A 55,238-nucleotide genomic window follows, 5' to 3' on the forward strand; every position below is an offset into this window, starting at 1 on the left:
GGAGCAGGGCATCGCCGCGCCCGGCGACCACGTGATCCTCACCCGGGGCGATCACATGAATGCCCATGGCGGCACCAACACCCTGAAGATCCTCGCCGTGGAGGCCAGCCATGAGTGACACCCGCCCGCCACGCAACGTCAAGCGGACGCTGCCGGGCCGCAAGCGCATCGCCCTGGTCGCCCACGACGGCAAGAAGGAGGAACTGCTGGAGTGGGCGGCGCGCTGGCGGGAGACCCTGGCCGAACACACCCTGATCGGCAGCGGCACCACGGCGGGGCGTGTCTCGCATGCCCTGGGCCTCGCCGTGGAGGGCCTGATGAGCGGTCCGCTGGGTGGCGACCAGCAGATCGGCGCGCGCATTGCCGAACAGCGGCTCGACCTGCTGATCTTCTTCTGGGACCCCTTCGCGCCACAGCCCCACGACCCCGACGTCAAGGCGCTGCTGCGGCTGGCGGCACTATGGAACATTCCCGTGGCCTGCAACCCCGCCAGCGCCGACTTCCTCATCAGCTCGCCCTGGCTCGATCAGGAGTACGAGATGACCATCCCCGATGCCGGTGCCTGGGTCTCCTCCCGCACCGGCTGATCGCACCCCCTGCCCTGCCGAGACGTCGACAACGCTACCCAACCACAAGAGGTCGACCATGTTCCAGCTCACCCGCAGCGTCACCTGGCAGGCCCTCAAGGGCCTGCAGGCCGAGACCGCCTTTGATCGCATCCGCGACTACTTCGCCGCCGACCCGAAACGCTTCGAGAAGATGAGCCTGCGCGTCGGCGGGCTCTTCCTCGACTACTCCAAGCAGCCGGTCTCCGATGAGGTGCTGGCCACGCTGATCGAGCTCGCCGAACACTCGGCGCTGGTCCAGCGCCGCGCCCAGATGTTCTCCGGGGACATCATCAACGTCACCGAGGACCGACCCGTCCTGCATACCGCCCTGCGCAACCTTGGCCAGGGGCCGCTCAAGGTCGACGGCCAGGACGTGATGCCGGAGATCCAGCGCACCCGCGAGCAGATCCGCACCTTCTCCGAGGCGGTGCGCAACGGCGAGTGGACGGGCTTCGATGGCCAGCGCATCAAGGACGTGGTCAACATCGGCATCGGCGGCTCGGATCTTGGCCCCAACATGGCCTGCCGGGCGCTGCTCAAGCACCGCCATCCGGGGCTCGGCTTCCACTTCGTCTCCAACGTCGACGGCGCGCATATCCAGAAGGTGCTCAGCCGCCTCGACCCGGCCACCACCCTGTTCATCGTCTCCACCAAGACCTTCTCCACCCAGGAGACGCTGCTCAATGCCCATACCGCGCGCCGCTGGTTCCTGGACAACGCCGGCCCCGACGCCGACGTGGGCGCGCACTTCATCGCCGCCTCGACCAACAAGGCGGCGGCCATGGCGTTCGGCATCCGCGAGGAGAACGTCTTCGAGTTCTGGGCCTGGGTCGGCGGGCGCTACTCGATGTGGTCCTCCATCGGCCTGCCCATCGCGCTCTCCATCGGCTTCGACGGCTTCATGGAGCTGCTCGAGGGCGCCTATGAGATGGACCAGCACTTCCTCGCCGCGCCCTTCGCCGAGAACATGCCGGTGCTGATGGCGCTGATCGGCATCTGGCACATCAACTTCCAGGGCGCCGAGACCCAGGCCATCGTGCCCTACGACCAGGCGCTGCATCAGCTGCCGGCCTTCCTGCAGCAGCTCGACATGGAGTCCAACGGCAAGTCGGTGGATATCTTCGGCCACCCGGTGGACTACAAGACCGGGCCGATCGTCTGGGGCCAGACCGGCTCCAACGGCCAGCACGCCTTCTTCCAGCTGCTGCACCAGGGCACCCGCTACGTGCCGATCGACTTCATCGCCTCGCTCAAGCCCGAGCCGGGCATGGAGGAGCACCACTTCGCGCTGCTCACCAACATGCTGGCCCAGGCCAACGCCTTCATGGAGGGTAGCCAGACCGGCAGCCGCCTCGACCCCTACAGCTGCCCGGGCAACCGCCCCTCCAGCGTGCTGCTGCTCGACGAGCTCACGCCGAGAAACCTCGGTGCGCTGATCGCGCTCTACGAGCACAAGGTGTTCGTTCAGGGGGTGATCTGGAACATCAACTCCTTCGACCAGTGGGGGGTCCAGCTGGGCAAGCGCATCGCCGGCGAGATCAGCGAACGCATCGACGCCCACAGCCAGGACTTCGATGCCTCCACCCAGGGCCTGCTGGCGCTGGTACGCGATCACTTCCCCCGCGGCGGCGAGCCGTCGGGCAAGGGCGGCAAGAAAGGCAAGAGCGAGGAGTGAGGCCCCTCATCCGCGAGCGACCGCCAGTCGCTGACCGGTGTGGTATCCCGCCCAGGCAGCACCCAGCCACACCACGAGGCTGACCGCCACATAGCTCAGGGCCGTCGCAAGGCGGCCCTGATAGAGCAGGCTCAGTGTCTCCAGGCCATATAGCGAGAAGGTAGTGAAGCCAGCGCAGAAGCCGCCCACCAGAAAGGGCTGCCAGCGCGCGACCCGGCCACGGGTGCGGCGGGCGGCATAGGCGGCGAAGGCGACGATCAGCCAGGAACCGAGGCCGTTCACCGCCAGAGTGGCCCAGGGAAAGGCCGGCCCCGTCAGCGCCAGCGAGACGAGGTAGCGCAGCGTGGACCCCAGGGCACTGCCCAACCCCACCGCCCCATAGGCACGCCAGGCGATCATGGCAGGCCGCCCGCCAGCCAAACGCCGGCCGGCAGCGCGGCGCCCCCCGCTCCCAGCGTCAGGGCGACGTAGCCCACGGCCGCAACCCTGCGCCGCTGCTGCCAGAGCGTCAGGGTCTGCAGGCTGAAGGACGAGACGGTGGTGTAGCCGCCCAGCAGGCCGATGGCCAGCAGCGGCCAGGCCAGGCCCGCCTCGCGGTCGGGCAGGCCCAGCATCCCGGCCGCGAGACCCATCAGCAGGGCGCCACTCAGGTTGACCACCAGGGTCCCCCAGGGAAGACCGGCGTCCAGCCAACGGGCCACCAGATTGCCCACCGCCAGTCGTGCCATGCCGCCCAGTCCTCCGCCGCCGGCCACCGCCAGCAGCACCAGCGGGTCGATGCTCATCCACTCTCCAGACGTTGCGAGACAGGCCCCAGGAGGGTGGCGACCAGGCAAAAAAAGCCACCCGCTGAGGGTGGCCAAGAGTATCGCATGCTTGCCTTGCAGGAGCAGCGACCCAGAGATCACTGCTGGATCCAATATTGGCACAAAGTCGGCATGATGTACAATTCATGTACATGAAAGTTTGATGTCAACGTCCGGGTCGTGACCCTGAGACAAAGTCCGTATCATGCTGATGCCAGAGCGCGTCCCTTACGCCACACCTGACACCACCCCTGATACCTCATCGCCAACACGCCAAGAGACGGAGGTCACAGCGTGAACCCAATGCGAGCCCTTCCTGCCATCCTCGGCTGGCTGCTGATTGCCCTGCTGGCAATCGCCGCCCCGGCCCAGGCCCAGCAAGCTGACACCGGGAGCGAGCCGCCGGCCTACGCCACCCTGGCCGAGCTGCTCGAGAACGAGCAGTCACGCCAGCAGCTGATCGACCAGCTGCGCGGCATGGCAGGTGACGTCGCCGCCGCCGAACCGGCGAGTGCCGAAGAGAGCGCCGCTGGCGCCGAGCCCTCGCTGCCCAGGCAGCTGGCCGAAGCCACCAGCCGCATCGTCGGCGATGTCGGCACCCAGTTCACCAACCTGGTGGAGGTGCTCGGTGGGCTGTTCACCGGCAGTGCCGATGCCACCAGCAGCTTCGACACGGCCGCCTTCACCAGCGCCGCCATCAATCTGGGCCTGGTGATACTGGCCACCTTCGTGCTGTTCGTGGCCATCCGCCGGCTGGCCCGGCCGCTGTTCACGCGCATCAGCCAGTGGTCGCTCAACGGCCAAGGGCTGACCCCGGTGCTGCGCCTGGTCCTCTGCGTGGCCCTGGCGGCAGTGGTCGACGTGGCGGTGGTGGCCCTGGCCTACGTGGGAGGCAACCTGGTCGCCACCTTCGCGGTGGGCGAGACCGGCGAACTCTCCACCCGTGCCTCACTGTTCCTCAATGCCTTCCTGGTAATCGAGCTGCTCAAGGCGGCCGTGCGCATGCTCTTCTCGTCGCGCTACGAGGGGTTGCGCCTGCTGCCGGTGGGGGCCGAGGACGCCTCCTACTGGAATGGCTGGATCGCCCGCCTGATCGGACTGGTGGGCTATGGCCTGATGGTGGTGGTGCCGCTGGTCAACGTCTACCTGTCGCCGACCCTGGGCCAGAGCATCGGCACCCTGATCATGTTCGGCGCCTTCATTTATGCGGTCGCCGTGGTATTGCGCAACCGGGTTCGTCTGCGCGATGCGCTCAACCACAAGGCCGATAACGCCACCATGGCGGCCAGCCGGGTCTCGCTGCAGCTGTTGGCCCGCACCTGGCACCTATTCGCCCTGGCCTATTTCGTGATGGTACTGGTGCTGGTGCTGACCCGGCCCGCGGACGCCCTGCCCTTCGTGCTTGTCGCCACCCTCAAGACCATCGCCGCCGTGGTGGTGGGCCTGCTGGTCTCGAGCCTGCTGACCCAGACCATCGGCCGGCGCATCCGTCTCAGCGATGACCTGCGCCGCAAGCTGCCGCTGCTCGAGCCGCGGCTCAACAGCTACGTGCCCAATGCCCTGCGGGTGATCCGCACGCTGATCCTGATCACCGTGTTGATGGTGGTACTGAACGCCTGGGGCGCCTTCGACCTGGCGGCCTGGTACGCCTCCGAGGCGGGCCGCGGCCTGGTCGGCAAGGTGATCAGCGTGTCGGTGATCCTGGTGATGGCCGTGGGCGTCTGGCTGGGCCTGGCCAGCCTGATCGAGCACAAGCTCAACCCCGAGACCGGCAGCGGCGTGCCCTCGGCCCGCGCTCAGACCCTGCTGGCCCTGTTCCGCAACGCCCTGGCCATCGCCCTGATCACCATGACCCTGATGATCGTGCTGGCCGAGATCGGTATCAATATCGGCCCGCTGATCGCCGGTGCCGGTGTGCTGGGCCTGGCCATCGGCTTCGGCGCCCAGAAGCTCGTTCAGGACATCATCACTGGCATCTTCATCCAGGTGGAGAACGCCATGAACACCGGTGACGTGGTCACGGTGGGCGGCATCACCGGCACCGCCGAGAAGCTCAGCATCCGCTCGGTGGGCATCCGTGACCTCTCCGGCACCTATCACATCGTGCCCTTCTCTAGCGTGGACACCGTCTCCAACTACATGCGCGAGTTCGGCAACCATGTCGGCGAGTACGGCATCGCCTACCGCGAGAGCATCGATGAGGCCATCGAGCAGCTCAAGCTGGCCTTCGAGGATCTCCAGGCCAGCGAGGAGCACGGCCAAAAACTGCTGGAGCCACTTACCGTGGCCGGCGTCGTGGCGCTTGCCGACAGCTCGGTGAACATTCGGGTGGTCATCAAGACCACACCCGGCGACCAGTGGGCCGTGGGCCGCGCCTACAACCGCCTGGTCAAGCTGCGTTTCGACGAGGCCGGCATCGAGATCCCCTTCCCGCACACCACGCTCTACTTCGGTGAGGACAAGGAAGGCCGTTCACCGGCCGCCAACGTGCGGGTGCTGGAAGGCAAGGCACAGCACTCCCAAGGGCATTCGAACCACCAGGAGGATACCCAGCAGGGCGTTCAGGAGATTGCCGACCCCGAGCACCGCAATCCCACCGGAGGCGACGTCGAGGAGCCCTGACGCTCCGAGAACTCTGCTCGCGAAACACACAGCGGGGCTGCCGAAAGGCAGCCCCGCTGTGTGTCAGAGGCACAAGTGGGCGCTGCCTCAGTGGGTGGTCACCAGCATCAGCACGCTGAGTGCCGCCGAGATCCACATGGCCGGACGGATCGCTTCCAGACGCCCGGTGAAGAGCTTGATCAGCACGAAGGAGAGGAAGCCGAAGGCGATCCCCAGGGTAATCGAATAGGTCAGCGGCATCAGGATGATCGCCAGGAAGGCCGGGAAAGCCTCCTCGGCACACGCCCAGTCGATCTTCGCTACCGGCGCCAACATGAACAGCCCGACCAGCACCAGCGCCGGTGCCGTGGCAATGCCCGGTACCAGCGAGAGCAGCGGCGAGAGGAACAGGAACGGCAGGAAGAGCAGCGCGATGGTCACCGCCACCAGGCCGGTACGCCCGCCCTGGGCGACGCCGGCGCCGGATTCGATGAAGGTCTGAGCGGCGCTGGTACCAAGCGGCGCGGCGATCATCGAGGCGAAGGCATCCACGGTCATGGAGCGCTTGAGGTTACGCGGATTGCCGTCCTTGTCCTTGAGGTCCGCCGACTCGGAAAGCGCCATGAAGCAGGAAAGGGCATCGAAAAAATTGGTGAACAGCATCACGAAGATGAACGGCAGATAGGCGACCTTCAGCGCCCCCCAGATATCCACCTGCATTACCGCGCTGAAGTCGGGCCAGGCGGCCAGGCCGCTCCACTCCACCATGACCTCTTCGCCCCACAGACGGCCCATGGGGGCAGCCAGCAGGGTGGTCAGGGCGATACCCAGGATCAGCGCGCCGTTGAAGCGCAGCACGACCATGATCGCGGTGGCCATCATGCCGATGAAGAAGGTCACCAGGCTGGCATCGAAGTTGCCAAGCGTCACCAGGGTAGCCTCGCTGCCGACGATGAAGCCGGCGTTCTTCAGCCCGATGAAGGTGATGAAGAGGCCGATGCCGCAGGTGATGGCGTAGCGCAGCGAGGCCGGGATCGCCTCGATGATCGCCTCGCGGACGTTGAACATCGCCAGCACCGCGAACAGCACGCCGGACCAGAAGACGCAGCCCAGGGCCACCTCCCAGGAGAGGCCGGCGCCCAGCACCAGGGTGTAGGTAAAGAGCGCATTCATGCCCATGCCCGGCGCCACCAGGATGGGATTGCGCGCATAGAGCCCCATGGCCAGGCTACTCATGAAACTGATCAGCACGGTGGCGGAGAGGGCCGCCGAGAAGGGAATACCGGCATCCGAGAGAATCGCCGGGTTAACCACGATGATGTACATCGAGGCCAGGAAAGTGGCAACACCTGCAAGTACTTCAGTGCGCAGCGAAGTGCCACGCTCGTGTACACGGAAATAGCGCGCTATCCAGCGTCCTTCCGAGGCAGTGGGGGCGGCAGCGGCAGTCGTTGTCGGTTCCATGGCGGTATCCGTTGTTGTTGTGAATCGGGATGCGAAAGCGTCATCGCCCACTAGGGTAGGCAATTTCTGACCGATTGGACAACAAGCGGATTACTACCATGGTATACAAAAAGCGCTAATGCCTGGATACCGCGCGGCCGGGCAGCAAAAGGGGCGCCCGAAGGCGCCCCCTGGAGGCTGGATCACTGGCCGGTCCGGCAGACCGCTCAGGCCGTCTTGCTCTTCTTTTCCTCGTGCGCCTCTTCACTGGGCTGGGGCAGGGACGGCAATGACTTATCGAGCAGTTCGACACTCTGCCGATAGAAGAGCTGGCTCTTCTGGTGCTCGCCGAGGTTGGCAAACAGCCGGGCCAGCTCGGCGCAGGCCACCCCGCTGGGCCGCTGGCGCTGGCTCGCCTCGAAGTACTCCTGGGCCTTGCCCCAGTAGGCATTACGCAGCGACAGGCGCCCCAGGGTCAGCAGCAGATCCGGGTCGTTGGGCCGCTCCTGCAGCCACTTCTCGGCCACCGCCAGCTGCCGGCGAGCATCCACGTCGAGCAGACCGTAGCGCAGTACCAGCCGGCTGTCCCAATGCTCCTTGAGCGAGTGGCGCAACAGTCGCTCGGCGATGCCCTCCTCGTTGCCCCGCACCAGCGCCTCGGCATAGAGCACGATCAGATCGGTATTGGTGCGCAGGTAGTCAGGCATGTCGGCCCAGAGGTTGCGGACCCGCTCGACATCACCGGGATGGCGTGCCTCCTGGCCGATCAGCTCGCGGTAGGCGCGCTGCTCGAGCTGTTCGCGCTCCTCGCGCGAAATCAGCTGCTGGGCCCCCAGCCGGGGCATCAGGCGGCGCAAGCCATCCCAATCACTGACGCTGAGGTAGGCCTGCTTGAGCTGCTTGAGCACCTGGGGGTGATTCGGCAGGTGACGGTCCAGGCGGGTAAGGGTCGCCAGTGCCTCCTCATACTGCTGACGGTCCAGCATCAGCTGAGCCTGCATCAGACCCACCGCGGTGTCAGCCCCCTCAGTGCTCAGGTGGGCGCGCTTGAGGAGGGTGTCGGCCTGCTCGTAGCGCCCCTGATAGTGGGCCGCCAGGGCCGCCGAGAGGTAGTTGACCAACGGCGTGCTGGAGTCGTCGGCGGCCTTGACCAGCGACTTCTCGGCCTTCTTCCAGCGCCCCTCGGCCAGTGCCACCAGGCCGCGAACGGTGCGCTTCATGGCGGTGCGATTGCGCGCACGGCTGTTCCACACCTTGAAGCGACTGACCGGCCGCGTCAGGCGCATCAGCAGCCGCAGACCGAAGTGCAGCACGATGAAGACGGCCAGCAGCAGGACCAGGCCGAACCAGAAGGAGGTCTGGACGGAGGTGTCGCCCACCCGTACCAGCCAGTACCCCGGCACCGACATCATCAGCTGGCCGAACAGCGCCCCGAGCGCCAGGCCCAGGACAACGATCAGGATCAGCTTTCTCATGCGTCATCTCCCTGGCCGTCATTACGACTCTCGAAGCGCCGCTCGATGAAATTCGCCAGCGCCTGCTGGGAGCCGCTGATGTCGGGCAGTTCCGGACGGATGCTGCGCTGCTTGAGCTCCTCGAGGCGCGCGATCACCGACTGCACACCGCTGGCGCTGGTATCGTAATAGCCGCGGATCAGCGTCAGCGCCTTGTCGAGGCTGGCTTCATAGAGCTCCTGCTCTTCCTTGAGCAGCGCCAGCTGGGACTGTTCGAGTACCAGGCGCACGCTCTGGCGCAGATAGGACTCCTGCTCGGGCGAGATCAGTGCCTCCAGGGCCTGGTCGTGCTGGCGCACGGTGACCAGCTCCTTCAGCTCGTCGCCGAAGCGTGCCAGCTGCTCCTGCCAGCCGCCCGTGGGGGCCTCTTCGAGAACCGCCTCATCGGCGGAAAGCTCCTCGATATCCTGGGCCAGCGGTTGGCCGGCGAGCTGCTCCTGCTGGGCGTTGAGCGCCAGGTAGAGTCCGGTGCGGTCGACCTGGGGCACGGAATCCAGCGCGGCCAGCTCAGAGGCGATCTCGCGGCGCACCGGCATCAGGGCCGGATTGTCGGCCTCGCGCAGACGCTCATCGGCCGTGCGCAGCAGGGCAGCGGCGCCCTCGACATCACGCTCCAGCTGCAGGCGCTGGTTGGCCAGGCGCAGCAGATACGCGGCTTCGGCATGCAGCCAGTCGCGCTCGTCGGTGTCCTGCTCGCGAGACAGCTCATCCAGCACCTTGTCCAGCGTCTCATCGACGCTGCTGCGGTAGTTGGCGAACTCGCTGCGCAGGTCGGAAAGCGCAGCATCGAGGGCCGCGTCACGCTCGCTTTCAGCGCTCTCCAGCCGGCCCTCCAACTCGCCGAGCTCCGACTGGCTGACCACATCACCGGGCAGCGACGCAAGACGCTGCTGCTGGGCGTCAAGCTTCTGCCAGGCCTGCCAGCCAAACAGCACCACCCCGATGGCCAACAGGATCACCAGCACCAGGGCCAGGATGCCGGCCTTGCCACTCCCCTTACCGCCACCACCGGCAGGCTGGGACGTGCCAGAAGCTGCATCACCGCCTGCCGAGGCACGTGAAGAAGCGCCACCGGCGGCCTTGCTGGCCTTGGCCGACGTATCGGCACTGCCGGACTTGGCAGGTTTGTCGGTCTTATCGGCACTGCCCTTCGGATCAGCGGCGGGCTTGGCGCTGGAAGCCTGGCTTGCAGCCGATTTTTCCGGCGCGGGCTTTTCGGCCGCAGGCTTTTCCGCGGTGGGCTTGTCGCTGCCGGTTGCCGGCTTGTCGTCCGTTGCCGGACGGCTGGCGGACGTATCAGCCGTGCTGGAAGAGGTCTGCCCTGCGTCGGAGTCGCCGCCCGCAGCAGGCGTCTGCGTGGCGTCCGGCTTGGCCTGCGCCGCGCCGGCGGCCGGCTTGCCACCGGCCTTGTCGTAGCGACGCGATCGGCGCCTCCCAGAGGCGGCCGACTTGCCGGCCTCGCCCCCCGAGCTCGCCGATTGCGCGCCGGAGGGCGCCTGCTGTTCGTCCTGATCGTGTGGTTGCTTGCTCATCTGTCGCTAGCCCTTTTCGAGATCATCATGATCGACATCGGCCTCCTCCTGGGCGCTGCTCCTGGCGACCGCGACCGCCAGGGCGGCAGGCGTGGCACCCGACGCCACGACGGGGAAACGAAACCCTAGCCTGCCGGCCAGTGTAGCCAACCGGGCGCTGGAAACGATTAGCGGTTGGTTCAAGGCGGCGTCTGTGCACCATCTTGCCAGATGTTCGAGAATTTCTCCGCTACTGACCACCAGCGCTCGATAATCGCCGGCGTCGAGGCGCGCCTGCATGGCGGAATCAGGGGTGAGCAGGCGACGACGATAGACCGCCAGGCGCGTCACTCGCGCACCGCGTGCCGCCAGCGTCTCGGCAATCAAGGGGCGACCCCCTTCGCCGGCGACCAGCAGCACGCGCCGCTCTTCCAGGGTCTGCAGGGAGGCGAGCCGCAGCAGCGCCTCGCTGGTATCCTCGCCGGCCGACGGCGAGGGCACGTGAACCCGCACCCCCAGCCGCCGATGCAACAGCGCGGCGGTGGACGCACCTACGGCATAGTAGTCGATGCCTATCGGCCGCTGTGGCCAGTAGCGATCCAGCGCCTCAACCAGACACTCGGCCGCAAAGGGACTCACCACCACTACCTTGTGGAAGTGATCGATATCCATCCAGGCGGACCGCGTCGCCGGCGCTTCCGGCAGCGGCTCGAGATGCATGACGTCCAGACGCATCACATCGAGGCCACGGGCCTCGATGGCAGCGGCAAGAGGGCCAGCCCGCTCGCCGGGTCGGGAAATCAGTACCGGAAGGTCCGCCATCAGCCGGCGCCGTAAACCTCGGCGAGAATCTCGCCGGCGCCCTGCTCGAGCAGTTCCTCGGCGACGCGAATGCCCAGCGCTTCAGGCTCGTGCATCGAGCCACGCCCCTCGGCGCGCAGCACCTGGGTGCCGTCCGGATTGCCTACCAGGGCACGCAGCCAGAGGGTCTGGCCGTCATCCTCGAACACCGCGTGGCCGCCGATGGGCACCTGGCAGCCGCCCTCCAGCCGGGTGTTCATGGCGCGCTCGGCACGCACCCGAGTGGCGGTCGTGGCATCGTCCAGCGGGGTAAGCAGCGCGAGCAGCTCGGGGTCGTGGAGGCGACACTCAATGCCCAGCGCGCCCTGGCCACAGGCCGGCAGGCAGACCTCGGGAGGCAACTCCATGGTGATGCGGTCGTCGAGTCCCAGTCGCCGCAAGCCGGAAGTGGCCAGCAAGATGGCATCGAACTCGCCGTCGTCGAGCTTGCCCAGGCGGGTCTGGACGTTGCCGCGCAGGCTCAGCACCTCGAGGTCGGGGCGCGCCTCGCGCATCTGCAGACCACGCCGCAGGCTCGAGGTGCCGATACGTGCGCCTTCGGGCAGCTCGTCCAGGGACGCATAGTGGTTGGAGATGAAGGCGTCGGTGGGCTCGGCGCCCTCGAGGATCACCGAGAGCCCCAGGCTCTCGGGGAAGTGCATGGGCACGTCCTTCATGGAATGCACGGCGATGTCGGCGCGGCCGTCGAGCATCGCCTCCTCGAGCTCCTTGACGAACAGCCCCTTGCCGCCGACCTTGGCCAGCGGCGTATCGAGGATCTTGTCGCCGCGAGTGGACATGGCCACCAGTTCCACTTTCAGGCCGGGATGAGCGGCCATCAGTCGGTCGCGGACATGCTCGGCCTGCCACATGGCCAGTTGACTCTTGCGGGTGGCGATACGCAGGGTATTGATGGCTTGCACGTGGTTCTCCCGTACCGGGTTGCCTGCCGTTGGCGCGCATGCTGCCGGCGCCCGGTGATGATATGAATAACGTCATCATAAAGCACCGCGCGGAGCAGGAAAAATCGCGTTATCCCACGGCGACCTTCCACTGCCGCCCCTCGCCAGCTTCGCGGACTCTGGTACACTTTCCGCCATGTCACGGCGGCGCCGCCCCGCAGGCGCTGCGGCCGGTCTACCGGCCGTCACCCACGCAATCATCTAGCAGGATGCCCAGTCCGATGAGCCCGAGTTCACCCAACCCCGGCACCAACCAGTCCTGGGGCGGCCGTTTCAACGAGCCCACCGACGCCTTCGTCGAACGCTTCACCGCATCGGTCGACTTCGACCAGCGCCTCGCACTCCATGACATTCAGGGCTCGATCGCCCATGCCACCATGCTGGCCCAGGTCGGCGTGCTGACCGACCAGGAGCGCGACGCCATCATCGAAGGCCTCGGCGAGATCCGCGGCGAGATCGCGTCTGGCACCTTCGAGTGGTCCGTGGCCCTCGAGGACGTGCATATGAACATCGAGGCGCGGCTCACCGACAAGATCGGCATCACCGGCAAGAAGCTGCACACTGGCCGCTCGCGCAACGACCAGGTGGCCACCGACATCCGCCTCTTCCTGCGCGACGAGATCGACGTGGTCAGCGCCGAGCTGGCCCGCCTGCGCGACGGGCTGATCACGCTGGCCGACCGCGAGGCCGGCACCATCATGCCCGGTTTCACCCACCTGCAGACCGCTCAACCGGTCACCTTCGGCCACCATCTGCTGGCCTGGCAGGAAATGCTGGCTCGCGACCACGAGCGCCTGCTCGACTGCCGCCGGCGGGTCAACGTGCTGCCGCTGGGTGCGGCAGCACTGGCCGGCACCACCTATCCCATCGACCGTCACGTCACTGCCGAACTGCTGGGCTTCGAGCGGCCCGCTGAAAACAGCCTCGATGCGGTCAGCGATCGCGACTTCGCCATCGAGTTTACGGCCTTCGCCAGCATCCTGCTGATGCATCTGTCGCGCATGAGTGAGGAGCTGGTGCTGTGGACCAGCGCCCAGTTCGACTTCATCGATCTGCCCGACCGCTTCTGCACCGGCTCGTCAATCATGCCGCAGAAGAAGAACCCCGACGTGCCGGAGCTGGTGCGTGGCAAGACGGGCCGGGTGTATGGCCACCTGATGGGCCTGCTGACCCTGATGAAGTCCCAGCCGTTGGCCTACAACAAGGACAACCAGGAGGACAAGGAGCCGCTGTTCGACAGCCTGGATACCGTCAAGGGTTGCCTGCGCGCCTTTGCCGACATGGTGCCGGCCATCGAGGCCAAGACCGACAACATGCAGGAAGCGGCACGCAAGGGGTTCTCCACCGCCACCGACCTCGCCGACTACCTGGTACGCAAGGGCGTAGCCTTCCGCGACGCCCACGAGATCGTCGGCCAGTCCGTGGCCTTCGGCCTCAGGGAGCAGAAGGACCTCTCCGAGATGCGCCTCGAGGAGCTCAAGCAGTTCTCCGACACCATCGAGGCAGATGTCTTCGAGGTGCTGACCCTGGAGGGCTCGGTGGCCGCCCGTAATCATATCGGCGGTACCGCCCCGGATCAGGTGCGCGCCGCGGCCCAGCGGGCCCGCGATGCCCTGGCGACCCTGACGGGCCAGGTCTGATGCCTCGCCTCGCCCCCTTGACCATGGCACTGGTCGTGGCGTTGGCCCTAGCCGGCTGCGGCCAGAAAGGGCCGCTCTACCTGCCCGGCGATGAGGCGGCCGCCGAACGCTACGACCCTGCCGGCCAGCAGGATGACGACACCGCCCGAGACGACGAGAGCTAGGCATGGACCATTTCGAATACCGCGACGGCGTCCTCTATGGCGAGGACGTGCCGCTCACCCGTATCGCCGATGAGGTCGGCACCCCCTGCTACGTCTACTCGCGGGCTACGCTGGCACGCCACTTCCGCGCGTATACCGAGGCGCTGGGTAGCCATCCGCACCTGATCTGCTATGCGGTGAAGGCCAACAGCAACCTGGCGGTGCTGGGACTGCTGGCGAGGCTCGGCGCCGGCTTCGACATCGTATCAATGGGCGAACTGGAGCGGGTGCTGGCCGCCGGCGGCGACCCGGCCAAGGTGGTGTTCTCCGGGGTGGCCAAGCAGGAAGCCGAGATGGCCCGGGCGCTGGAGGTGGGCATCAAGTGCTTCAACGTCGAGTCGCGCCCGGAGCTGGAGCGCCTCGATGCCGTGGCCGGCCGGCTCGGCAAGGTGGCCCCGGTGTCGCTGCGGGTTAACCCGGACGTGGACGCGGGTACCCACCCCTATATTTCCACCGGGCTAAAGGACAACAAGTTCGGCATCCCGGTGGACGAGGCGCTGGCCGTCTACGAGTTCGCCGCCACGCTGCCCCACGTGGACATTACCGGGCTGGACTGCCATATCGGTTCCCAGCTCACCGAGCTCTCGCCCTTCCTCGACGCCCTGGAGCGGCTGCTGCTGTTGCTCGAGCGCCTGCGCGAGCGCGGCATCGAGGTGGAACACCTGGACCTGGGCGGCGGTCTCGGCGTGCCCTACCAGGACGAGCGGCCACCGGCACCCTTCGACTACGCCACTGCGCTGCTCGAGCGTCTATCGAAGTGGCCGGGCAGCGAGCACCTGACGCTGCTCTTCGAGCCGGGCCGCTCCATCGCCGCCAATGCCGGGGTGCTGCTGACGCGCGTCGAGTTTCTCAAGCCCGGTGAGACGAAGAACTTCGCGATCGTCGACGCGGCCATGAACGACCTGATCCGCCCCGCGCTCTACCAGGCCTGGCAGGCGATCCTCCCGGTCGATACGCGTCGCCCGCGGACGAGCATCGTCTACGACGTGGTGGGCCCGGTCTGCGAGACCGGCGATTTCCTCGGCAAGGATCGCGCACTGGCCATCGACGCCGGCGACCTGCTGGCGGTACGTTCCGCCGGCGCCTACGGCTTTGCGATGGCCTCGAACTACAACAGCCGCCCACGCCCCGCCGAGGTGATGGTCGACGGCGAATCCGTCCACCTGGTGCGCCGCCGCGAACGCCTGGAAGAGCTCTGGGCCGGCGAATCGCTGCTGCCCGACGACCGGGGGGAAGCACGCTGATGCTGCTGCACTTCACCAAGATGCAGGGGCTGGGCAACGACTTCATGGTGGTCGACCTGGTCACCCAGCGGGCACGCCTGGGCGACGACCAGATCCGCCAGCTGGCCGACCGGCGCTTCGGCATCGGCTTCGACCAGCTGCTGGTCGTCGAGCCGCCGCGGGACCCGGAGATGGACTTTCGCTACCGGATCTACAACGCCGACGGCAGCGAGGTGGAGAACTGCGGCAACGGTGCCCGCTGCTTCGCCCGCTTCGTGCGCGACCAGCGCCTGACCCACAAGCACGAGATTCATGTCGAGACCGCCGGCGGGCCCTTGACCCTGGTGGTCGAGGATGACGGCCGGGTTCGCGTCGACATGGGAATGCCACGCTTCGCCCCCGAGGCGCTGCCCTTCGACGCCGCCGAGGATCGCCCGCTGCACCCGCTGGACGTCAACGGCGAGCGCCTCGAGGCGGGCGTGGTCTCGATGGGCAATCCCCATGCGGTGCTGCAGGTCGACGATGTCTACACGGCACCCGTCGAGCGACTGGGGCCAGCCATCGAGGCGCATCCGCGTTTCCCGCGGCGCGTCAACGTGGGCTTCATGCAGGTGATATCTGCCCATGAGATACGCTTGAGGGTGTACGAGCGTGGCAGCGGCGAGACCCTGGCCTGCGGCACCGGCGCCTGCGCCGCAGTGGCCTGCGGGATTCGCCAGGGGCTGCTGGAGAGTCCGGTCAACGTGCACCTGCGCGGCGGCGATCTGCGCATCGAGTGGGCCGGCGGCGACGCGCCGCTGATCATGAGCGGTCCCGCGGAGCGCGTCTTCGACGGCCGCGTCGTCCTCAACTGAGTTATACCCCCCAGAGGAGAAGCTCCCATGACCCGAGCCGCCCCCGACCCGCGCAAGACCCTCGACCCCGATCGGGTGGCCCAGTGGCTGGCCTGTCATCCGGACTTCTTCGTCGGCCGCGAGGGCCTTTTGCAGCAGCTCAAGGTCCCGCATCCCGAGGCTCGAGGCACCACCTCGCTGCTCGAGCGGCTGGTCCTTGACCTGCGTTCCCGCGCCGAGCAGGCCGAATGGCGCCTCGAGCAGTTACTGGAGTCGGCCCGTCACAACGAGGGCCAATACCGCCGCACCCGCGAGCTGGTGCTGGCGCTGCTCGAGGCGGAGGACAATGACGCCCTGGGCCAGGCGCTGGCGACTCAACTGGCCGAACGTTTTCACACCCCGGCGGTAGCGCTGTGGTGTCCGGCCAGCCTCACCGATGACGAACCGCGTCCGCCCCAGGCCCCGCGACAGGTCCTCGACGACCATTCCGGGAAACGCCTGTCCGCCCTGCTAGATGGCCGTGCCAGCCGCTGCACGCGACTGACCCCGACCGACTGGAAGCGCCTGTTGCCTCATGTGCCGGCACCCGACAAGGCCGGCTCCTGTGCCCTCTCGCGGCTGACCCTGGGTGAGCCGCTGGGCTACCTGGTGCTGGCGAGCCCCGACCCAGACCACTTCCGCGCCAGCATGGATACCCTATTCACCGAGTACGTGGGCGACGTGGTGGCGCGGCTGCTGGTGCGCATGGCCCCGAGCGCGCCATGAGCGGTTGTGTCCTGGGCCACGACATCGACACTTTCCTGGCCGGGCTGGCCCGCACCGCCCGTCCGGCCACGGTGGATGCCTACCGGCGAGACCTGGCGGCCCTGGCGGCATTCCTCGAGGCCGAGGCCATCGACGACTGGTCGCGGCTGGATGCCGCCCTGCTGCGCCGCTTCCTGGCCAGCGAGCGCCTCCGCGGGCAGGCCCCGCGCAGCCTAGCTCGACGCCGGGCCGCCATCTCGCGCTTCGCCCGGCACCTGGTGACGGCTGGACGGCTCCAGCACAACCCGGTGCCGCTGGTACCGGCCCCTCGCCAGCCCCGACATCTGCCCCATCCGCTGGACGTTGACCAGCTGGCGCGGTTTCTCGATACGCCCCACGACGGCTCGCCCCTGGCACGGCGCGACCAGGCGATGCTGGAGCTCTTCTACTCGAGCGGCCTGCGCCTGGCCGAACTGGCGGCGCTGGACCTCGGCGACCTCCAGCCACAGCGGGTGCGGGTACTGGGCAAGGGCGGCAAGCCGCGCCAGGTGCCGGTGGGCCGTCGGGCACGCCAGGCGCTGGACGCCTGGCGCACGGTACGCGGCCAGCTGGCGGACAGCGATACGCCGGCACTGTTCGTCGGGGTGCGCGGTGGCCGGCTGGGCCATCGCGCCATTCAGAAGCGGCTGGCCGAACTGGCCAGGACCCGGGGCCTGGCCGAGCACCTCCATCCACACCGACTGCGCCACTCCTTCGCCAGCCACCTGCTGGAGTCGAGCCAGGACCTGCGGGCCGTGCAGGAGCTGCTGGGCCATGCGGACCTGGCCACCACCCAAGTCTACACCCGGCTCGACTGGCAGCATCTGGCGGCGAGCTACGACGCGGCGCATCCGCGTGCGCGGCGCCGCGCCGACGATGCCGGAGAGCCGTCATGACCCTGCAGGCGATCACCTTCGACCTCGACGACACCCTGTGGGACAACCGCGGCGTGATGGCGCGCACCGAGACCGGCCACTACGCCTGGCTCGACGAGAGCCTGTCTGCCTGGCTGGCCGACCGCGGCGAAACCCATCTCGGCCGCTTCACCGAGCGCTTGCCGCTGGATGCCTACCAGACCGCTCGCCGCGAGCTCGCCGAGCGATACCCGCTGCGTCGGGGGGATTTCAGCTGGCTGCGCGAACGCGCGCTCGTCGAGCTGCTGGAGGCCTTCGGGCTGCCGCGCAGTGCTGCCTGGCTGTGGGCCGCGGCGACCATGGCGCGCTTTCACGAACTGCGTCTGCAGGTCACGCCGCATCCCGAAGTCGAGCCACTGCTCGCCAAGCTCGGCGACCGCTACCGACTGGGCGCCATCACCAACGGCAACCTGGCGCTGCATCGCCTGGCGCTGCACCGCCACTTCCGCGTGGTCATTGCCGCCGGTGAGATCCAGGCGCCCAAGCCCGACGCCCGCCCCTTTCTCGCCGCCCTGGCCAGGCTGGCCACCCCGCCCTCCCGGGCGCTGCATGTAGGTGACTCCTGGAAGGAGGACGTACTGCCGGCACAGCGCCTGGGGATGCAGGTGGCCTGGATCGCCGCCGACACCCCCCATGCCGGCGAGCTCCCCGCGGGGGTGTACCGCCTGCGCCACGTGCGGGAGCTGCCGGCGTTGATTGCCAAACTGGAAGAGCAGCAGTGAGACGGGCGAGCAGGGCCGCCGGAGGTCGGCAGCGTCCGAGGTGATGTTCACAGCGCCTTCAGGCCGGTCCCGCTAAAGGCGTTTCCGCGGGTTAGCTCCGATTGACCCTTATCCTTCGTTAGGCTCCAGCAGCCACTGGTCGAGGCGCTCGTGCACCTCCTCGATGCCCTGCTTCTTGAGCGCGGAGAAGAGCTGGATGCTCACCAGGTCTTCCCATTCGCGCAGCCGTGAACGCACCTGTTGCAGGGCACTCTTGGCGGCACCGCTCTTGAGCTTGTCGGCCTTGGTCAGCAGGATGTGCACTGGCATGTTCGCCTCGTCGGCCCAGCCAAGCAGGGTCTCGTCGAATTCCGTCAGCGGATGGCGCACGTCCATCACCAGCACCAGGCCTCGCAGCGAACCGCGGCGGCGCAGGTAGTCGGAAAGATGGCGCTGCCACTCCCGCTTGACCTGCTCGGGCACCTTGGCATAGCCATAGCCCGGCAGATCGACCAGACGATGGTCGCTATCCTCGCCCAGCGTGAAGAAGTTGATCAGCTGGGTACGCCCCGGCGTCTTGGAGGTCCGGGCCAGCGCCTTTTGCCGCGTGACGGCATTGATAGCACTGGATTTTCCGGCATTGGAGCGGCCCGCGAAGGCCACCTCGACCCCGTCGTCCGGCGGGCACCTGGCCAATGTCGGGGCGCTGGTGAGGAAGCGCGAGGCCTGATAATTGAGACGGGAAGGGAGTCGCGACATGGCGAAAAAAATCCTGACGTTGATCAAGGGCGCCACGGCTTGCATTCCCGCGGCTCGGGTGTTCCGTTATAATGCAGTGTCTTTGTCTGCGACCCGGGGCGCGTCAGTATACCACCGTGCTCCCGCCGTCAGCGACCGACCACGGCACGTCGGCGACGACCGGCCACAGGGCACCCGGCCTCGAGGATCGGGCGGCACCCGGGGTACGTACCGTCCAACAATGTAACGGGAAAGTGGAACAGCGATGAGAAAGCTACTGGCAAGCCTGGCAATCACCGTGGGCGCCGTCGGCGTGGCCCACGCAGACCTTCAAGCGGACGCCGATGCGGCGGCGGGCAAGGACAAGGCGCAGGCCTGTGCCGCCTGCCATGGCCAGCAGGGCATCAGCCCCACCGGCGCCTTCCCCAACCTGGCCGGTCAGCAGGCCTCCTACCTGGCCAAGCAGATCATGGACATCCGTGACGGCCGACGCATGGTGGCCCAGATGGCCGGCCAGGTGGACAACTTCTCCGACCAGGACGCCTGGGACGTCGCCGCCTACTTTGCCGACATGGAGCCGGCCCTGGGTCAGGTCGATGCCGACGAGGCGCTGATCGAGCGTGGCCGCACATTGTACCGCGCCGGCGACATGGCCAAGGGCATCCCCGCCTGTGCCGCCTGCCACTCACCGACCGGCGAGGGCATCGGTAGCGCTGTCTATCCGGCGCTCTCCGGCCAGCACCCCGAGTATACCCTGAGTACTCTGCAGGACTTCGCCTCTGGCGCGCGGAACAACTCGCCGGCCAACATGATGAGCGATATTGCCTCCAAGATGAGCGATCGCGACATGGAAGCCGTCGCCAACTACGTGCTGGGCCTGCACTGAGGCCGACCCGGCGCACGCTGTGCTGGCACCCAAGGGCGGCCGTTGGCCGCCCTTGGCGTCTGCGGGGAACCCCACCCCGGCAAGGGACTCAAAGGCCAGCGATGTGCCACCTGTCGGCACCTGAACCATGTCCCTTCAAGGAGATCCCCATGCTCAAGCCGCTGATGTTCGTCCTCGCCGGCCTCGCCCTGCCGGGCCTGGCCAGCGCTCAGTCACTGGTCGAGGGCGAACACTACGAGGTGCTCGACAACCCGGTGGAAACCCAGGTCGAGGACGGCCGTATCGAGGTGACCGAGGCCTTCTGGTACGGCTGCCCTCACTGCTACAACCTGGAGGCACCGCTCAACGCCTGGGTGGCCGAGCAACCCGACGATGTCGCCTTCCAGCGCATGCCGGCCACCATGGGCGGCGACTGGAACACCCATGCCTTCGCCTTCTATGCGGCTCAGGAGTTGGGCATCCTCGACGACCTGCATGACGACTTCTTCCACGCCATCCATGAGGAGGGCCGCAGCCTCACCGATCCCGAGGCCATCGCGGCGTTCTTTAGTGACTACGGCGTCAGCGAGCAGGAAGCCCAGCAGGCGTTGAACTCCTTCGCCGTCAAGGGCAAGGTCAACCAGGCCCATGCCCGTATGCGCCAGATGCAGTTGATGGGCGTGCCAGCGCTGATCGTCGACGGCCGTTATCTGATCTCGCCGAGCTCGGCCGGTAGCCTCGATAACATGCCCCAGGTGGCCGGCGCCCTGGTCGAGCGGGTCCGCGAGGAGCAGGCAGACTGAGATGTCTCACCTGGCCGACGCAAGGACGCCACTGCTGGACGGCGGCCACCTCAAGCTGCTCACCTTCAATCTGCAGGTGGGCATCCAGACCTCGGCCTACCATCACTATCTGACGCGCAGCTGGCAGCACCTGCTGCCGCATCCGAACCGGCTGCGGCGTCTGGACATGATCGGCGAGGTACTCGGCCGCTTCGACATCGTCGGCCTCCAGGAGGCCGACGGGGGCAGCTTTCGCTCGAGCCAGGTCAACCAGGTGGAATACCTCGCCAGCCATGCCGGCTTTCCCCACCACTTCCAGCAGCTCAACCGCAACCTGGGCCGCATCGCCCAGCACAGCAACGGCCTGCTCTCACGACTGTCCCCGAGCCGCATCGAGGAGTATCGCCTGCCCGGCACCCTGCCCGGCCGCGGTGCTATCCATGCCCGCTACGGGGAGGGGCCGGATGCCCTGCACCTGTTCGTCGCCCACCTGGCGCTGAGCCACCGCGGCCGGGTACGCCAGCTCGACTATCTCAGCGAGATCATCCAGCCGTTGCGCCACGTCGTGGTGATGGGAGACCTCAACTGCACACCGGAACAGCTCCATGGCCATGCGCGATTCCGCGCCTCCCTGCCGCTGCATCCGGTTCGCCCGCCGCTCAGCTACCCCTCCTGGCAGCCGCGCCGGGCGCTGGATCACATCCTGCTCTCGGAGTCCCTCCAGGCCGACGAGGTACGGGTGCTCGACCACCTCTTCTCGGATCATCTACCGATTGCCGTGGACGTCCGTCTGCCCAAGGCCTGTCTCGACACCTGCCTGGCCGTCAGCCGAAGGGAGACCCGACGGCAGCGGCGCTGACGACCACGGCTCCGTCAAGTCAACGTTGGCTCGCGTGGCAGCTGCCAAGGCAACGCTATGCGAAGATAGGGGAAAACCCCACGCCAAGCCCGAACAGCGAGACCCACACCCATGGCCCAATCCCGTGAGCTGCCAGGCTTTCTTGCCTGGCTCGACCGTGCCTCGGAATGGCTCGGCAGGAGCCTTTCCTGGCTGATCCTGGCGATGATGCTCGTCCAATTCCTGATCGTGGTGCTGCGCTACGCCTTCAGCTTCAACAGCATCCCCATGCAGGAGTCGGTGATGTACATGCATGCCACCGTCTTCATGCTGGCCGCGGCCTGGACCCTCAAGCATGACGGCCATGTGCGTGTGGATATCTTCTACCGCGCCATGACGCCAAAGCGCAAGGCGCTGGTCGACCTCTGCGGCACCCTCTTCCTGCTGCTGCCGGTGATGGTCTTCGTGATCCTGACGAGCATGGGCTATGTGAGCAAGTCGTGGCGCATCTTCGAGGGCTCACCCGATTCCGGCGGCATCCCCGGGGTCTTCCTGCTCAAGACGCTAATCCCGCTGTTCGCCGGGCTGATGATCCTCCAGGCGTTGGTGGAGGCGAGCCGCCACTTCTTGGTCCTTACCGGACGCATGGATCCCACCGACAATGCCCACGACCATGCCGAGGAGCGCCTGTAATGCTGGAGTTCATGCCGCTGGTGCTCTTTCTCGTCATCTGCCTGGTGCTGATGGCCGGCTATCCCGTCGCCCTGTCGCTGGCCGGCACCGCCCTGGCCTTCGCCGGCCTGGGGCTGGGCCTCGAGGCCCTGGGGGTCGATGCCCACTTCGATGGCGGCTACCTGGGCGCCTTCCCCAATCGCCTCTACGGCATCATGACCAACCAGACCCTGCTGGCGGTGCCGCTGTTCGTGCTGATGGGCGTGCTGCTGGAGAAGTCCAAGGTCGCCGAGACCCTGCTCGAGGCCATGGCCATGCTGTTCGGCTCGCTGCGCGGGGGCCTCGGCATCTCGGTGACCCTGGTAGGGATGCTGCTGGCGGCCTCGACCGGCATCGTCGGCGCCACCGTGGTCACCATGGGCCTGATGTCGCTGCCGACCATGCTCAAGCGCGGCTACAGCATGCCGCTGGCCACCGGCACCATCTGCGCCACCGGCACCCTGGGCCAGATCATCCCGCCCTCCATCGCCCTGGTGCTGCTGGGTGACGTGCTCTCCTCGGCGTACCAGCAGGCCCAGCTCTCCATGGGAATCTTCAGCCCCAAGACGGTCTCGGTGGGCGACCTGTTCATGGGCGCCCTGGTGCCAGGGCTAGTCCTGGTGGTGCTCTACATCAGCTATGTTTCCGTGGTCGCCTGGCTAAGGCCGCAATCCGCCCCGGCCGTCGATCGCCAGGAGCTGATGGCCGAGCTCGGCCACGAGGGCGGCCTGGGATGGCTGCTGCTCAAGGGGCTGGTGCCGCCCATCGTGCTGATCATTGCCGTGCTGGGCTCGATTCTCGGCGGCTTCGCCACGCCCACCGAGGCCTCGGCGGTGGGGGCCTTCGGCGCGATGGTGCTGGCCCTGGCCTATCGCCGGCTGGACCTCGCGACGCTGAAGGAGGTGCTGCGCTCGACGACCCACGTCACCACCATGGTGTTCATGATCCTGATCGGCGCCGCGCTCTTCTCGCTGGTGTTCCGCGCCTATGGCGGCGAGGAGCTGGTCACCGACCTGTTCGAAAACATGCCCGGCGGCGTGGTGGGCGCGACGCTCATCGTGATGCTGGTGATCTTCCTGCTCGGCTTCATTCTCGACTTCATCGAGATCACCTTCGTGGTGGTGCCCATCGTTGGCCCGATCCTGCTGGCGATGGGGCTCGACCCCATCTGGCTGGGCATCATGATCGCCATCAACCTGCAGACCTCGTTCCTGACGCCGCCGTTCGGTTTCGCGCTCTTCTACCTGCGCGGCGTGGCCCCGGAGTCGGTGCCCACCTCGGCAATCTACAAGGGGGTGATCCCGTTCATCGGGCTACAGCTTTGCATGCTGCTGGCCCTGGCCTGGTTCCCGGAACTGGCCACCTGGCTGCCGGATCAGTTCTGATCGGCCGACACCCGATGCAGAGGTCGACGGCCCGCCAGCAGGCGCCTCGGCACTTGGCGATTTCCGGCACCGCTCGCGGTGCCGCCCGCGTGGCCACGGTGGCCGCCGGACACACGCCAGCCCTCGCGAGGGCTTTCCACGACAATACGCACAACACCCAAAAGGAAAGCACATGAAACTCAGATCACTTGCCGTCGCCGTGGCCATGAGCGGCGCTGTCTCCGGCCTGATGCTGGTCTCCAGCGTCGACAACACGGCACAGGCCCAGGAAACCTTCGAGTGGAAGATGGTCACCTCCTGGCCGAAGAACTTCCCGGGGGTCGGCCAGGGGCCCGAGCGCCTCTCCGAGATCGTCGAGGAGATGTCCGACGGCCGCCTGACCATCGAGGTCTTCGGGGCCGGCCAGCTGGTGCCGGGCTTCGAGGTGTTCGACGCCGTTTCGGGAGGCACTGCCGAGCTCGGCCACTCCGCCTCCTACTACTGGAAGGGCAAGGCCCCAGCCGCCCAGTTCTTTGCCGCCGTGCCCTTCGGCATGAATGCCCAGGAGATGAATGCCTGGCTACACCATGGCGGCGGCCTGGAGCTGTGGAACGAGCTGTATGACGACTTCGGCGTCGATGTGCTGGTCGCCGGCGCCTCCGGCGTGCAGATGGGCGGCTGGTACAACAAGGAGATCAACTCCGTCGATGACCTGGACGGCCTGAAGATGCGCATGCCGGGCCTGGGCGGCGAGGTGATGGAGCGCATGGGCGTGGCCATCGTCAACATGCCCGGCGGCGAGATCTTCACCTCGCTGCAGTCCGGCGCCATCGACGCCACCGAGTGGATCGGCCCCTACAACGACCTGGCCTTCGGCCTGCATCAGGCGGCCGACTACTACTACTATCCGGGCTGGCACGAGCCGACCGTGATGTTCGAGGCGATCATCAACGAGGAGGCCTACGCCTCGCTGCCCGCCGACCTGCAGGCGATCCTGCGCACCGCGGTGCGCGACATCAATGCCGATGTGCTGGACGAGTACACCGCGCGCAACAACGATGCCCTCGAGACCCTGGTCAACGAACACGGGGTGGAGCTGCGTCGCCTGCCCGACGACGTCCTCGCCCAGGCCAAGGAGCACTCCGCCGAGGTGGTCGCCGAACTCGCGGAATCAAGCGAGATGGCCCAGAAGATCCACGACTCCTACCGGGCCTTCCAGGAGAAAGTGGTCAACTACCACGCCATCTCCGAGCAGGCCTACTACAACGCCCGCAACCCCGAGGGTGACACCGCCGAGTGATCACCTGAGCGCCACTGGCCCCCGCGGGCCCAGTGGCGCTACCCTCTCTGCCGGCGCGTCAGCCGCCGGTCAGCACCCTGACACTCTGCGTCCACTCGATGATCGGGACCGGATAGATTCCCAGCGCGACGATCAGCGCAGCCGCACCCAGTACCACCACGCCGCCGGCCTGGATCGCCCAGTTTTCGGGGGCATCACGGCGCTGCATGCCGGCCTCGGTGAGAAACAGCGTGACCATCACCCGCAGGTAGTAGAAGAGCCCGATGGCGCTGCCCACGATCACCGCGCCGACCAGCCACCAGCGCTCGGCCTCGACGCCCAGGGCGATGATGTAGAACTTGCCGATGAAACCCGCGGTGAAGGGGATCCCTGCCATCGAGAGCAGGGAGATCGTCAGCACGGCGGTCAGATAGGGGCGTCGCCAGAACAGTCCACGGTAGTGGTGCAGGCCTGCCGCATCCGTGCCGCCATGGGCGCCGGCAACATAAGGGCTTGAGGCATGGGGACTGGAGATCAGCGTGACCACCCCGAAGGCGCCCAGCGTGGCGAGCAGATAGCTCACCAGATAGACCCCGGCGGCCTCGATCGACAGGCCGTCACTGATCACCAGTGCGGTGAGCAGGTAGCCGAAGTGGGCGATCGATGAATAGCCCAGCAGGCGCTTGAGATTCGACTGGGTCAACGCCAGCAGGTTGCCGACCAGCATGGAGAGCACCGCCAATGCTGCCAGCACGTCATGCAGATCGCTATTCTGGAAGGCCGGCGCGGCGGTCATCAGCCGCAACAGCACGACGAACACCGCCACCTTGCTGGCCGCGGCCAGGAAGGTGGCCGCCGGCGCCGGGCCACCCTCATAGACATCCGGCGTCCACATGTGAAACGGCACCACCGAGAGCTTGAAGCAAAGCCCCATCAGCATCAGGGCGGCGCCAGCCAGTCCCCAGGCGCCTATATCGCCGCCCAGGCGCGCGGCCAGCCCGGCAATGTCCAGGCGACCGGTCTCGGCGTACAGCAGCGCCATGCCGAACAGCAGGAAGGCGGTTGCCGCGGCCGACAGCACCAGATACTTCACCCCCGCCTCGAGAGAACGACGCTCGCCGTAGACATATGCCAGCATGCCGTAGAGCGGTATCGACAGCAGCTCCAGGCCGAGGAACAGCGTCGCCAGGTGCGTGCTGGCCGCGAGCACCATGCCCCCGGCCGTGGCGCACAGCAACAACAGATAGAACTCCTCGCGAGGTCCGGTGTAGTGCGCCAGATAGGCATGCGCCAGGGTCGCGCAGGCCAGCGCCGCGACCATGATCAATGCCGCGGCGAAGATCGCCAGGCCGTCGACCGCCAGCATGGGGGCCGCCAGTGGCGCCATCCACGATACGCCGATCAGCGAGAGCAGGGCCAGATTGAGCCCCACCACGCTGACGATGGCGATGCCGGTATGATGGCGTCGCCAGGCAATCGCCAGCATCACCAGGATGGCCGTGGCGCAGACCAGGATCGGTGGCGTCAGGGCCAGCAAGTGCGTCGCGGTCAACGTCATGGTGTTCCCGTCAGCAGAGTGGTCGACAGTGAAGCGGCGCCAAACAGGCGCTGCACCTCACTCATGGCCGCGCCGGTGGTATCCAGCAGGGGCTGAGGATAGAGGCCGAACAGCAGCACCAGCCCCAGCAGCGACAGCATCATCACGTACTCGCGCGTATCGAGGTCGGCGAAGCGTCCCTCCCCCTGTGCCGGGCCGAAGTGCACCCGCTGCATCAGCAGCAGGGAGTAGATCGCCGCCAGCACCAGGCCGATGCTGGCGACCACCACGACCCACGGAGCCACCGGGAAGCTGCCGAACAGGATCAGGAACTCGCCCAGGAAGTTGGCGGTCCCCGGCATGCCCAGCGAGGCCGCGACGAAACATAGCGAGAAGCCCGGCAGGCTGCCCAGGCGGCCCCACAGGCCGCCCATCTGGCGCATGTCACGGGTGCCCAGACGCTCATAGAGCTGCCCGCTGAGAATGAACAGCCCCGACGCCGAAAAGGCATGAGCCACCATCATCAGCACCACGCCCTGCAGCGCCAGCTGGGTACCGGCATAGATGCCGATCAGCACGAACCCCATATGGGCAATGCTGGTATAGGCGATCAGTCGCTTGATGTCCTGCTGGCCGCAGGCCAGCAGCGCGCCATAGAAGATGCCGATCAAGCCCAGCGTCATGGCCACCGGCGCGAACGCCTGAGAGGCCTCGGGAAACAGCGGCAAGGCAAAACGCAGCATGCCATAGGCCGCGGTCTTGAGCAGGATGCCCGCCAGATCGACGCTACCCGCGGTGGGTGCCTGAGCGTGAGCATCGGGCAGCCAGCCATGCAGCGGCACCACCGGCAGCTTGACGGCAAAGGCGACGAAGAAGCCCAGCATCAGCCACATCGCCGTGGACTCGGAGAGCGGCGTCTGCATCAGATCGGCGTAAGCGAAGGTGTATTCGCCGCTATGGGCATGGTGAGCGAAGACCAGGCCGAGGATCGCCACCAGCATCAACAGGCCGCTGGCCTGGGTGTAGATGAAGAACTTGGTCGCCGCGCGGATGCGGGTGCGTCCTTCCGAACCGCTGTGCCCCCACAGCGCGATCAGGAAATACATCGGCACCAGCATCATTTCCCAGAAGAAGAAGAACAGGAAGAGGTCGATGGCCAGGAACACCCCCACCACCCCGCCAAGGATCCACAGCAGGTTAAGATGGAAGAAGCCGACGCGGCGCATGATCTCGTGCCACGAGCAGAGTACCGCCAGCACGCCCAGCAAGCCGGTCAGCGCGATCAGCACCAGGGAGAGGCCATCGAGCGCCAGGTGAACGTCGATACCGAAGCGCGGAATCCAGGCCGCGCGCCACTCCATCGACCAGCGCAGCGCCTCGCCGGCCATGCCGGCGTTACCCAGATGATAGTCCCCGTGGAACCACACCCCCAGCGTGATCGCGAGCTCGACCAGCATCGTCGCCAGCGCGATCCAGCGCGGCAAGAGATCACCAAAGCGATCCGCCTGCCAGCACAGCAGGCCCCCGATAAAGGGGATCAGAATCAGCCACAGCAGTGTCATAGGCGGTGCCTTCCCTGTCGTTGTAACAGTCGTTGCAACTGTGGTCGTAACAACGGCTGCACTGGCCTGTGAACGAGGCTCTGAGACATCATCGCGGTCAGCCCCTCAGCACCAGTACCAGCAGCACCAGCGCCACGCCGGCCACCATGGTGCTGGCATACAGCCGCAGCTTGCCGGTCTGGGTACCACTCAAGCCGCGGTGCAGTGCCCACGACAGCCAGGCCGCCAGCAGCAGCAGCCGATCAATGAGGTCACTGTGCAGCACCCGCACCAGGCCGCGATAGGGCCGCACGAACAGCCGATCATAGGCCGCATCAAAGCCCCAGGCCCGATGCCAGAGTTGCCACAGGCGTGCCGGCCAGCCGTCGGCGACCTGCTGGGCCAGCCAATGCCGACGGGCGTGGAACAGCCAGATCGCCACGGCCACCCCGCCCAGCGAGACAGCCGCCGCCAGCAAGGCCAACAGGGTATGGCCCGCCCCATGCGCGTCGGCCCCGGGGCCGGCCGGCAGCACGCCCGACAGGGGCGGGTGAATCCAGGCGCCGAGGAAGGTCGACAGCGTCGCCAGCACCACCAGCGGCAAGCCATGCAGCAAGCCTCGCCCGGCGTCGGCGCGACGGGCATTCTCGCTTTTCGCCACGCCGTGGAAAGTGCCGATGATCAAGCGCACGGTGTACAGCGAGGTCAGGACAGCACCCGCCAGCCCGGCCAGCAGCAGGCCCCCCTGCCCCGCCGCCAGCACCTCCCAGAGAATCTCGTCCTTGCTGAAGAAGCCGGCGGTGATCAACGGGAGCGCCGCCAGCGCCGCCCCCCCGACCAGGAAACCGGCATAGGGAAGCGGCAGCTTCTGCCACAGGCCCCCGAGGCGGCGCATGTCCTGTTCATGGTGACAGCTGACGATCACGGCCCCGGCGGAGAGAAACAGCAGCGCCTTGAAGAAGGCATGGGTCATCAAGTGGAAGATGGCCGCCTGATAGGCGCCGACGCCCAGCGCCAGAAACATGTAGCCGATCTGGCTCATGGTCGAATAGGCCAGCACGCGCTTGATGTCGGTCTGGGCGAGCGCGGCGAAACCCGCCATGAGCAGCGTCAGCGCGCCGATTAGCGCGACCAGGGTGAGCACCTCCGGCGCCAGCGCGAAGATGCCGTGCATACGCGCGATCAGGTAGACGCCGGCGGTCACCATGGTGGCCGCGTGGATCAACGCCGATACCGGCGTGGGCCCCGCCATGGCATCGGCCAGCCAGGTATGCAGCGGTAGCTGGGCGGACTTGCCCAGCGCCCCGCCGAGGATCAGCAGCGCTGCCAATCGGGCCTGCCACGCTCCCTCCTGCCAGACCTGCGGCGCACGCGCCAGGATCTCGCCGATGTCCAGCGTGCCCAGCTCGCGGAACAGCAGGAAGAGGCCGAGCGCCAGGAAGACATCGCCCAGGCGGGTCACGATGAACGCCTTGAAGGCGGCCCAGCCGTTGGCGGCGGTGCGGTAGTAGTAGCCGATCAGCAGATAGCTGCACAGCCCCACGCCCTCCCAGCCGAGATAGAGCAGCAACAGGTTGTCGGCGAGCACCAGCAGCAGCATGCTGGCCACGAACAGGTTCATGTAGGCATAGAAGCGCCTCACCCCGGCATCGCCCTGCATGTACCAGACGGCGAACAGGTGGATCAAAAAGCCGACGCCGGTGACGATGCCGAGCATGGTCAGCGACAGGCCATCCAGTGAAAGGCCGATGGTGGGCTGAAAGTCTCCGATCGCCACCCAGGTCCACAGGGTGATGCCGATGCCCTGCCCGCCGTCGGTCAGGAAGCGCCAGCCCACCCAGGCCGTGACCAGCGCCGCCAGCCCTACGCTGGCCACGCCGACCGCCGCACAGGACTGCGCGCCGAGCCGTCCCCGCGACAGCGTGAGGATCAGGGTACCGGCCAGCGGAAGCAGAAAGGTCAGTGGCAGTAGCGACATCGGCAACCCCTTATCCGCGCAGACGACTGGCCGCGTCCACGTCCAGTGTCTTGAAGCGATGATGGAGCTGGATCAACAGCGCCAGGGCGATACTGGCCTCGGCTGCCGCCAGGGTGATCACCAGCACGAACATCGCCTGCCCCTCCGGCTGGCCCCAGGCGGTACCGGCGACGATGAACGCCAGCGCCGCGGCGTTGAGCATGATCTCCAGACTCATCAGCACGAACACCAGGTTACGTCGGCAGACCAGCCCGGCGACGCCCAGCGCGAACAGGATGGCGGCCAGCACCAGGCCGTGCTCCATGGGAATGCCGCTCATGGCACCTCCTTGTGATCGCGACGGTCCGACGATGCGGCCGGGCCGGGAAGACGCCCGACGTGCGAGGCGGTGACCAGGGCGGCCAGCAGCAGCATGGCAGCGAGTTCGACGACCAGCAGCCAGGGGCCGAACAGCAGCGAACCCACGGCCCTGGCGGTCAGCGTCTCGCCCGTGATCATCCGCCCGCCCTCACCGCTCCACAGCGTCGCGACCAGGATCACCAGCAGCACCGCCGAGAGCAGCGCCGGCCCCAGCCAGACGCGGGGGCTGAGCCAGGCACGCTCCTGCGCCACCCCCTGCTGGCCGAGGTTGAGCATCATCACCACGAACACGAACAGCACCATGATCGCCCCGGCATAGACGATCACCTCGAGTGCTCCGGCAAAGGGCGCGCCCAGGGCGAAGAACACCAGCGCCACGCTGATCAGCGAGACGATCAGGTAGAGCAGCGCATGCACCGGGTTGGTATTGGTGACCACGCCCAGGGTGGCCAGCACCGCCACCAGCCCGCTCAGGTAAAAGGCAATTTCCATGGCATGTCCTCGCGCGTCTCAGGGCAGCAGCGTCCTGACATCGACCGGCGCGGCCTCGTCCTGCGCCTGGCCCTTGTCCTTGCCGGCAATGGCCAGCCCCGCCACCTTGTAGAAGTGGTAGTCATGGTCCTTGCCCGGGCCGTTGATCAGCAGGTCCTGCTTCTCGTAGACCAGCTCCTGGCGTTGGTACTCGCCCATCTCGACGTCGGGCGTGAGCTGGATCGCCGAGGTCGGACAGGCTTCCTCGCACATCCCGCAGTAGATGCAACGCGAGAAGTTGATGCGAAAGAACTCGGGATACCAGCGGCCATCCTCACTCTCGCCCTTCTGCAGCGAGATACAGGCCACCGGACAGGCTACCGCACAGAGGTTGCAGGCCACGCAACGCTCCTCTCCATCGGGGTCGCGGGTCAGCACGATGCGCCCGCGATAGCGGGGCGGCAGCGTGACCGGCTCCTCGGGGTAGTTGAGCGTCTGCCGCTTGCGAAAGCCGTGCATGAAGATCATGCCGAGCGTGCGCAGCTGGGACACGGTGCCTTCGATCACTTTCCTCAACCTCATGATCGCTCCTCGTTGACAGCAGCTTGGGTTACAGGGGGTCGGCGAGCAGGATCAGCGCCCCGGTCACCAGCAGATTGATCAGCGTCAGCGGCAGGCAGAACATCCAGCCGAAGCGCATCACCTGGTCATAGCGCGGCCTTGGCAGCGAGGCGCGCAGCAGCATGAACAGCACCAGGAAGGCCCCCGTCTTGAGCGCAAACCAGACAAACGGCGGCAGCCAGGGGCCCTGCCAGCCGCCGAAGAACAGCGTGACGATCAACGCCGAGATCAGCACCATGCCCACGTACTCGCCGAGAAAGAACATGCCGAACTTCATGCTCGAGTACTCGACGTGATAGCCATCGGCCAGCTCCTGTTCGGCCTCCGGCTGATCGAAGGGCGGGCGATGGGTGACCGCGATGCCGGCGACAAGGAACGTCATGAAACCAAGAAACTGAGGTACCACGAACCACAGATCTTCTTGGGCAGCGACGATCTCGCGCATGTTGAAGGTGCCCGCCATCGCCACCACGCCCATCAGCGACAGCCCGATGAACACCTCGTAGGAGAGCGTCTGCGCCGCGGCGCGCATGGCCCCGAGCAGCGCGTACTTGTTGCCGCTCGACCAGCCACCGAACAGCACTGAATAGACATTGATGCCGGCCATGGCGAGGAAGAACAACAGGCCGATATGCAGATTCGCCACCCCCCACGACGGCGTGAGGGGGATGATCATGAACGACAGCAGCAGCGACGCCATGGCGATCGCCGGCGCCAGCACGAACAGCGTCCGGTCGGCAAACGGCGGGATCCAGTCCTCCTTGAAGAAGATCTTGATCATGTCGGCCACCCACTGCAGCGCACCGAAGGGCCCTACCCGGTTGGGCCCGTGGCGATCCTGCCAGAGCCCCAGCAGACGGCGTTCGACCAGCGTCAGCACCGCCCCCAGCAGCAGGACCCCGAGCAGGATCACCCCGGCCTGCAGCATGGCGATCAAGCTGGCGACGAGAGGCTCGGGCAGCGCGTTCATTTGCGTACCTCGTCACGCCTCGCATGGCCGGAGGGCGTCGCCAGGCGAGCCCACTCGCCAGCTTCCAGGGACGGCGCGAGACCGGCCGGCACGCCCACCACCCCAGGCGGCAGCGTTGCCTCGTGGCATACCGACAGCGTGAGCGCGCCGGCGTGGCCGATGACCGCCAGCCGATCACCGTCACTCACCCCCAGCCGCGCGACGTCGTCGGCAGCGAGCAGCAGTGCTGGCGGTGCCGCGCGGGCGAGGATCGGTGCCGCCCGCGACGACGTCTCTTCGCCGCCGAACAGCCGCGGCAGCATCACGACCTGCCACTTGCCATCGCGGCGGCGAAAGCCCTCGGGAATGGAGGTCGCGTAGGCATGATCCCCGGGGCGAGGCGCCATCAGGCGCACGCCGGGGTCGCCGGCGCGCAGGTGGCCGCCGACCTCGTCGGTGAACTTGTTCCAGGCCTGCGGTGAGTTCCAGCCCGGCGCCCAAGCGAAGGCCACCTCCTCGCGGGGCTGGTCGAAGCCGCTGTAACCTTCCATCGAGAAGGTGAACGGCGAATCGGGGTCACGGGAAACGCGCGGCTCGCTGACGTCGAGATGCGCTCGCATGGCGGTCCGTCCGCTGTAGCGGTGCGGCTCGCGGGCCAGCTTGAGGCCATGCACCCGATAGTCGGCGTCCGGTGCGGCATCAACAATGCCCGCCAGCGAGGGATAGGCGCGGGCACAGTCGCGGATCACTTCATCGAGAGTGGTATCGGCAGCGGCGTGACGCAGGAGGTCGGCTCGCAGCGCATGCAGCCAGCGCCAGCTCGCGCGGATCCGCGTCTCGGGCCGCAGATGAGCGGGGTCGAAGACCTGGAAGAAGCGCTGGGCGCGCCCTTCGAGGCTGACTACCGTGCCGTCGGCCTCGGCGAAGCTGGCCGCCGGCAGGCCGAGATGGGCCCGCTGCCAGGTGGCGGTGCGCTGGTGATCAAGCACCACCACGGTCTCGGCCGCCGCCAGCGCCGCCTCGACGGAGGGCGCTGGCAGGCGTTGATGAAGGTCGTTCTCGAGAATCACCACGGCATCGGCCCGCCGGCTGGCGAGTTCGTCGAGCGCCCACTCCAGCGGCTCGCCTCCCATCATCGTCAGCCCCGTGCTGTTGACCTCGCGACGCACCAGCACAAGCCCGCCCCGGCGGGCGCGACGCGACAGGGCCCGAGCCACGTTGCCGGCGGCCCGGAGGATCGCCTCCGAGCCCAGTGAGCCGCCGCTGACCACCAGCGGACGTTCGGCGGCCATCAGCCGCGCGGCGATATCGCGGGCCGCCTCGCGCGTGCCCGGGTCGAGGTCCGTGACGGCCGGGGCACTGCCGTCGATCTCGTGGGCCACCGCAAAGCCCAGTCGGGCGATGTCATCCGGAGCCAGTGCCCAGCGGGCCGCGGTCACGTCGTCCAGGCCAGTGGGGGTCGGGTAGGCGATGAACACCGGGTGGTAGTAGTCCTGCCCCAGGGTGCGCACTGCGGCCGCGTGCCAGTGAGGAATATCGCGCTCGGCGGCGAGTGTCTCGTGACGCGCCTGGGCGGCCTGGCGCACCGCCAGGCCAAGCCGCGCGGCACTTTCGAGCAGGTCCTCGCCGAGAATCAGCACGGCGTCGTGTCGTTCGACCTCGCGAGGCGTCGGCGTGGGCAGCCCGCAGCTCTGGTTGAGCCTCTGCATCAGGGACAGGCAGCGCTGTTCGGCGGCAGCAATACCGGTGGAGAAGCCGTCGTCACCGACCAGTTCGCGCAGCTGGTGATTGCTCTCCAGGCTGGCACGGGGCGAGCCGATACCGATCACCCGGCGAACACGGCGCAGCCGGTCGGCGCCATGATCCAGGGCGGCGTCGACCTCCAGAGTCACGCCGGCATCATCGCGATGGCTGCGCCATTCCGGCAGGCGTGGGCGGTCGTCGCGATTGACGTAGCCATAGCCGAAACGGCCGCGATCGCAGAGAAAGAAGCGATTGACGTCACCGTGGTAGCGATTCTCGATGCGACGAAGCTCGCCGTAACGCTCGCCGGGACTGATGTTGCAGCCCACCGAACACTGGTGGCAAACGCTGGGGGCAAACTGCAGGTCCCACTTGCGCGTATAGCGCTCGCTGTGGGTCTGGTCGGTGAACACGCCGGTCGGGCAGACCTCGGTGAGGTTGCCGGCAAAGGGGCTTTCCAGCACGCCATCCTGATGACGGCCGAAATAGATGTTGTCGTTGGCACCGAAGGCGCCGAGGTCCTTGCCACCGGCATGGTCGCGATAGAAGCGCACGCAGCGGTAGCAGGTGATACAGCGATTCATTTCGTGGGCGATGAATGGCCCCAGATCCTGGTTGTGGTGGGTGCGCTTGCGAAAGCGATAGCGCCGGCGATCGTGGCCGGTCATCATCGTCATGTCCTGGAGGTGGCAATGCCCGCCCTCTTCGCACACCGGGCAGTCATGAGGGTGGTGGATCATCAGCCATTCGATGACGCTGGCACGGAACTCGCGCGCCTCCTCATCGTCGATCGAGATCCGCGTGCCATCGGCCGCCGGGGTCATGCACGACATCACCAGAGCACCACGGGTGTCGTCCTCGTCCCGGTACTGCTTGACCGCACACTGCCGACAGGCGCCGACACTGCCCAGTGCCGGATGCCAGCAGAAATAGGGCACGTCGAGACCCAGCGACAGGCAGGCATTCAACAGGTTGTCCGCCCCCGCCACCTCGTAGCGCTGTCCATCAACGTGAATCGTCGCCATGCCCTTTCCTCAGCTGCGGGTGAATGAATCGCCTGCCGGCATCGGCTCAGCTGCCGAAGCGGCGCGGGGCGGAGTCGCCACACCGCGCTCGAACTCCTCGCGGAAGTGCTTGAGTGCCGACTGCAAGGGCATCGCGGCGCCGGGCGCATGGGCACAGAAGGTCTGCCCCGGCCCCAGGTCGTCGGCCAGCTTGTCGAGCATCTCGAGGTCCCCAGGCTCGCCCTCGCCACGCTCGAGGGCCTGGAGCAGCTTGACCGTCCACGGCAGCCCATCGCGACACGGCGTGCACCAGCCACAGGATTCGCGCGCGAAGAACTGCTCGAGATTGCGCACCAGGGAGAGCACGCTCTGATCCTCGTTGACCACCGTCATCAGGCCCGTGCCCAAACGGCTGCCCAGTTCGCCGATGGTGTCGAAGTCCAGGGGGTGGTCGAGATGTTCCGGCAGCAGGAAGCCGGTACTGCCGCCGCCGGGCAGCCAGGCCTTGAGCGCGCGGCCATCACGCATACCACCGGCCCGCTCGAGCAACTCGCGCCCCGTCGTGCCGATCGGCAGCTCCCACAGGCCGGCCCGTGCGACCTTGCCGGAGACGCCGTACAGCTTGGTGCCGCCATCGTCGCTTAACTCGCCGGAGAGCGCCTGGTACCACTCGGCGCCATGGCGCATCACCGCCGGCGCGTTGCACAGGGTCTCGACGTTGTTGACCACGGTGGGCTTGCCCCAGGCGCCGGACTGGCCCGGGAACGGCGGCTTGGCCCGAGGATTGGCTCGCAGCCCCTCCAGCGAGTTGATCAGCGCGGTTTCCTCACCGCAGATATAGCGTCCGGCCCCGGTGTGCAGGGCGATATCGAAGTCGAAGTCACTGCCGGCGACGTGGCGGCCCAGCCAGCCGGCCTCGCGAGCCTCCTCGAGCGCCCGGGACAAGACGCGCGCTGCCTCGACATACTCGCCGCGCAGGAAGATGTAGCCAAAGCGGGAGTGATTGGCATAGGCGCCGAGGATCATGCCCTCGATCAGCAGGTGAGGCTGCTGTTCGAGCAGCAGACGGTCCTTGAAGGTACCGGGCTCCATCTCGTCGGCGTTGCACACCAGGTAGCCGCGGGGAATGTTCGGCCCCGTCATGGTCAGGCTCCACTTCATGCCCGCCGAGAAACCAGCACCGCCGCGCCCGCGCACGTTGGCCTCTTTCATGGTCGTCACCACGTCGTCGGGCGAGCGATGGCTGAGCACCTCCCGCACCGCGGCGTAGCCGTCCTTCTCGACATACTCCTCGAGCCCCAGCACGGCGCCATCCTCGCGCAGCCGCCAGGTCAGCGGATGCGTCTCGACGCGGCGTTCGGCGGACCGCTGACGCAGCTGGCTGTGGTAGCGCCTCGCGCTCATGAGAACCCCTCCAGCAGGTCGGCCACATCGTCCGGGGCGACGGGGCCGTAGGTGTGATCGTCGATCATCAAGGCCGGACCGCGGTCGCAGGCCCCCAGGCAGCACACCGGCAGCAGGGTGAAGCGATCGTCATCGGTGGTCTCGCCGTAGCCGATACCCAGCCGTGCCGTCAGGGCGTCACGCAGCGCCTCATAGTCGTTGAGAAAACACGAACTACTGTCGCAGACCAGGATCACATGACGCCCGACCGGCTGACGGAAGATCAGGCTGTAGAAGGTCGCCACGCCTTCGACGTCGGCGACGCCCACCCCCAGCGTCTCGGCAATGACCGGGATCGCCGCGTCGGGCACCCAGCCGTGGCGGCGCTGGACGATCTTGAGCGCTTCGATGCAGGCGGCCTGCGGCTGCTCGTAATGATCGCGCGCGTGCTCGATGGCGCGACGCTCTTCATCGTCGAGGGTCAAGCCGTCACTGGCGATCTGTCGTGTCGTCTGGTTCATGGGTCAGCGGTCCACGTCAGCCATCACGAAATCGATGCTCCCCAGGTGGGCGATCAGGTCGGGCACGAAACCGCCGCGCATCACCGCCGGGATTTGCTGAAGGTGTGGGAAGCTCGGCGTGCGGATGCGGGTACGATAGCTCATGGTATTGCCGTCACTGGTGAGGTAGTAGCTGTTGATGCCCTTGGTCGCCTCGACCATCGCCAGCGACTCGCCCGGCTCGAGCACCGGCCCCCACGAGACCTGAAGAAAATGCGTGATCAAGGTCTCGATGTGCTGGAGCATCCTTTCGCGGGGTGGCGGCGTGGTCAGGGGATGGTCGGCCTTGTAGTCGCCGGCCGGCATGTGATCGACGCACTGCTGGATGATGCGCAGGCTCTGGCGCATCTCCTCGATGCGTACCTGACCGCGATCGAAGACATCCCCCTGGCCGCCCAGCGGCACCTCGAAATCGAACTGCTCATAGCCACCGTAGGGGCGCTGCTTGCGCAGATCGAAGTTGCAGCCAGTGGCACGCAGGTTGGGCCCGGTGACGCCCCAGGCGAGGGCGTCATGGGTAGTGTAGGCAGCGACGTGCCGGGTGCGCTCGCGCACGATGGCGTTGTCCATCATCGACCGCTCATACTCCCTCAGGCGCTTGGGCATCCAGTCGAGAAAGCCCTGCACCACCGTCTCCCAGCCGTTGGGCAGATCCATCGCCGTGCCGCCGATGCGAAACCAGGCCGGGTGCATGCGAAAGCCGGTGATCCCCTCGATTACCTCATAGGCCTTCTGGCGGTCGGTGAAGGTGAAGAACACCGGCGTCATCGCACCCAGGTCCTGCAGGTAGGTGCCGAGGAACAGCAGGTGGCTGGAGATGCGAAACATCTCGGCCAGCATCACACGGATGACCTTGGCGCGCTCGGTCACCTCGATGCCGGCCAGCTTCTCCACCGCCAGGATGTAGGGGAAGTTGTTCATCACGCCCCCCGTGTAGTCGACCCGGTCGGTGTAGGGGATATAGCTGTGCCAGGACTGACGCTCGCCCATCTTTTCGGCGCCGCGGTGGTGGTAGCCGATGTCCGGCACGCAGTCGACGATCTCCTCGCCATCAAGCTGCAGCACGAGGCGAAAGGCCCCGTGCGCCGAGGGGTGGTTGGGGCCGAGGTTGAGAAACATGAACTCGGCGCTCTCACGCTCGCGCCGCATGCCCCACTCCTCGGGCTTGAACTGCAGCGCCCCCTGCTCGACCTCCTGGCCCTGCACGGTCAGGGTGTAGGGGTCGAACTCGGTGGCCCGCGCGCCATGCTCCTTGCGCAGCGGATGCCCCTGCCAGGTCGGTGGCATGAGGATCCGCGCGAGATGCGGGTGGCCGATGAAGTCGATGCCGAACATGTCCCACACCTCACGCTCGTACCAGTTGGCACAGGCATAGACCGAGACCACGCTGGGCATTGCCAGGTCGCCCTCGCGCAGGGCGACCTTGAGCATCACATCGCGATTCCGCGAGACCGACAGCAGATGATAGAAGACCGTGAAATCGGCCTCGGGCAGGCCGCGACGGTGGGCACGCAGACGTTCATCGACGGCCGAGAGATCGTAAAGCATCTCGAAGGGGTCGGGCATGTCCCGCAGGAAGCGCAACATCTCTCCAAGGGACTCACGAGCGACCCACAGCACCGGCATTCCGGTGTGGGTCGGCTGCACGACAAGGGCATGATCTCCGAAGCGCTGCCTGAGCGCGATGACGACAGGGTCGTGGGTCAGGGTATCAGCGCTCATGAGCGTCGGCAGTCTCCTCCGGCAGTAAAGGGCATTGATCGCGGTCTTAGAGCTCGTCGGGGGTGCGCAATTCGGTGGCCTGGATGCGCCGGTCACGATGCTTTTCGCGTTGCGACGGCATCTCGGCGCGATACACGCCCTGATCACCGACCACCCATGACAGCGGGCGGCGCTCTTCCTGAATCGCCTCCTGCAACAGTTGCAGCCCCTGCAGGAAGGCTTCCGGACGCGGCGGGCAGCCCGGCACATAGACGTCGACCGGCAGGAACTTATCGACGCCCTGCACGACCGAGTAGATGTCGTACATGCCCCCGGAGTTGGCGCAGGAGCCCATGGAGATCACCCACTTGGGCTCGAGCATCTGGTCGTAGAGCTGCTGGATCACCGGTGCCATCTTGATGAAACAGGTGCCGGCAATGACCATGAAATCGGCCTGACGCGGGGAGGCGCGGATCACCTCGGCGCCGAAGCGGGAGATGTCGTGCGGCGCGGTGAAGGCCGTGGTCATCTCCACATAGCAGCATGACAGGCCGAAATTGTAGGGCCAAAGGGAGTTCTTGCGTCCCCAGTTGACGGCAGAGTTCAGCACCTCTTCCAGCTTGCCGGTGAACACGCTGCGATGGAGCTGCTGCTTCAGCGGATCTTCCTCGACCCGACGGGATTCACCGAGCGGATATCGAGACTCGGCGGCTACACTCTCTTCGGCTCGCGTCAGGGTGTAGGGCATGCAACTCCTCCAACTCCAGGGTCATTCAGCAGATAGCGACATGACGATCATCCGCAAGCGGCCGCCGCTGGTGCAACATCAGCCTGGGGTGTCGCGCGTCGCGCGCCCGGGCGCCCAGTCGAGAACTCCCACGCGGCTGTCATAGACTAGCCCGGCCAGCAGGATGGCGATGAACACCGCAGCGCCGGCAAAGCCCGTCCAGCTCACCTCGCGGACCGTTACTGCCCAGGCGAACAGGAACACGGCCTCGATATCGAAGATCACGAACAGCATCGCGACTCGATAGAACTTGATGGAAAAGCGCTGACGAGGGTGACCGGCGCCGATCACACCCGACTCGAAGGGCAGCGACTTGCTTTGCCCATGGCTGCGCCCCCCGAGCAGGGCGGAGAGGCCAATCATCACGGCACACAGCGTGACGACGGCCAGAATGAACAGGCCCGTCGCCCATTGCTCGGCAACCAGTGCGGTGGTGGTGTCGTGCTCCATCAATGGCCTCTCGATGCGCGCCTGTTTATCGGGTATGTCTCACCCGACACACTTTGCCGCAACCCGCCAACCATCAGGCAGCGTCGCATTCTCAATCAAGCCTAGAGGATCCTTGGCGATTTTCCGAGACCCGGTCGCCCACGGTTCTCAGCAGAGCGGGGCCAGCCAGGCCTTCGCCAGCCACAATACCAGAGCGTAGCGCGCCGCCTTGGCCAGCGCGATCAGCAGGATGGCACGCCACCACGGCAGGCGCAGCACACCGGCCAGCACGGTCAGCGGATCGCCGATCACGGGTGCCCAGGAGGCCAGCAGGCTCCACTCCCCGACCCGCAGGTACCAGCGCTCGGCCCGCGCCAGCCCACGGCGGGATACCGGGAACCAGCGACGGTCCTGAAAATGACGCGCATAGCGTCCCAGTCCCACGTTGACCAGGCTACCCAAGGTATTGCCGAGACTGGCCACCGCCCAGAGCAGCATCGCCGGCTCGCCGGCGCACCACAGACGCGCCAGCCACAGCTCGGAACCACCGGGCAGCAGGGTGGCGCTGGCAAGTGCCACCAGGAACAGCGTCAGCATGGCACCGCCCCCTCTCCCTGCAGTAGGCTGGGGCCCCCTTTCGACTGCAATGACGTGACGCCGATGGCCACCTCCCGCTCGCTGCCCAACACCCTGACCATCGCCGGCTCCGACCCCAGTGGCGGCGCCGGCATCCAGGCCGACATCAAGACCTTCTCGGCCCTGGGGACCTATGCTACCAGCGTGATCACCGCCCTGACCGCCCAGAACACACGGGGTGTCAGCGGGGTTCATCCGGTGCCGGCAGCGTTTATCGCCACCCAGCTCGAGACGCTGCTCGATGACGTTCATGTCGATGCCGTGAAGATTGGCATGGTCGCCAGCCGGGAGGTCGCCGAGGTGATCCGCGAGGCCCTGACCCGCCGGCGACCGAGCTGGATCGTGCTCGACCCGGTCATGGTGGCCAAGAGCGGCGACATTCTGGTCGACGATGCCGGCATTGCGGCAGTCCGCGAGTGCCTGGTCCCCTTGGCCGATCTGATCACCCCCAACCTGCCGGAAGCCGCGGTGCTGCTGGGCTGCGAGGTACCCGAGGAGCGCGGCGGCATGGAGGCGCTGGCCCCCGGCCTGCGCGCCCTGGAGGCCGGTAGCGTGCTGCTCAAGGGGGGCCACCTGCGGGGCGAGGGATGCCCCGACCTGCTGATCAGCGACGATGGCCTGTCCTGGGTGGAAGGCGCTCGCGTCGCCACCGGCAACCTGCACGGCACTGGCTGTACGCTCTCCTCGGCGATCACCGCCCGCCTGGCTCTCGGCGACGCGCCCCGTGACGCCGTGGCCGCCGCCAAGGCCTGGCTGTCGCGGGCCCTCGAGGAGAGCCACCGGCTCGACGTGGGGCAGGGCCACGGGCCGGTGCACCATTTCCACGCCTGGTGGTAACGCGCCAGGCTTGCGCCCTCTCTCCCTGCCACCCATGCTGGACACTGTGCCGTGGTGATCAACCTGCCCGGGAGGGATCCATCATGAGCCAGACCCTGCTGTTTGCCTGCGACCTCTCTGCCGAGAACCGCGCTGCCTTCGCCCGCGCCATCCGCCTGGCGGTGGAGAGCGGTGCGCGACTCGATGTCATTCACGTGCTCGACCCTCACCTGCCGCGACGCGTCCTGCACGACCTGGAAACCGCCGTGGTGGAGGATATCCACGCCACCCTCGTCGACCTCCGTGAAGACTACGCCCTGCCCGAGCCCCGGAGCTTGATCCAGACCATGGCCGGCGCGCCCTATGCCGAAATCATCCGCGAGGCCCACGAGCGCAAGGCCGACATGATCATCCTCGGCGCCCATCGCAAACGTGGCCAGCCCGACCTGGTCGCCGGCACCACCCTCGCCCGGGTCCTGCGCAGCGCTCCCTGCCCGGTGCTGTCGGTCAGCCACCTGGCCACCCAGGAGTGGCAGGACATTCTCGTACCGGTCGACTTCTCACTGACCTCGCGGCACACCCTGCGCGAGACCCTAAAGCGCTTCCCCGGCGCCCGGCTGACCCTGCTGCATGCCTGGGACATTCCCGGCGAGCGGGAGCTGGGCTCTGACGGCGGCTATGCCCGCTGGCGCGACCATGAGGTAGCGCGCCTGCGCACCCAGCTCGAGCGCGAGACGGAACAGCTGATGAACGAGCTCGACGACGTCCCGGAACTCGAGCTGGTACTGGAGCAGGGCGAGCCCCTCAGCGTCCTGATGACCCGCCTGCGTCGACAGCCGCCTGACCTGCTCGCCCTGGGCAGCCGCGGTCAACTAGGGCGACAGAGCCAGATCACCGAGCAACTGCTTTCCGAGCCACACTGCGACATCATGCTCTGTCGCGCCTGGTAGGGCACACCCATAACTTATACAGAACCTCCACTAAACAATATTGTCTGTACGGGAACACTTCCCTGTCGAACGAGGTTCACCCATGTCCCTGTCCGGTATGCGAATTGCCCTGCTGATGGCGATATTGGTTGCCGCTCCCACGGCAACGGCCGAGACGGTGGAGGTCGAAGGTGCTCGCTTCCCGGCCACTCTCGAGACCGATAACCGCCACTACGAGCGGATTGGCCACGGCCTCTTCCGCTACATGATCTGGGACGCCTATGCGGGTGCCTACTATCAGGCCCGGGGTTTCCCGCGCCCGGCTCCCCAATCCGAGGTGCCGCGCCGCCTGGAACTCGAATACTTCCACGCCATCGAGGCGGAGGAGTTCGCGGAGGCCACCCGCAAGAGCGTGCGCCAATCCCTCGACGGCGACAGCTATGCCGAGCTGGCGTCGTCGCTCAAGGCTTTCAATGCGCGCTATCGCGATGTCGAACCCGGCGACCGCTACGCCCTGGGCTGGGATGGCGAGCAGCTGACCCTGGCCCTTAACGGCGAGACCCTTTATCGCGGGGATGACCCGGCCCTGGCCAGCGCCCTGTTCGGTATCTGGCTGGGTGAAGAACCGCTGGGCGAGGACTTCCGCGACGACCTGTTGGGGCGCTGAGGCGGCGAGATGCTAGGCTTGGCACCCCTGGACCGTAACAGGAGATCGTCCGATGAAGGCCCTGATCCAGCGCGTCAAGCGCGCCAGCGTTGAGGTGGACGCTCAGGTGGTGGGCGCCATCGGCACCGGACTGCTGGCCCTAGTGGGGGTCGAGAAGGGCGACGATGAGGCGGCAGCCGAGCGATTGCTTCACAAGCTGCTGCACTATCGGGTGTTCCCCGACGAAGCGGGCAAGATGAACCGCAACCTGCAGCAGGCCAAGGGTGGTCTGCTGCTGGTCTCCCAGTTCACCCTGGCCGCCGACACCCGCAAGGGACTGAGGCCCAGCTTCTCCAGCGCCGCGCCCCCCGCCGAGGGCGACCGCCTCTTCCATTACCTGCTCGAACGCGCCCACGCCGCCTGGCCAGAGGTGGCAAGCGGCGAGTTCGCCGCCGACATGCAAGTCTCACTGATCAACGACGGCCCGGTGACCTTCCTGCTCGAGAGCTGAGCGCCGAAAATCGCCTGCAGAGCCAGAGACAACCGCCTAGCCACTAGCGCTCAGTCTCAGCTCAGCTACCGCTCAGCTCTGCCTCCATGGCCTCCAGCGCCTCCTCGGCCGCCAGCCACGCCTGCTCAAGGTCCTCCAGACGCGACGTGAGCTCGGCCTGGCGACCCAGCTTCTCGGTGAGCTCCTCCTTGCGCGCGGGGTCGGTGTAAAGCTCGGCGTCGCCCATTGCCTCCTCCACAGCAGCAAGCTCCCCCTGGACTTTTTCCATCGCCTGCTCGGCGCGGTCGCGCTGCTTCTTCAACGGCCGCAGCTTCTCGCGCAGCTCGGCGGCGGCACGCCTGGCCATCTTGCGATCCTCTCGGGGCGCCTCTCCTTCGACCTGGCGGTCGGCCTTGTCCGCTCGGGCCTCGCGGCGCTCGCCCTCCAGGCGTGCCTTGAGCCAGGCCCGGTAGTCCTCCAGGTCGCCATCGAAGGGATCGACGCGATGGTCGGCCACCCGCCAGAACTCGTCCACGGTGGCGCGCAGCAGGTGGCGATCGTGGGAGACGATGATCACCGTGCCCTCGAAGCTCGCCAGCGCCTCGGTGAGCGCCTCGCGCATTTCAAGGTCCAGATGGTTGGTGGGCTCGTCGAGCAGCAGCAGATTGGGCTTCTGCCAGGCGACCAGCGCCAGGGCCAAACGCGCCTTCTCGCCGCCCGAGAAGCGCCCCACTTCGGAGAAGACGTCATCGCCATGAAAACCAAAGCCGCCCAGGAACTTGCGGATGTCCAGGTCGGCGGCCGAGGGCGACAGACGCTGCACGTGCATGAAGGGCGTGCTGGCCAGGTCCAGTCCCTCCAGTTGGTGCTGGGCGAAGTAGCCAATGGCCAGATGCTCGCCGGCCACCCGCCGGCCGTCGAGTAGCGGCAGGTCGCCGGTCAACGACTTGATCAGCGTCGACTTGCCGGCCCCGTTGGGACCCAGCAGGCCGATCCGCTGGCCGGGCAACAGGGTCAGCTTGACGCCGTCGAGCTGCACCGTTTCATGGCCGGCAGCGTCACGGTAGCCCAGGCGCGCCTCGTCGAGCACCAGCAGCGGGTGCGACACCTTGTCGGCGGCGGGAATGGTGAAGTGGAAGGGCGAGTCGGCATGGGCCACGGCGATATCGCCCATGCGCTCGAGGGTCTTGAGTCGGCTCTGAGCGGCGCGCGCCTTGGTCGCCTTGTAGCGGAAGCGGGCCACGAAGCGCTCGATCTCCTCGCGGCGCGCCTGCTGCTTGGCGGCCTCGGCCTGCTGCAGGGCTAGCTTCTCGGCCCGAGTGCGCTCGAAGGTGGAGTAGTTGCCGCGATAGAGCACCAGGCAGCGGCGATCGAAGTGCACGATGTGGTCGCACACCGCGTCGAGAAAGTCGCGGTCGTGGGAGATCAGCAGCAGGGTACCGGGGTAGCGGGTGAGCCACTGCTCCAGCCACAGCAGGGCATCCAGATCCAGATGGTTGGTGGGCTCGTCCAGCAGCAGCAGATCGGAGGGCTTGAACAGCGTGCGTGCCAGATTGACGCGCATCCGCCAGCCCCCGGAGAACGCGGCCAGGGGCCGGTCCAGGTCGGCCTGGACGAAACCCAGCCCCACCAGCAGCTGGGCCGCGCGGGCCGGGGCGCTGTAGCCATCCAGCGCCTCGATGGCGCCATGCAGCTCCGCCTCGCGATGGGCCTCGCCCCGTTCTCGCGCGGCCTCGAGGGCGGCCTCGGTGTGGCGCAGCTCGCGGTCGCCGTCTTGCACATAGTCAACGATGGAGCGCTCCAGCGCCGCGACCTCCTGGTCCATGTGGGCGATGCGCTGGCCGCCGCTCATCTCTACCTCCCCCTTGTCCGGAGAGAGCTCGCCGAGCAGCAGCTTGAACAGGCTCGACTTGCCTGCCCCGTTGGGCCCGACGATGCCCGCCTTGTGGCCGGCGTGCAGGGTCAGGTCGGCCCCCTCGAGCAGGGTCTGGGTGCCGCGTTGCAGGGAAACTTGGCGCAGTGCGATCATGCAGGCTCCACTCGGCAGTTGGTGAGGCTGCCATCCACCGTGACGACAGCCGTATCATGAGCCACGATTCTACCCAATTGCCTGACGATCTGCGGGACCGACTGCTTCACGCCCCGCTGTGGGAATTCGCCCTCGAGCTATACGGCCGCGATGGCGTCGAAGCGGCCTGCCTGGTGCTCCAGGACGAGGCAGGGGTCGATGTCTGCGAGCTGCTCTGGCATTGCTGGCTGCATCGTCACGGGCTGGTGTGCGATGAGTCTCTCGACCCGGTACGCCGCTGGCAGCGAGAGGTCACCGGCCCCCTCCGACGGCTGCGCCGCGACCTGAAAGTCGAGGCCAAGCAGCGCGAGAGCGTGGCGGCGCTACGCCGAACGCTCAAGCAGGCGGAGCTCCAGGCGGAGCGAGAGGCCCTGACGCAGCTGGCGCGGCTGGCGCTCGAGAGCCAGCGGCTATCGCCGCTGTCGCGCACCTCTCCTCGTCTGACAACGTTTCTTGCCGAGCGCCTGCAAGTGCAGAAAAAACCTCATCTTAGCGCCCTGCAAACGCTGGAAAGCCAGCTTGACCCCTCATGACGGCCACGCTAGCCTAAAATCAGTCGCGTGAATTTCATATTCACCTGATACCCGCTGATGGTGGCACCCTCCATCGCGGACAAACCTGCAGAGGGACCATAAGAATGAAGTCGCATAAGCTGTTGACTGGCGCCGGTATCGGCGCACTGATGTTCGGCATGTCCACCGCTGCTTTCGCCGACAACTGGCGCTATGCCCACGAGGAATACGAGGGCGATGTTCAGGACGTCTTTGCCGTCGCCTTCAAGGACTACGTCGAGGAAAATTCCGACCACAGCGTGCAGATCTATCGCTTCGGTGAGCTCGGTGAATCCGACGACATCATGGAACAGACTCGGAGTGGCATCCTGCAGTTTGTCAATCAGTCCCCGGGCTTCACTGGATCCCTGATCCCCTCGGCGCAGATCTTCTTCATCCCCTATCTGCTGCCCACCGACATGGACCAAGTGCTCGAGTTCTTTGACGAGAGCAAGGCCATCAACGAGATGTTCCCGGAGATCTACGCAGAGCATGGTCTCGAGCTCCTGCAGATGTATCCGGAAGGTGAAATGGTCGTCACCTCCGACGAGCCGATCACGTCACCCGCGGACTTCGAGAACAAGAAGATCCGCACCATGACCAACCCGCTGCTCGCCGAGACCTACAATGCCTTCGGCGCGACGCCCACGCCGCTGCCTTGGGGTGAGGTCTACGGTGGCCTGCAGACCGGCATCATCGATGGCCAGGAGAATCCGATCTTCTGGATCGAGTCCGGCGGCCTCTACGAGGTCTCCCCGCATCTGACCTTCACCAGCCACGGCTGGTTTACGACCGCCATGATGGCCAACCAGGACTTCTTCGAGGGCCTCTCCGACGACGACAAGACACTGGTGCGTGAGGCCTCCGAGGCGGCCTACGACCACACCATCGAGCACATCCAGGGCCTGGCCTCGGAGTCGCTGGCCAAGATCCAGGAAGCCTGCGACGAGTGCACCGTGACTCGCCTGAACGATGAACAGATTCAGGCCTTCAAGGAGCGCGCGCCCCAGGTCGAGGAAGAGTTTCTCGAGATGACCGGCGAGACCGGCGAGGAGCTGCTCGAGCAGTTCAAGGCCGACCTCGAGGCCGTGACCGAAGACGCGGAGTAATACCCGCCGGCTTCGATCTGAAGGGGGGTGGCCTGCCCGGGCCGCCCCCCCGTTGTTTCTGGGCAAGAGGTTTCCGAAGGGACAGCGTGCACGCAGCGTTGACGTCTGCAGCCACGAAACCAGGGATCCACGCGTATGCTGGCCATAAGCAAATCCTGATTTTCCCGCCTTGTAGCAGAAGGGGAGTACTGACATGACCGACGACGAAGAGTCCGAAAAGCACTATCGCTCGGGCCTGCCGGGTCCGCTGGGCGTCATCGACACCCTGATAAGCAAACTGGAAGCGGTATTACTGGCCATGGGCGTACTGCTGATGGCCGTGAATACCATCGCCAACGTCGTCGCCCGCTTCGTGTTCGGCGACAGCATCTTCTTCTCCGGCGAGATCAACCGCATCCTGATCATCATGATCACCTTTGCCGGCGTCGGCTATGCCGCCCGCCACGGCCGCCATATCCGCATGTCGGCCATCTATGATGCCCTGCCAGTGGGCGGGCGCCGAGCACTGATGATCTTCATCGCGCTATTCACCTCGTTGGTGATGTTCTTCTTGTGCTATTACGCGGTCATTTACATCCTCGAGCAGCAGTCCAGCGGACGCGTGCTGCCGGCACTGGGCTTCGAGATCTGGTGGATCTATGTCTGGGCACCGCTGGGCTTTCTGATCACCGGGATCCAATACTTTCTGACCGCGATCAAGAACCTGACCTCACGAGACGTCTACCTGTCGACCGGGGTACTGGACGGCTACAAGGACACGGAAACGGAAGTCTGATGCAGGGCAGAGTGCCCGGGGGAACGCACGATGACGACAATAATGGTTACTACCATGATCGCCCTGCTGCTGCTGGGCTTTCCCATGATGATCCCGTTGCTCACTGCGGCGGTGATCGGTTTCTACATGATGTTCAATGGCCTGGGCCAGATGGACACGCTTATCCAGCAGATGTTTGCCGGCATCCGCCCCGCTTCGCTGATCGCGGTGCCAATGTTCATCCTCGCCGCCGACATCATGACGCGAGGACAATCGGCCAACCGCTTGATCGCCATGGTCATGTCCTTTATCGGCCACGTTAAGGGCGGCCTGGCGGTCTCGACCGCCGCCTCCTGCACCCTGTTCGGTGCTGTCTCGGGCTCCACCCAGGCCACAGTGGTCGCGGTGGGCTCACCGCTGCGCCCCAAAATGCTCAAGGCCGGCTACTCCGACTCCTTCACCCTGGCACTGATCATCAACGCCAGTGATATCGCCTTCCTGATCCCGCCGAGCATCGGCATGATCATCTACGGGGTCATCTCGGAAACCTCGATCGCCGAGCTGTTTATTGCCGGCATCGGACCCGGCCTGATGATCCTGCTGATGTTCTCGACCTACTGCGTCATCTATGCCGTCGTCCGCGATGTCCCGACCGAGGCCAGATCGAATTGGCGTGAACGCCTGACGGCAGTCCGCCAGGCACTGTGGCCGCTGGGCTTCCCGGTGATCATTGTCGGCGGCATCTACGGCGGCATCTTCAGCCCCACCGAGGCGGCTGCGGCCTGTGTGCTCTATGCCATCTTCCTGGAATTCCTGATCTTCCGCTCGCTCAAGATGGCGGATATCTACGCCATCGCCAAGTCCACCGGACTGATCACCGCCGTGGTGTTCATCCTGGTGGCCGCAGGCAACGGCTTCTCCTGGATCATCTCCTTTGCCCAGATCCCCCAGACAATCCTGGAGGCAGTAGGCATCAACGAAGCGGGCCCCACCGGGGTGCTGATTGCGATCTGCATTTCCTTCTTCGTCGCCTGCATGTTTGTCGATCCCATCGTCGTGATCCTGGTGCTGACACCGATCTTCGCGCCGGCCATCGCCGCCACCGGGCTTGATCCGGTGCTGGTGGGGATCCTGATCACGCTTCAGGTGGCCATCGGCTCAGCGACCCCCCCGTTCGGGTGCGACATCTTCACCGCCATTGCCATCTTCAAGCGTCCCTACCTGGATGTGATCAAGGGTACCCCGCCCTTCATCTTCATGCTGGTACTGGCCGCCGCCCTGCTGATCATGTTCCCGCAGATCGCCCTGTTCCTGCGTGACCTGGCGTTCGCCTGACCCAAGGAGTAACGACCATGTTCAATCGGATACTGGTTCCGGTGGATGGCTCCAAGGGCGCTATCAAAGCGCTTGAGAAAGGCGCTGGCCTGCAGCTCCTGACCGGGGCCGAGCTCTACATCCTCTGCGTGTTCAAGCATCACAGCCTGCTTGAAGCATCACTTTCCATGGTAAGGCCCGACCGGCTCGACCTCCCCGACGACGCCCTCAAGGAGTACGCCACCGAGATCGCGGTGCATGCCAAGTCGCATGCCGTGGAACTCGGGGTGCCGGCCGAAAAGGTACGCTCCTTCGTCAAGGGTGGAAGACCGTCGCGCACCATCGTGCGCTTCGCTCGCAAGCGCGAGTGCGACCTGATCGTGATCGGCTCGCAAGGCACCAACGGCGACAAGAGCCTGCTGCTGGGCAGCGTTTCCCAGCGAGTGGCAGGCTCTGCCAGCTGCCCGACCCTGATCGTCTGACCGCGAAAGCAGTCCCCGTCGGGCCAGTCCCACTTGCATGTCATGCGGGTGCGGAACTGGCCCCGCCCTGTTAGGGTCCCATGGTCCGCAACCCTCTCCTTCACCCAACCGAGGCGCCCGAGCGCCAATGCATAAGGTTTTTTCATGAAGACACTACTGACCTCCGCCTCCCTGGCGGCCCTGCTGACCACGGCTCCCTTTGCCCTGGCTGCCGCGCCAGAGAGCGACGCCGAAAAGCTGGGCTACAGCCTCGGTGTGACGTTGGGCCAGAGCATCCAGCAGGATGTCGAGGGCCTGGACGTCGATGCCTTTACCCAGGCCGTCCGCGACGTCTTCGACGGTAGCGAGCTGGAAATGAGTGATGAGGAAATGGCCGAGGCCCTGACGAAGTTCCAGCAGGAAGCCATGGCCGCCCGCGATGCCGAGGCGGAACAGCAGGCCGCTGCCAATCGCGCCGAGGGCGAGGCCTACCTGGCCGAAAACGCCGAGCAGGAAGGGGTCACGGTCACCGAGTCAGGCCTGCAGTATCGCGAGCTGACGTCGGGCAACGGCGCGACCCCAGGAGCCGATGACACTGTCGAGGTCCACTACGAGGGCACGTTGATCGACGGCACCGTCTTCGACAGCTCCTACGAGCGTGGCGAGCCGGTGAGCTTCCAGGTCGGTCAGGTCATCGAGGGTTGGCAGGAAGCCCTCCAGCTGATGGAAGTGGGTGACACCTGGGAAGTGGTGATCCCCTCTGACCTCGCTTACGGCGCGCAGGGACAGGGCCCCATCGGTCCCCACGAGACGCTGATCTTCAAGGTCGAGCTGCTCGACGTGGCCGGTGAATGATCCGGCCCCGATGAAGGCCGTCCGCCACCTGGCCGCCGCCGGCCTCTGTCTGGGACTGTCCTCCCCGCTCGCCGCTCAGGAGCCGCCAGCGGAACTACCGCGCCTGGGCGTCGAGCGCGAGGACGTCAGCGTGCTCGGCGTCTCCTCGGGGGGCTACATGGCCACCCAGCTGGCAGTCGCCTGGCCCGAACGTTTCAGCGGATTGGGCGTCGCAGCCGCCGGGCCCTGGGCCTGCGCCCGCGGCTCCCTGGGCCTGGCGCTGGGTCAGTGCATGACGACCCGCCGAGGCCTGCCGGACCCGGCGGAGCTGGAGATCCGCTACCAGGGATACCGCCAGCGCGAACTGGTCGGCGACCCCGAGGCCTTGGCCGCGATGCGGGTCTTCATCTGGCATGGCGCGGAGGACGACACCGTGGCCCCCTCACTGGGCCATGCCTTGGCCGAGCAGTTCCGCAACTGGCTGGCCTCACCCGATGACCAGCTGAAGTTCATGGAAAGCGAACAGGCCGGCCATGGCTGGCCGCTGGCGGCAGGTACGGATACCCCCGTGGAAGCCCTGGCGGACTGCCATGGCGGCGGCGGCACCCACCTGCTGGCCTGCGACCTCGACATCGCCGGTGAAATGCTGGGCTGGCTACACAGCGACCTGACGCCCCCCGAGCCAGGCGAGTCGCAGGGCAAGCTGGTACGCTTCGATCAGTCGGACTTCGACGCTCGCGGGCTGGGCGACACCGGCTACCTGTTCGTCCCGCCGGGCTGTGAGGACGGCGGCTGTGATCTCAGCATGGCGCTGCATGGCTGTGCCATGGATGTGGAGCAGATCGACGAGGCGTTCGTTCGCCACAGCGGCCTCAACGAGTGGGCCGCCACCAATCAACGCGTGGTGCTCTACCCGCAGGCCGAGACCAGCCTGGCGAATCCTCAAGGCTGCTGGGATTGGTGGGGCTTTGCCGAGAGTACCTGGCAACTCGATCCGCTGCACGATAGCCGCCAGGGCTCCCAGACAGGCGCACTGATGGCCATGATCGAGCGACTTCAGCAGACACCCGAGGGGCGATGAACCGGCCGCTTTAGCGCCGCTGCGCTACCCCTCGGCCAGCGCCTGTTCCAGGGCGGCCTGCAGTGGGCCCGACGTGGGTGAGTGCAGCACTCTGCGGCGAATCTCACCCTCGCGGTCGACCAGGAACAGCGAGGCGCTGTGGTCGATGGTGTACTCCATGGCCGAGTCCGGGGTCTCCACCTTGCGCCAGATCACGCCGTAGCGTTCGGCCAGTTCCTCGAGGGCTTGCTGGCTACCGGTGGCGCCGATAAACGACTCGCCGAAGAAGGCCAGGTACTCCTCGAGCCTCGCCAGGGTGTCCCGCTCGGGGTCCACCGAAACCATCAGCGGCACCACCCGGCGCCGCTGCTCGGGATCGAGCCGCCCCATCACCTGGCGCACCACGGCGAGGCTCATCGGGCAGACGTCCGGGCACCAGGTGTAACCGAAGAAGACCACTGCCAGCTGGTCGTCATCGAGCTGGCTCAGCGAGAACTCGCCCTCGGTCGATGGCAGCTCGATTGGCCCCCCCTGGGGTTCACCATTCGCCTGGCCCTTGAGCTGTTGGTAGAGGCCGAGGCCAACCGCGACCACCACCAGTAACGCGCCTAGCCCCAGCCAGATGCTTCGCCGCTTTATCATCATCGCCTCGCCACCTCGAAGTCGAACCAGCTTCCAAGACGCCCCTGCGGGGTGTCCACCACCACCTTCGCGCGCCAGGGCATGACCGCCTCGGTACAGATCGCCACCTGCCCTTCGCCGTGGAAGACGCCGCCACCCACGGCCTCGAGAGGGAAGCGGTGCAGCCCCATGTCCATGTCGCGGCCGACAAAATCGACGCGGGCGGACTCGGCAGATGTGCCGGTCAGGTGCACCTCCAGCGGCAGGCGCTGCAGGGCCCGGATGGGGCCATCCGATTCGACCGCCAGGCGCAGCATGATGCCCTCTCCCAGATGCGCCGAGCAGGGCGCCGCATGGAGATCGCAGTGGTCCGCCGCGGGCGGATGCCAGTGCACGCCGGCCTCGTCGCGCAGGCTGTAGCGGGTCAGATACCAGAGCGCCACGGCAAGGGTCAGCAAGGTGAGGATGATCAGCAGGCGCAACAGCGGTGGGCGAGCCGCGCCGGTCGACGGCAGGATATGCTGTGACATGGCGGAGAACGGGGCCTCCATCGGTGGCAGGATGGGGGTAAGCTTATCAGCATTTTACTGCGGCGAAGTGCGCAAGGATGTCGCAGGGAAGACCATTCGGAGGGAGGCGTCATGGAAGGCGTAGGCAATGCACTCGGGCCGCTGTTCCTGCTGATCCTGCTGGGTGCCGGGCTCGGCTGGTTCCGACAGCCAGGTGGCGACTTCTGGCCTCGCATGGAACGCCTGATCTACTTCCTGCTGTTTCCCGCCATGCTGGTCTCGACCCTGGCCACGGCAGACGTCGGCCAGGTGCCGGTGGCTCGCCTGGCCCTCACCCTGCTCGGCGCCATGACGCTGTTCGGCCTGCTGATGTGGGGGCTGCGAAGCCGGCTGCGACTCGCTGCGCCCGCCTTTACTTCAGCCTTTCAGGGCGCGCTACGCTTCAACACCTATGTCGGCGTAGCCGGGGCTGCGGCCCTGCACGGCAGTGCCGGGACCACGGTGGCTGCGGTGGCGGTGGCGCTGATGGTACCGGTGGCCAACGTGCTGTGCGTGGCCAGCTTCATTGCTGCCGGCACCCTGGGCCCGGCAAGCCTGGGCCGGAGTCTCGCCGCCCTGACCCGCAACCCGCTGATCCTGGCCTGCCTGACCGGCATCGCCCTCAATCTGAGCGGTATCGGCCTGCCCGGCTGGAGCGAGCCCGGCATCGAGCTGCTGGGCCGTGCCGCCCTGCCGCTGGGCCTGGTGGCGGTGGGGGTGGCGCTGCGCCCCGCCGCCCTGCTGCGACTCGATCGCGGGGTCTGGGCCGCCAACCTCGTCAAGCTGGGCCTGATGCCGGCACTGGTGCTCGCCCTGGCCCTGCTGCTCGGCCTGGATCCGGTGACCCGCGACGTAGCGCTGCTCTTTGCTGCCCTGCCGACCGCCACCTCGGCCTATATCCTGGCCCGCCAGCTGGGCGGAGACGCCGAGCTGATGGCGGCGCTGATCACGGGCCAGACGCTGCTGGCCATGGCGTCACTGCCGCTCTGGCTGCGCCTCGCCGGCTGACAATGCAGCGCCCAACGGAAAGAATTCGCATTCACATTGACAGCGCAAACGAGAATGATTATCCTTGAATTGTGGCGTTGATGAGGCGCCACACCAGGCAGGAACCTGCCAGTCTCCTGCTCTGGTTTCTCCCTCTCATTGCTAGTCACGGTCTTTTGGCCGCCCTACCGGGGCGGCCTTTCTTTTGCCCGTTGGTGAGCCGTCGGGCAGTGCAACAGGACGGGCCGTGCCGGTCAGCTGACGCGCTGGAAGATCAGGTCCCAGACGCCGTGTCCCAGCTTCTCGCCGCGCGCCTCGAACTTGGTCAGCGGGCGAAACTCGGGGCGTGGCACATAGGGGGCTGTCTCGGCACTGGCGGTGTTGACGAAACCGGGCGCCGCCTCCATCACCTCGGCCATCCATTCGGCATAGGCCTCCCAGTCGGTGGCCATGTGCAGGGTGCCACCGGGCTTGAGGCGGGTGCGCACCAGCTCGACGAAGGCCGGCTGCACGATGCGTCGCTTGTGATGCTTCTTCTTCGGCCAGGGGTCGGGAAAGAACAGCTGCAGGGTATCGAGGCTCGCCGCGGGCAGGCACTGCTCAAGCACCGCCAGGGCGTCCTCGCGATAGACACGCAGGTTGGTCAGGCCACGCTTGTCGGCCTCATCGAGCAGCTTGCCGACGCCCGGCGCATGTACCTCGATACCGATGAAATCGGTATCCGGATGGCGCTCGGCCTGCTCGATCAGCGAGGCACCCATGCCGAAGCCGACTTCCAGCACCCGGGGCGCCTGTCGCCCGAACAGGGTATCCAGATCCTGACGGCCATCGGCAAGGGTCAGCCCCAGGCGCGGCCAGACCTCCTCGAGCCCCCGGGTCTGCGCCTGGGTCATGCGACCGGCACGCAGCACATAGCTCTTGATGCCGCGGCGGTGCAGCGGGGCGTCCGGGCCCTCGGGGCCGGTGGTCTTGTCGTCGTGTCGCGGGTCGGTCATGGGCTCGGGGCACTCGTCGCAAGCGGTGAATCGGGGGCGGTATTGTAGCGGCTTACGCTTTCCCGGGGTACGGTACGAATGCTGATCGCTTCGAGGCTGATCCGGCGACAGGCCTGCTAGGGGACGCTGTGACCCCCTCCCTGGGCGCTACCGATGCCATCCATGGCATAGGCCCCCCTCTTCGGCCTGTCCCCGGCGCCTCTCACGTGAGCCAGCACCACCATCTTGGGTATTAGCGACACAAGGAAAGAAGATGCGGGACAGAGGTTGGTGGTTCGGAGCGGCACTATCCGGCGCCCTGGTGGTGGTGGCCGGCGCCTTCGGCGCCCATGCGCTTGAGGGCCAACTGGCTCCGCGGATGGTAGCCGCCTTCGAGACCGGGGTCCGCTATCAGGCGTGGCATACCCTGGCGCTGCTGGTCGTGCTGGCCTGGCGTTCCACAGCGTCGCTCGCCGGCCAGCGGCTGGCCATGAGGCTATGGGCGGCCGGCATGGCGCTCTTCTCGGGCTCGCTCTACGCCA

The 55,238-nt window shown here is 66.6% G+C and carries 54 protein-coding genes and 1 pseudogene (1 of these 55 running past the window's edge); 29 read left to right on the top strand and 26 right to left on the bottom strand.

Annotated features, from left to right (window positions below):
- The first annotated feature begins 110 nt into the window (after positions 1 to 110).
- The gene (locus tag FHR95_RS09805; protein WP_183314253.1) at positions 111 to 587 is read left to right on the top strand and encodes a methylglyoxal synthase; all 477 of its coding nucleotides are present in this window, start codon (positions 111 to 113) and stop codon (positions 585 to 587) included.
- Between the two features lie 58 nt (positions 588 to 645).
- Positions 646 to 2,283 (top strand): glucose-6-phosphate isomerase, encoded by a 1,638-nt coding sequence (gene pgi / locus FHR95_RS09810; RefSeq protein WP_183314254.1) that lies wholly within the window; start codon positions 646 to 648, stop codon positions 2,281 to 2,283.
- Positions 2,284 to 2,289: 6 nt separating this feature from the next.
- On the opposite strand, the gene FHR95_RS09815 is transcribed toward pgi, so the two are convergent.
- Positions 2,290 to 2,682 (bottom strand): fluoride efflux transporter FluC, encoded by a 393-nt coding sequence (locus FHR95_RS09815; protein ID WP_183314255.1) that lies wholly within the window; start codon positions 2,680 to 2,682, stop codon positions 2,290 to 2,292.
- Entirely contained in the window at positions 2,679 to 3,068 is a 390-nt protein-coding gene (locus tag FHR95_RS09820) for a fluoride efflux transporter FluC (RefSeq protein ID WP_183314256.1), read from the bottom strand. Before FHR95_RS09820 ends, FHR95_RS09815 begins: the two co-directional genes overlap by 4 nt.
- Positions 3,069 to 3,392: 324 nt before the next feature.
- Between FHR95_RS09820 and ybiO the strand changes: the two genes are divergently transcribed.
- Complete coding sequence (gene ybiO, locus FHR95_RS09825) at positions 3,393 to 5,711, top strand: mechanosensitive channel protein (RefSeq protein WP_040183832.1); 2,319 nt, start codon at positions 3,393 to 3,395, stop codon at positions 5,709 to 5,711.
- Positions 5,712 to 5,798: 87 nt separating this feature from the next.
- Here the strand turns inward: ybiO and FHR95_RS09830 are convergent, their stop codons facing one another.
- The 5 genes from FHR95_RS09830 to hemC form a co-directional block, all read right to left on the bottom strand.
- The gene (locus FHR95_RS09830) at positions 5,799 to 7,154 is read right to left on the bottom strand and encodes an NCS2 family permease (protein ID WP_040183831.1); all 1,356 of its coding nucleotides are present in this window, start codon (positions 7,152 to 7,154) and stop codon (positions 5,799 to 5,801) included.
- 206 nt (positions 7,155 to 7,360) lie between these two features.
- Positions 7,361 to 8,608, bottom strand: a complete 1,248-nt coding sequence (locus FHR95_RS09835; RefSeq protein ID WP_040183830.1) for a heme biosynthesis HemY N-terminal domain-containing protein — start codon at positions 8,606 to 8,608, stop codon at positions 7,361 to 7,363.
- Positions 8,605 to 10,179 (bottom strand): uroporphyrinogen-III C-methyltransferase, encoded by a 1,575-nt coding sequence (locus FHR95_RS09840; protein WP_183314258.1) that lies wholly within the window; start codon positions 10,177 to 10,179, stop codon positions 8,605 to 8,607. The genes FHR95_RS09835 and FHR95_RS09840 overlap by 4 nt, the downstream gene beginning before the upstream one ends.
- 6 nt (positions 10,180 to 10,185) lie before the next feature.
- Positions 10,186 to 10,980 carry a uroporphyrinogen-III synthase gene (locus tag FHR95_RS09845; protein WP_183314259.1) on the bottom strand — a complete coding sequence of 265 codons (795 nt, stop codon included), beginning with the start codon at positions 10,978 to 10,980 and terminating at the stop codon, positions 10,186 to 10,188.
- Positions 10,980 to 11,921, bottom strand: a complete 942-nt coding sequence (gene hemC, locus FHR95_RS09850) for a hydroxymethylbilane synthase (RefSeq protein WP_040183828.1) — start codon at positions 11,919 to 11,921, stop codon at positions 10,980 to 10,982. The genes FHR95_RS09845 and hemC overlap by 1 nt, the downstream gene beginning before the upstream one ends.
- A 260-nt stretch (positions 11,922 to 12,181) precedes the next feature.
- On the opposite strand from hemC, the gene argH reads away from it, so the two are divergent.
- The 7 genes and pseudogenes from argH to FHR95_RS09885 all read left to right on the top strand — a co-directional run bounded on the left by argH (position 12,182) and on the right by FHR95_RS09885 (position 18,278).
- Positions 12,182 to 13,600 carry an argininosuccinate lyase gene (argH, locus tag FHR95_RS09855; protein WP_040183827.1) on the top strand — a complete coding sequence of 473 codons (1,419 nt, stop codon included), beginning with the start codon at positions 12,182 to 12,184 and terminating at the stop codon, positions 13,598 to 13,600.
- Positions 13,600 to 13,710, top strand: a pseudogene (gene lptM, locus FHR95_RS09860) (LPS translocon maturation chaperone LptM); the annotation flags it as partial. The gene argH and the pseudogene lptM, both read left to right, overlap by 1 nt.
- 56 nt (positions 13,711 to 13,766) lie before the next feature.
- Entirely contained in the window at positions 13,767 to 15,047 is a 1,281-nt protein-coding gene (gene lysA / locus FHR95_RS09865; RefSeq protein WP_040183825.1) for a diaminopimelate decarboxylase, read from the top strand.
- Complete coding sequence (gene dapF, locus FHR95_RS09870; RefSeq protein WP_183314261.1) at positions 15,047 to 15,880, top strand: diaminopimelate epimerase; 834 nt, start codon at positions 15,047 to 15,049, stop codon at positions 15,878 to 15,880. The genes lysA and dapF overlap by 1 nt, the downstream gene beginning before the upstream one ends.
- A gap of 27 nt (positions 15,881 to 15,907) precedes the next feature.
- Positions 15,908 to 16,624 (top strand): DUF484 family protein, encoded by a 717-nt coding sequence (locus FHR95_RS09875; protein ID WP_183314262.1) that lies wholly within the window; start codon positions 15,908 to 15,910, stop codon positions 16,622 to 16,624.
- Positions 16,621 to 17,538, top strand: a complete 918-nt coding sequence (locus FHR95_RS09880; RefSeq protein ID WP_183314263.1) for a tyrosine recombinase XerC — start codon at positions 16,621 to 16,623, stop codon at positions 17,536 to 17,538. Before FHR95_RS09875 ends, FHR95_RS09880 begins: the two co-directional genes overlap by 4 nt.
- Positions 17,535 to 18,278 carry an HAD family hydrolase gene (locus FHR95_RS09885; RefSeq protein WP_183314264.1) on the top strand — a complete coding sequence of 248 codons (744 nt, stop codon included), beginning with the start codon at positions 17,535 to 17,537 and terminating at the stop codon, positions 18,276 to 18,278. Before FHR95_RS09880 ends, FHR95_RS09885 begins: the two co-directional genes overlap by 4 nt.
- A gap of 108 nt (positions 18,279 to 18,386) precedes the next feature.
- On the opposite strand, the gene yihA is transcribed toward FHR95_RS09885, so the two are convergent.
- Entirely contained in the window at positions 18,387 to 19,016 is a 630-nt protein-coding gene (gene yihA / locus FHR95_RS09890; RefSeq protein ID WP_183314265.1) for a ribosome biogenesis GTP-binding protein YihA/YsxC, read from the bottom strand.
- Positions 19,017 to 19,260: 244 nt separating this feature from the next.
- Between yihA and FHR95_RS09895 the strand changes: the two genes are divergently transcribed.
- The 6 genes from FHR95_RS09895 (at position 19,261) to FHR95_RS09920 (ending at position 24,855) form a co-directional block, all read left to right on the top strand.
- Positions 19,261 to 19,881 carry a c-type cytochrome gene (locus FHR95_RS09895; protein WP_183314266.1) on the top strand — a complete coding sequence of 207 codons (621 nt, stop codon included), beginning with the start codon at positions 19,261 to 19,263 and terminating at the stop codon, positions 19,879 to 19,881.
- 149 nt (positions 19,882 to 20,030) lie between these two features.
- Positions 20,031 to 20,663 (top strand): thiol:disulfide interchange protein DsbA/DsbL, encoded by a 633-nt coding sequence (locus tag FHR95_RS09900; RefSeq protein ID WP_040183819.1) that lies wholly within the window; start codon positions 20,031 to 20,033, stop codon positions 20,661 to 20,663.
- A gap of 1 nt (position 20,664) precedes the next feature.
- Positions 20,665 to 21,501, top strand: coding sequence for an endonuclease/exonuclease/phosphatase family protein (locus tag FHR95_RS09905; RefSeq protein WP_183314267.1), 837 nt, complete (start codon positions 20,665 to 20,667; stop codon positions 21,499 to 21,501).
- A 111-nt stretch (positions 21,502 to 21,612) separates the two neighbouring features.
- A complete protein-coding gene (locus tag FHR95_RS09910; RefSeq protein WP_183314268.1) occupies positions 21,613 to 22,173 on the top strand; it encodes a TRAP transporter small permease subunit in 561 nt (186 codons plus the stop codon).
- Positions 22,173 to 23,576 carry a TRAP transporter large permease gene (locus tag FHR95_RS09915; RefSeq protein WP_040183816.1) on the top strand — a complete coding sequence of 468 codons (1,404 nt, stop codon included), beginning with the start codon at positions 22,173 to 22,175 and terminating at the stop codon, positions 23,574 to 23,576. The genes FHR95_RS09910 and FHR95_RS09915 overlap by 1 nt, the downstream gene beginning before the upstream one ends.
- 172 nt (positions 23,577 to 23,748) lie before the next feature.
- Positions 23,749 to 24,855 carry a TRAP transporter substrate-binding protein gene (locus FHR95_RS09920; RefSeq protein ID WP_183314269.1) on the top strand — a complete coding sequence of 369 codons (1,107 nt, stop codon included), beginning with the start codon at positions 23,749 to 23,751 and terminating at the stop codon, positions 24,853 to 24,855.
- Positions 24,856 to 24,913: 58 nt separating this feature from the next.
- On the opposite strand, the gene nuoN is transcribed toward FHR95_RS09920, so the two are convergent.
- The 14 genes from nuoN to FHR95_RS09990 all read right to left on the bottom strand — a co-directional run bounded on the left by nuoN (position 24,914) and on the right by FHR95_RS09990 (position 40,495).
- Positions 24,914 to 26,392 carry an NADH-quinone oxidoreductase subunit NuoN gene (nuoN, locus tag FHR95_RS09925; RefSeq protein WP_183314270.1) on the bottom strand — a complete coding sequence of 493 codons (1,479 nt, stop codon included), beginning with the start codon at positions 26,390 to 26,392 and terminating at the stop codon, positions 24,914 to 24,916.
- Complete coding sequence (gene nuoM, locus FHR95_RS09930; protein WP_183314271.1) at positions 26,389 to 27,933, bottom strand: NADH-quinone oxidoreductase subunit M; 1,545 nt, start codon at positions 27,931 to 27,933, stop codon at positions 26,389 to 26,391. Before nuoM ends, nuoN begins: the two co-directional genes overlap by 4 nt.
- A 97-nt stretch (positions 27,934 to 28,030) precedes the next feature.
- Complete coding sequence (gene nuoL / locus FHR95_RS09935) at positions 28,031 to 29,890, bottom strand: NADH-quinone oxidoreductase subunit L (protein WP_183314272.1); 1,860 nt, start codon at positions 29,888 to 29,890, stop codon at positions 28,031 to 28,033.
- Between the two features lie 10 nt (positions 29,891 to 29,900).
- The gene (gene nuoK, locus FHR95_RS09940) at positions 29,901 to 30,209 is read right to left on the bottom strand and encodes an NADH-quinone oxidoreductase subunit NuoK (protein ID WP_040183811.1); all 309 of its coding nucleotides are present in this window, start codon (positions 30,207 to 30,209) and stop codon (positions 29,901 to 29,903) included.
- On the bottom strand, positions 30,206 to 30,742 hold the full coding sequence (nuoJ, locus tag FHR95_RS09945) for an NADH-quinone oxidoreductase subunit J (RefSeq protein WP_183314273.1): 537 nt from the start codon (positions 30,740 to 30,742) through the stop codon (positions 30,206 to 30,208). The genes nuoK and nuoJ overlap by 4 nt, the downstream gene beginning before the upstream one ends.
- Positions 30,743 to 30,760: 18 nt before the next feature.
- On the bottom strand, positions 30,761 to 31,303 hold the full coding sequence (nuoI, locus tag FHR95_RS09950) for an NADH-quinone oxidoreductase subunit NuoI (protein WP_040183806.1): 543 nt from the start codon (positions 31,301 to 31,303) through the stop codon (positions 30,761 to 30,763).
- Between the two features lie 28 nt (positions 31,304 to 31,331).
- Positions 31,332 to 32,312, bottom strand: coding sequence for an NADH-quinone oxidoreductase subunit NuoH (nuoH, locus tag FHR95_RS09955; protein ID WP_040183805.1), 981 nt, complete (start codon positions 32,310 to 32,312; stop codon positions 31,332 to 31,334).
- Positions 32,309 to 35,059, bottom strand: coding sequence for an NADH-quinone oxidoreductase subunit NuoG (nuoG, locus tag FHR95_RS09960; protein WP_183314274.1), 2,751 nt, complete (start codon positions 35,057 to 35,059; stop codon positions 32,309 to 32,311). Before nuoG ends, nuoH begins: the two co-directional genes overlap by 4 nt.
- Positions 35,060 to 35,068: 9 nt before the next feature.
- Positions 35,069 to 36,442, bottom strand: coding sequence for an NADH-quinone oxidoreductase subunit NuoF (gene nuoF, locus FHR95_RS09965; protein ID WP_183314275.1), 1,374 nt, complete (start codon positions 36,440 to 36,442; stop codon positions 35,069 to 35,071).
- On the bottom strand, positions 36,439 to 36,942 hold the full coding sequence (nuoE, locus tag FHR95_RS09970; RefSeq protein WP_183314276.1) for an NADH-quinone oxidoreductase subunit NuoE: 504 nt from the start codon (positions 36,940 to 36,942) through the stop codon (positions 36,439 to 36,441). The genes nuoF and nuoE overlap by 4 nt, the downstream gene beginning before the upstream one ends.
- Before the next feature lie 3 nt (positions 36,943 to 36,945).
- The gene (gene nuoC, locus FHR95_RS09975; protein WP_183314277.1) at positions 36,946 to 38,703 is read right to left on the bottom strand and encodes an NADH-quinone oxidoreductase subunit C/D; all 1,758 of its coding nucleotides are present in this window, start codon (positions 38,701 to 38,703) and stop codon (positions 36,946 to 36,948) included.
- A 46-nt stretch (positions 38,704 to 38,749) separates the two neighbouring features.
- The gene (locus tag FHR95_RS09980) at positions 38,750 to 39,430 is read right to left on the bottom strand and encodes an NADH-quinone oxidoreductase subunit B (protein ID WP_040183800.1); all 681 of its coding nucleotides are present in this window, start codon (positions 39,428 to 39,430) and stop codon (positions 38,750 to 38,752) included.
- 78 nt (positions 39,431 to 39,508) lie between these two features.
- Positions 39,509 to 39,919 carry an NADH-quinone oxidoreductase subunit A gene (ndhC, locus tag FHR95_RS09985; protein WP_040183799.1) on the bottom strand — a complete coding sequence of 137 codons (411 nt, stop codon included), beginning with the start codon at positions 39,917 to 39,919 and terminating at the stop codon, positions 39,509 to 39,511.
- Between the two features lie 147 nt (positions 39,920 to 40,066).
- Complete coding sequence (locus tag FHR95_RS09990; RefSeq protein ID WP_040183796.1) at positions 40,067 to 40,495, bottom strand: YqaA family protein; 429 nt, start codon at positions 40,493 to 40,495, stop codon at positions 40,067 to 40,069.
- Between the two features lie 63 nt (positions 40,496 to 40,558).
- Between FHR95_RS09990 and thiD the strand changes: the two genes are divergently transcribed.
- From thiD to dtd, 4 genes are all read left to right on the top strand, one after another.
- The gene (gene thiD / locus FHR95_RS09995) at positions 40,559 to 41,371 is read left to right on the top strand and encodes a bifunctional hydroxymethylpyrimidine kinase/phosphomethylpyrimidine kinase (protein WP_183314278.1); all 813 of its coding nucleotides are present in this window, start codon (positions 40,559 to 40,561) and stop codon (positions 41,369 to 41,371) included.
- Positions 41,372 to 41,454: 83 nt separating this feature from the next.
- Complete coding sequence (locus FHR95_RS10000; protein ID WP_040183793.1) at positions 41,455 to 42,300, top strand: universal stress protein; 846 nt, start codon at positions 41,455 to 41,457, stop codon at positions 42,298 to 42,300.
- 82 nt (positions 42,301 to 42,382) lie between these two features.
- Entirely contained in the window at positions 42,383 to 42,946 is a 564-nt protein-coding gene (locus tag FHR95_RS10005) for a chalcone isomerase family protein (RefSeq protein WP_183314279.1), read from the top strand.
- Positions 42,947 to 42,998: 52 nt separating this feature from the next.
- Positions 42,999 to 43,436 carry a D-aminoacyl-tRNA deacylase gene (gene dtd, locus FHR95_RS10010; protein ID WP_183314280.1) on the top strand — a complete coding sequence of 146 codons (438 nt, stop codon included), beginning with the start codon at positions 42,999 to 43,001 and terminating at the stop codon, positions 43,434 to 43,436.
- A gap of 61 nt (positions 43,437 to 43,497) precedes the next feature.
- Here the strand turns inward: dtd and FHR95_RS10015 are convergent, their stop codons facing one another.
- A complete protein-coding gene (locus tag FHR95_RS10015) occupies positions 43,498 to 45,444 on the bottom strand; it encodes an ATP-binding cassette domain-containing protein (protein ID WP_183314281.1) in 1,947 nt (648 codons plus the stop codon).
- A 56-nt stretch (positions 45,445 to 45,500) separates the two neighbouring features.
- Here FHR95_RS10015 and FHR95_RS10020 point away from each other — a divergent pair, with 56 nt between their 5' ends.
- From FHR95_RS10020 to FHR95_RS10050, 7 genes are all read left to right on the top strand, one after another.
- The gene (locus FHR95_RS10020; protein ID WP_183314282.1) at positions 45,501 to 46,016 is read left to right on the top strand and encodes a TIGR02444 family protein; all 516 of its coding nucleotides are present in this window, start codon (positions 45,501 to 45,503) and stop codon (positions 46,014 to 46,016) included.
- 104 nt (positions 46,017 to 46,120) lie between these two features.
- The gene (locus FHR95_RS10025) at positions 46,121 to 47,143 is read left to right on the top strand and encodes a TRAP transporter substrate-binding protein (protein ID WP_183314283.1); all 1,023 of its coding nucleotides are present in this window, start codon (positions 46,121 to 46,123) and stop codon (positions 47,141 to 47,143) included.
- Between the two features lie 193 nt (positions 47,144 to 47,336).
- A complete protein-coding gene (locus FHR95_RS10030) occupies positions 47,337 to 47,918 on the top strand; it encodes a TRAP transporter small permease (RefSeq protein ID WP_040183785.1) in 582 nt (193 codons plus the stop codon).
- A gap of 30 nt (positions 47,919 to 47,948) precedes the next feature.
- Positions 47,949 to 49,232: a TRAP transporter large permease gene (locus FHR95_RS10035; protein WP_040183784.1), complete on the top strand. Its 1,284-nt coding sequence runs from the start codon at positions 47,949 to 47,951 to the stop codon at positions 49,230 to 49,232.
- Positions 49,233 to 49,249: 17 nt separating this feature from the next.
- Positions 49,250 to 49,693, top strand: coding sequence for a universal stress protein (locus tag FHR95_RS10040; protein ID WP_040183783.1), 444 nt, complete (start codon positions 49,250 to 49,252; stop codon positions 49,691 to 49,693).
- Positions 49,694 to 49,837: 144 nt separating this feature from the next.
- Positions 49,838 to 50,527: a BamJ family beta-barrel-assembly machinery protein gene (bamJ, locus tag FHR95_RS10045; RefSeq protein ID WP_040183782.1), complete on the top strand. Its 690-nt coding sequence runs from the start codon at positions 49,838 to 49,840 to the stop codon at positions 50,525 to 50,527.
- 10 nt (positions 50,528 to 50,537) lie between these two features.
- On the top strand, positions 50,538 to 51,587 hold the full coding sequence (locus FHR95_RS10050) for a prolyl oligopeptidase family serine peptidase (protein ID WP_183314284.1): 1,050 nt from the start codon (positions 50,538 to 50,540) through the stop codon (positions 51,585 to 51,587).
- Between the two features lie 24 nt (positions 51,588 to 51,611).
- Here FHR95_RS10050 and FHR95_RS10055 read toward each other — a convergent pair whose 3' ends face one another.
- The gene (locus FHR95_RS10055) at positions 51,612 to 52,208 is read right to left on the bottom strand and encodes an SCO family protein (RefSeq protein WP_183314285.1); all 597 of its coding nucleotides are present in this window, start codon (positions 52,206 to 52,208) and stop codon (positions 51,612 to 51,614) included.
- Entirely contained in the window at positions 52,208 to 52,717 is a 510-nt protein-coding gene (locus tag FHR95_RS10060) for a hypothetical protein (protein WP_183314286.1), read from the bottom strand. Before FHR95_RS10060 ends, FHR95_RS10055 begins: the two co-directional genes overlap by 1 nt.
- 111 nt (positions 52,718 to 52,828) lie before the next feature.
- Between FHR95_RS10060 and FHR95_RS10065 the strand changes: the two genes are divergently transcribed.
- Positions 52,829 to 53,743, top strand: a complete 915-nt coding sequence (locus FHR95_RS10065) for an AEC family transporter (protein WP_040183779.1) — start codon at positions 52,829 to 52,831, stop codon at positions 53,741 to 53,743.
- Between the two features lie 233 nt (positions 53,744 to 53,976).
- Here the strand turns inward: FHR95_RS10065 and trmB are convergent, their stop codons facing one another.
- A complete protein-coding gene (gene trmB / locus FHR95_RS10070; RefSeq protein WP_040183778.1) occupies positions 53,977 to 54,717 on the bottom strand; it encodes a tRNA (guanosine(46)-N7)-methyltransferase TrmB in 741 nt (246 codons plus the stop codon).
- 253 nt (positions 54,718 to 54,970) lie between these two features.
- Here trmB and FHR95_RS10075 point away from each other — a divergent pair, with 253 nt between their 5' ends.
- On the top strand, positions 54,971 to 55,238 hold the 5' portion of the coding sequence (locus tag FHR95_RS10075) for a DUF423 domain-containing protein (protein ID WP_183314287.1). The gene runs 137 nt beyond the window's last position; only the first 268 of its 405 coding nucleotides appear in the window; its start codon is at positions 54,971 to 54,973; its stop codon lies beyond the right edge, outside the window.

This window comes from Halomonas fontilapidosi (genome assembly GCF_014192285.1).
Classification (GTDB): domain Bacteria; phylum Pseudomonadota; class Gammaproteobacteria; order Pseudomonadales; family Halomonadaceae; genus Halomonas; species Halomonas fontilapidosi.

Bases quoted from the DNA above. Each gene is read 5' to 3' on its own strand.
- FHR95_RS09805 (WP_183314253.1), top strand. From the start codon at position 111: ATGAGTGACACCCGCCCGCCACGCAACGTCAAGCGGACGCTGCCGGGC.
- pgi (WP_183314254.1), top strand. From the start codon at position 646: ATGTTCCAGCTCACCCGCAGCGTCACCTGGCAGGCCCTCAAGGGCCTG.
- FHR95_RS09815 (WP_183314255.1), bottom strand. From the start codon at position 2,682: ATGATCGCCTGGCGTGCCTATGGGGCGGTGGGGTTGGGCAGTGCCCTG.
- FHR95_RS09820 (WP_183314256.1), bottom strand. From the start codon at position 3,068: ATGAGCATCGACCCGCTGGTGCTGCTGGCGGTGGCCGGCGGCGGAGGA.
- ybiO (WP_040183832.1), top strand. From the start codon at position 3,393: ATGCGAGCCCTTCCTGCCATCCTCGGCTGGCTGCTGATTGCCCTGCTG.
- FHR95_RS09830 (WP_040183831.1), bottom strand. From the start codon at position 7,154: ATGGAACCGACAACGACTGCCGCTGCCGCCCCCACTGCCTCGGAAGGA.
- FHR95_RS09835 (WP_040183830.1), bottom strand. From the start codon at position 8,608: ATGAGAAAGCTGATCCTGATCGTTGTCCTGGGCCTGGCGCTCGGGGCG.
- FHR95_RS09840 (WP_183314258.1), bottom strand. From the start codon at position 10,179: ATGAGCAAGCAACCACACGATCAGGACGAACAGCAGGCGCCCTCCGGC.
- FHR95_RS09845 (WP_183314259.1), bottom strand. From the start codon at position 10,980: ATGGCGGACCTTCCGGTACTGATTTCCCGACCCGGCGAGCGGGCTGGC.
- argH (WP_040183827.1), top strand. From the start codon at position 12,182: ATGAGCCCGAGTTCACCCAACCCCGGCACCAACCAGTCCTGGGGCGGC.
- lysA (WP_040183825.1), top strand. From the start codon at position 13,767: ATGGACCATTTCGAATACCGCGACGGCGTCCTCTATGGCGAGGACGTG.
- dapF (WP_183314261.1), top strand. From the start codon at position 15,047: ATGCTGCTGCACTTCACCAAGATGCAGGGGCTGGGCAACGACTTCATG.
- FHR95_RS09875 (WP_183314262.1), top strand. From the start codon at position 15,908: ATGACCCGAGCCGCCCCCGACCCGCGCAAGACCCTCGACCCCGATCGG.
- FHR95_RS09880 (WP_183314263.1), top strand. From the start codon at position 16,621: ATGAGCGGTTGTGTCCTGGGCCACGACATCGACACTTTCCTGGCCGGG.
- FHR95_RS09885 (WP_183314264.1), top strand. From the start codon at position 17,535: ATGACCCTGCAGGCGATCACCTTCGACCTCGACGACACCCTGTGGGAC.
- yihA (WP_183314265.1), bottom strand. From the start codon at position 19,016: ATGTCGCGACTCCCTTCCCGTCTCAATTATCAGGCCTCGCGCTTCCTC.
- FHR95_RS09895 (WP_183314266.1), top strand. From the start codon at position 19,261: ATGAGAAAGCTACTGGCAAGCCTGGCAATCACCGTGGGCGCCGTCGGC.
- FHR95_RS09900 (WP_040183819.1), top strand. From the start codon at position 20,031: ATGCTCAAGCCGCTGATGTTCGTCCTCGCCGGCCTCGCCCTGCCGGGC.
- FHR95_RS09905 (WP_183314267.1), top strand. From the start codon at position 20,665: ATGTCTCACCTGGCCGACGCAAGGACGCCACTGCTGGACGGCGGCCAC.
- FHR95_RS09910 (WP_183314268.1), top strand. From the start codon at position 21,613: ATGGCCCAATCCCGTGAGCTGCCAGGCTTTCTTGCCTGGCTCGACCGT.
- FHR95_RS09915 (WP_040183816.1), top strand. From the start codon at position 22,173: ATGCTGGAGTTCATGCCGCTGGTGCTCTTTCTCGTCATCTGCCTGGTG.
- FHR95_RS09920 (WP_183314269.1), top strand. From the start codon at position 23,749: ATGAAACTCAGATCACTTGCCGTCGCCGTGGCCATGAGCGGCGCTGTC.
- nuoN (WP_183314270.1), bottom strand. From the start codon at position 26,392: ATGACGTTGACCGCGACGCACTTGCTGGCCCTGACGCCACCGATCCTG.
- nuoM (WP_183314271.1), bottom strand. From the start codon at position 27,933: ATGACACTGCTGTGGCTGATTCTGATCCCCTTTATCGGGGGCCTGCTG.
- nuoL (WP_183314272.1), bottom strand. From the start codon at position 29,890: ATGTCGCTACTGCCACTGACCTTTCTGCTTCCGCTGGCCGGTACCCTG.
- nuoK (WP_040183811.1), bottom strand. From the start codon at position 30,209: ATGAGCGGCATTCCCATGGAGCACGGCCTGGTGCTGGCCGCCATCCTG.
- nuoJ (WP_183314273.1), bottom strand. From the start codon at position 30,742: ATGGAAATTGCCTTTTACCTGAGCGGGCTGGTGGCGGTGCTGGCCACC.
- nuoI (WP_040183806.1), bottom strand. From the start codon at position 31,303: ATGAGGTTGAGGAAAGTGATCGAAGGCACCGTGTCCCAGCTGCGCACG.
- nuoH (WP_040183805.1), bottom strand. From the start codon at position 32,312: ATGAACGCGCTGCCCGAGCCTCTCGTCGCCAGCTTGATCGCCATGCTG.
- nuoG (WP_183314274.1), bottom strand. From the start codon at position 35,059: ATGGCGACGATTCACGTTGATGGACAGCGCTACGAGGTGGCGGGGGCG.
- nuoF (WP_183314275.1), bottom strand. From the start codon at position 36,442: ATGAGCGCGAGGCGCTACCACAGCCAGCTGCGTCAGCGGTCCGCCGAA.
- nuoE (WP_183314276.1), bottom strand. From the start codon at position 36,942: ATGAACCAGACGACACGACAGATCGCCAGTGACGGCTTGACCCTCGAC.
- nuoC (WP_183314277.1), bottom strand. From the start codon at position 38,703: ATGAGCGCTGATACCCTGACCCACGACCCTGTCGTCATCGCGCTCAGG.
- FHR95_RS09980 (WP_040183800.1), bottom strand. From the start codon at position 39,430: ATGCCCTACACCCTGACGCGAGCCGAAGAGAGTGTAGCCGCCGAGTCT.
- ndhC (WP_040183799.1), bottom strand. From the start codon at position 39,919: ATGGAGCACGACACCACCACCGCACTGGTTGCCGAGCAATGGGCGACG.
- FHR95_RS09990 (WP_040183796.1), bottom strand. From the start codon at position 40,495: ATGCTGACGCTGTTCCTGGTGGCACTTGCCAGCGCCACCCTGCTGCCC.
- thiD (WP_183314278.1), top strand. From the start codon at position 40,559: ATGGCCACCTCCCGCTCGCTGCCCAACACCCTGACCATCGCCGGCTCC.
- FHR95_RS10000 (WP_040183793.1), top strand. From the start codon at position 41,455: ATGAGCCAGACCCTGCTGTTTGCCTGCGACCTCTCTGCCGAGAACCGC.
- FHR95_RS10005 (WP_183314279.1), top strand. From the start codon at position 42,383: ATGTCCCTGTCCGGTATGCGAATTGCCCTGCTGATGGCGATATTGGTT.
- dtd (WP_183314280.1), top strand. From the start codon at position 42,999: ATGAAGGCCCTGATCCAGCGCGTCAAGCGCGCCAGCGTTGAGGTGGAC.
- FHR95_RS10015 (WP_183314281.1), bottom strand. From the start codon at position 45,444: ATGATCGCACTGCGCCAAGTTTCCCTGCAACGCGGCACCCAGACCCTG.
- FHR95_RS10020 (WP_183314282.1), top strand. From the start codon at position 45,501: ATGAGCCACGATTCTACCCAATTGCCTGACGATCTGCGGGACCGACTG.
- FHR95_RS10025 (WP_183314283.1), top strand. From the start codon at position 46,121: ATGAAGTCGCATAAGCTGTTGACTGGCGCCGGTATCGGCGCACTGATG.
- FHR95_RS10030 (WP_040183785.1), top strand. From the start codon at position 47,337: ATGACCGACGACGAAGAGTCCGAAAAGCACTATCGCTCGGGCCTGCCG.
- FHR95_RS10035 (WP_040183784.1), top strand. From the start codon at position 47,949: ATGACGACAATAATGGTTACTACCATGATCGCCCTGCTGCTGCTGGGC.
- FHR95_RS10040 (WP_040183783.1), top strand. From the start codon at position 49,250: ATGTTCAATCGGATACTGGTTCCGGTGGATGGCTCCAAGGGCGCTATC.
- bamJ (WP_040183782.1), top strand. From the start codon at position 49,838: ATGAAGACACTACTGACCTCCGCCTCCCTGGCGGCCCTGCTGACCACG.
- FHR95_RS10050 (WP_183314284.1), top strand. From the start codon at position 50,538: ATGAAGGCCGTCCGCCACCTGGCCGCCGCCGGCCTCTGTCTGGGACTG.
- FHR95_RS10055 (WP_183314285.1), bottom strand. From the start codon at position 52,208: ATGATAAAGCGGCGAAGCATCTGGCTGGGGCTAGGCGCGTTACTGGTG.
- FHR95_RS10060 (WP_183314286.1), bottom strand. From the start codon at position 52,717: ATGTCACAGCATATCCTGCCGTCGACCGGCGCGGCTCGCCCACCGCTG.
- FHR95_RS10065 (WP_040183779.1), top strand. From the start codon at position 52,829: ATGGAAGGCGTAGGCAATGCACTCGGGCCGCTGTTCCTGCTGATCCTG.
- trmB (WP_040183778.1), bottom strand. From the start codon at position 54,717: ATGACCGACCCGCGACACGACGACAAGACCACCGGCCCCGAGGGCCCG.